At 65.8% G+C, this 56,167-nt stretch carries 45 protein-coding genes (1 of these 45 running past the window's edge); 12 read left to right on the top strand and 33 right to left on the bottom strand.

The window, feature by feature from the left end:
* Positions 1 to 136 precede the first annotated feature (136 nt).
* Positions 137 to 1,876: a 2-isopropylmalate synthase gene (leuA, locus tag AC5RVY_RS17875; RefSeq protein WP_493956033.1), complete on the bottom strand. Its 1,740-nt coding sequence runs from the start codon at positions 1,874 to 1,876 to the stop codon at positions 137 to 139.
* A gap of 252 nt (positions 1,877 to 2,128) precedes the next feature.
* Here leuA and AC5RVY_RS17870 point away from each other — a divergent pair, with 252 nt between their 5' ends.
* Entirely contained in the window at positions 2,129 to 4,081 is a 1,953-nt protein-coding gene (locus tag AC5RVY_RS17870) for a M13 family metallopeptidase (protein WP_493956032.1), read from the top strand.
* Between the two features lie 74 nt (positions 4,082 to 4,155).
* On the opposite strand, the gene AC5RVY_RS17865 is transcribed toward AC5RVY_RS17870, so the two are convergent.
* The 5 genes from AC5RVY_RS17865 to AC5RVY_RS17845 form a co-directional block, all read right to left on the bottom strand.
* Positions 4,156 to 5,706, bottom strand: a complete 1,551-nt coding sequence (locus AC5RVY_RS17865; protein ID WP_493956031.1) for an LCP family protein — start codon at positions 5,704 to 5,706, stop codon at positions 4,156 to 4,158.
* A 114-nt stretch (positions 5,707 to 5,820) separates the two neighbouring features.
* Positions 5,821 to 6,780 carry a GTPase Era gene (era, locus tag AC5RVY_RS17860; protein WP_493956030.1) on the bottom strand — a complete coding sequence of 320 codons (960 nt, stop codon included), beginning with the start codon at positions 6,778 to 6,780 and terminating at the stop codon, positions 5,821 to 5,823.
* On the bottom strand, positions 6,764 to 8,095 hold the full coding sequence (locus AC5RVY_RS17855) for a hemolysin family protein (protein ID WP_493956029.1): 1,332 nt from the start codon (positions 8,093 to 8,095) through the stop codon (positions 6,764 to 6,766). The genes era and AC5RVY_RS17855 overlap by 17 nt, the downstream gene beginning before the upstream one ends.
* A complete protein-coding gene (gene ybeY / locus AC5RVY_RS17850; protein WP_493956028.1) occupies positions 8,092 to 8,565 on the bottom strand; it encodes an rRNA maturation RNase YbeY in 474 nt (157 codons plus the stop codon). The genes AC5RVY_RS17855 and ybeY overlap by 4 nt, the downstream gene beginning before the upstream one ends.
* Complete coding sequence (locus AC5RVY_RS17845; RefSeq protein WP_493956027.1) at positions 8,562 to 9,650, bottom strand: PhoH family protein; 1,089 nt, start codon at positions 9,648 to 9,650, stop codon at positions 8,562 to 8,564. Before AC5RVY_RS17845 ends, ybeY begins: the two co-directional genes overlap by 4 nt.
* Before the next feature lie 416 nt (positions 9,651 to 10,066).
* Here AC5RVY_RS17845 and AC5RVY_RS17840 point away from each other — a divergent pair, with 416 nt between their 5' ends.
* On the top strand, positions 10,067 to 10,969 hold the full coding sequence (locus AC5RVY_RS17840) for a GerMN domain-containing protein (RefSeq protein WP_493956040.1): 903 nt from the start codon (positions 10,067 to 10,069) through the stop codon (positions 10,967 to 10,969).
* 10 nt (positions 10,970 to 10,979) lie between these two features.
* On the opposite strand, the gene AC5RVY_RS17835 is transcribed toward AC5RVY_RS17840, so the two are convergent.
* From AC5RVY_RS17835 to hrcA, 3 genes are all read right to left on the bottom strand, one after another.
* On the bottom strand, positions 10,980 to 11,762 hold the full coding sequence (locus AC5RVY_RS17835; RefSeq protein WP_493956026.1) for a 16S rRNA (uracil(1498)-N(3))-methyltransferase: 783 nt from the start codon (positions 11,760 to 11,762) through the stop codon (positions 10,980 to 10,982).
* 2 nt (positions 11,763 to 11,764) lie between these two features.
* On the bottom strand, positions 11,765 to 12,892 hold the full coding sequence (dnaJ, locus tag AC5RVY_RS17830; protein WP_493956025.1) for a molecular chaperone DnaJ: 1,128 nt from the start codon (positions 12,890 to 12,892) through the stop codon (positions 11,765 to 11,767).
* 82 nt (positions 12,893 to 12,974) lie between these two features.
* The gene (hrcA, locus tag AC5RVY_RS17825) at positions 12,975 to 13,988 is read right to left on the bottom strand and encodes a heat-inducible transcriptional repressor HrcA (RefSeq protein ID WP_493956024.1); all 1,014 of its coding nucleotides are present in this window, start codon (positions 13,986 to 13,988) and stop codon (positions 12,975 to 12,977) included.
* A 174-nt stretch (positions 13,989 to 14,162) separates the two neighbouring features.
* Here hrcA and AC5RVY_RS17820 point away from each other — a divergent pair, with 174 nt between their 5' ends.
* Entirely contained in the window at positions 14,163 to 15,017 is an 855-nt protein-coding gene (locus tag AC5RVY_RS17820) for a DUF3097 domain-containing protein (protein WP_493956023.1), read from the top strand.
* A 185-nt stretch (positions 15,018 to 15,202) separates the two neighbouring features.
* On the top strand, positions 15,203 to 15,613 hold the full coding sequence (locus AC5RVY_RS17815) for a DUF4870 domain-containing protein (RefSeq protein WP_493956022.1): 411 nt from the start codon (positions 15,203 to 15,205) through the stop codon (positions 15,611 to 15,613).
* 96 nt (positions 15,614 to 15,709) lie between these two features.
* Here the strand turns inward: AC5RVY_RS17815 and hemW are convergent, their stop codons facing one another.
* On the bottom strand, positions 15,710 to 16,939 hold the full coding sequence (hemW, locus tag AC5RVY_RS17810) for a radical SAM family heme chaperone HemW (protein ID WP_493956021.1): 1,230 nt from the start codon (positions 16,937 to 16,939) through the stop codon (positions 15,710 to 15,712).
* A gap of 36 nt (positions 16,940 to 16,975) precedes the next feature.
* Positions 16,976 to 18,829 (bottom strand): translation elongation factor 4, encoded by a 1,854-nt coding sequence (lepA, locus tag AC5RVY_RS17805; RefSeq protein WP_493956020.1) that lies wholly within the window; start codon positions 18,827 to 18,829, stop codon positions 16,976 to 16,978.
* Between the two features lie 169 nt (positions 18,830 to 18,998).
* Between lepA and AC5RVY_RS17800 the strand changes: the two genes are divergently transcribed.
* The gene (locus AC5RVY_RS17800) at positions 18,999 to 19,562 is read left to right on the top strand and encodes a type II toxin-antitoxin system PemK/MazF family toxin (protein ID WP_493956019.1); all 564 of its coding nucleotides are present in this window, start codon (positions 18,999 to 19,001) and stop codon (positions 19,560 to 19,562) included.
* Between the two features lie 170 nt (positions 19,563 to 19,732).
* Positions 19,733 to 19,993 (top strand): 30S ribosomal protein S20, encoded by a 261-nt coding sequence (rpsT, locus tag AC5RVY_RS17795; RefSeq protein WP_493956018.1) that lies wholly within the window; start codon positions 19,733 to 19,735, stop codon positions 19,991 to 19,993.
* 138 nt (positions 19,994 to 20,131) lie between these two features.
* On the opposite strand, the gene holA is transcribed toward rpsT, so the two are convergent.
* From holA to leuS, 5 genes are all read right to left on the bottom strand, one after another.
* Positions 20,132 to 21,148, bottom strand: a complete 1,017-nt coding sequence (holA, locus tag AC5RVY_RS17790) for a DNA polymerase III subunit delta (RefSeq protein ID WP_493956017.1) — start codon at positions 21,146 to 21,148, stop codon at positions 20,132 to 20,134.
* Positions 21,082 to 22,953, bottom strand: coding sequence for a ComEC/Rec2 family competence protein (locus tag AC5RVY_RS17785; RefSeq protein WP_493956016.1), 1,872 nt, complete (start codon positions 22,951 to 22,953; stop codon positions 21,082 to 21,084). The genes holA and AC5RVY_RS17785 overlap by 67 nt, the downstream gene beginning before the upstream one ends.
* Positions 22,954 to 23,258: 305 nt before the next feature.
* Positions 23,259 to 24,167, bottom strand: a complete 909-nt coding sequence (locus tag AC5RVY_RS17780) for a ComEA family DNA-binding protein (protein ID WP_493956015.1) — start codon at positions 24,165 to 24,167, stop codon at positions 23,259 to 23,261.
* A gap of 65 nt (positions 24,168 to 24,232) precedes the next feature.
* Positions 24,233 to 25,243 (bottom strand): DegV family protein, encoded by a 1,011-nt coding sequence (locus tag AC5RVY_RS17775; protein ID WP_493956014.1) that lies wholly within the window; start codon positions 25,241 to 25,243, stop codon positions 24,233 to 24,235.
* Between the two features lie 53 nt (positions 25,244 to 25,296).
* A complete protein-coding gene (leuS, locus tag AC5RVY_RS17770; RefSeq protein ID WP_493956013.1) occupies positions 25,297 to 27,825 on the bottom strand; it encodes a leucine--tRNA ligase in 2,529 nt (842 codons plus the stop codon).
* Between the two features lie 295 nt (positions 27,826 to 28,120).
* Between leuS and AC5RVY_RS17765 the strand changes: the two genes are divergently transcribed.
* The gene (locus AC5RVY_RS17765; RefSeq protein WP_493956012.1) at positions 28,121 to 30,415 is read left to right on the top strand and encodes a PEP/pyruvate-binding domain-containing protein; all 2,295 of its coding nucleotides are present in this window, start codon (positions 28,121 to 28,123) and stop codon (positions 30,413 to 30,415) included.
* Between the two features lie 185 nt (positions 30,416 to 30,600).
* Here AC5RVY_RS17765 and glpK read toward each other — a convergent pair whose 3' ends face one another.
* The 3 genes from glpK to AC5RVY_RS17750 all read right to left on the bottom strand — a co-directional run bounded on the left by glpK (position 30,601) and on the right by AC5RVY_RS17750 (position 34,820).
* Positions 30,601 to 32,115 carry a glycerol kinase GlpK gene (glpK, locus tag AC5RVY_RS17760; RefSeq protein ID WP_493956011.1) on the bottom strand — a complete coding sequence of 505 codons (1,515 nt, stop codon included), beginning with the start codon at positions 32,113 to 32,115 and terminating at the stop codon, positions 30,601 to 30,603.
* Between the two features lie 45 nt (positions 32,116 to 32,160).
* Positions 32,161 to 32,910: an MIP/aquaporin family protein gene (locus tag AC5RVY_RS17755; RefSeq protein WP_493956010.1), complete on the bottom strand. Its 750-nt coding sequence runs from the start codon at positions 32,908 to 32,910 to the stop codon at positions 32,161 to 32,163.
* Between the two features lie 92 nt (positions 32,911 to 33,002).
* On the bottom strand, positions 33,003 to 34,820 hold the full coding sequence (locus AC5RVY_RS17750) for a glycerol-3-phosphate dehydrogenase/oxidase (RefSeq protein WP_493956009.1): 1,818 nt from the start codon (positions 34,818 to 34,820) through the stop codon (positions 33,003 to 33,005).
* 124 nt (positions 34,821 to 34,944) lie between these two features.
* On the opposite strand from AC5RVY_RS17750, the gene AC5RVY_RS17745 reads away from it, so the two are divergent.
* From AC5RVY_RS17745 to AC5RVY_RS17730, 4 genes are read left to right on the top strand one after another with little or no spacing between them, the layout of a single operon-like run.
* The gene (locus AC5RVY_RS17745) at positions 34,945 to 35,919 is read left to right on the top strand and encodes a sugar-binding transcriptional regulator (RefSeq protein ID WP_493956008.1); all 975 of its coding nucleotides are present in this window, start codon (positions 34,945 to 34,947) and stop codon (positions 35,917 to 35,919) included.
* A gap of 10 nt (positions 35,920 to 35,929) precedes the next feature.
* A complete protein-coding gene (locus AC5RVY_RS17740; protein ID WP_493956007.1) occupies positions 35,930 to 36,799 on the top strand; it encodes an aldo/keto reductase in 870 nt (289 codons plus the stop codon).
* Positions 36,800 to 36,806: 7 nt separating this feature from the next.
* Entirely contained in the window at positions 36,807 to 37,736 is a 930-nt protein-coding gene (locus AC5RVY_RS17735; protein WP_493956006.1) for an alpha/beta fold hydrolase, read from the top strand.
* The gene (locus tag AC5RVY_RS17730; protein ID WP_493956005.1) at positions 37,733 to 38,830 is read left to right on the top strand and encodes a glycosyltransferase family 4 protein; all 1,098 of its coding nucleotides are present in this window, start codon (positions 37,733 to 37,735) and stop codon (positions 38,828 to 38,830) included. The genes AC5RVY_RS17735 and AC5RVY_RS17730 overlap by 4 nt, the downstream gene beginning before the upstream one ends.
* Before the next feature lie 9 nt (positions 38,831 to 38,839).
* Here the strand turns inward: AC5RVY_RS17730 and AC5RVY_RS17725 are convergent, their stop codons facing one another.
* The 13 genes from AC5RVY_RS17725 to pyrR all read right to left on the bottom strand — a co-directional run bounded on the left by AC5RVY_RS17725 (position 38,840) and on the right by pyrR (position 53,943).
* On the bottom strand, positions 38,840 to 40,969 hold the full coding sequence (locus AC5RVY_RS17725) for a primosomal protein N' (protein ID WP_493956004.1): 2,130 nt from the start codon (positions 40,967 to 40,969) through the stop codon (positions 38,840 to 38,842).
* 118 nt (positions 40,970 to 41,087) lie between these two features.
* Positions 41,088 to 42,323 carry a methionine adenosyltransferase gene (gene metK, locus AC5RVY_RS17720; protein WP_493956003.1) on the bottom strand — a complete coding sequence of 412 codons (1,236 nt, stop codon included), beginning with the start codon at positions 42,321 to 42,323 and terminating at the stop codon, positions 41,088 to 41,090.
* An 86-nt stretch (positions 42,324 to 42,409) separates the two neighbouring features.
* A complete protein-coding gene (gene coaBC, locus AC5RVY_RS17715; RefSeq protein ID WP_493956002.1) occupies positions 42,410 to 43,648 on the bottom strand; it encodes a bifunctional phosphopantothenoylcysteine decarboxylase/phosphopantothenate--cysteine ligase CoaBC in 1,239 nt (412 codons plus the stop codon).
* A gap of 34 nt (positions 43,649 to 43,682) precedes the next feature.
* On the bottom strand, positions 43,683 to 43,943 hold the full coding sequence (gene rpoZ / locus AC5RVY_RS17710; protein ID WP_003800778.1) for a DNA-directed RNA polymerase subunit omega: 261 nt from the start codon (positions 43,941 to 43,943) through the stop codon (positions 43,683 to 43,685).
* 15 nt (positions 43,944 to 43,958) lie between these two features.
* Positions 43,959 to 44,555, bottom strand: a complete 597-nt coding sequence (gene gmk / locus AC5RVY_RS17705) for a guanylate kinase (protein WP_493956001.1) — start codon at positions 44,553 to 44,555, stop codon at positions 43,959 to 43,961.
* Between the two features lie 45 nt (positions 44,556 to 44,600).
* Positions 44,601 to 44,918, bottom strand: a complete 318-nt coding sequence (gene mihF, locus AC5RVY_RS17700; protein ID WP_493956000.1) for an integration host factor, actinobacterial type — start codon at positions 44,916 to 44,918, stop codon at positions 44,601 to 44,603.
* Positions 44,919 to 45,028: 110 nt separating this feature from the next.
* Entirely contained in the window at positions 45,029 to 45,889 is an 861-nt protein-coding gene (gene pyrF / locus AC5RVY_RS17695) for an orotidine-5'-phosphate decarboxylase (RefSeq protein ID WP_493955999.1), read from the bottom strand.
* Positions 45,882 to 49,196, bottom strand: a complete 3,315-nt coding sequence (gene carB / locus AC5RVY_RS17690) for a carbamoyl-phosphate synthase large subunit (RefSeq protein ID WP_493955998.1) — start codon at positions 49,194 to 49,196, stop codon at positions 45,882 to 45,884. Before carB ends, pyrF begins: the two co-directional genes overlap by 8 nt.
* Positions 49,196 to 50,476, bottom strand: coding sequence for a glutamine-hydrolyzing carbamoyl-phosphate synthase small subunit (gene carA, locus AC5RVY_RS17685; protein ID WP_493955997.1), 1,281 nt, complete (start codon positions 50,474 to 50,476; stop codon positions 49,196 to 49,198). Before carA ends, carB begins: the two co-directional genes overlap by 1 nt.
* A gap of 5 nt (positions 50,477 to 50,481) precedes the next feature.
* Positions 50,482 to 51,003 carry a PH-like domain-containing protein gene (locus AC5RVY_RS17680; RefSeq protein WP_493955996.1) on the bottom strand — a complete coding sequence of 174 codons (522 nt, stop codon included), beginning with the start codon at positions 51,001 to 51,003 and terminating at the stop codon, positions 50,482 to 50,484.
* Positions 51,003 to 52,337 carry a dihydroorotase gene (locus AC5RVY_RS17675; protein ID WP_493955995.1) on the bottom strand — a complete coding sequence of 445 codons (1,335 nt, stop codon included), beginning with the start codon at positions 52,335 to 52,337 and terminating at the stop codon, positions 51,003 to 51,005. The genes AC5RVY_RS17680 and AC5RVY_RS17675 overlap by 1 nt, the downstream gene beginning before the upstream one ends.
* Positions 52,337 to 53,359, bottom strand: coding sequence for an aspartate carbamoyltransferase catalytic subunit (locus AC5RVY_RS17670; protein ID WP_493955994.1), 1,023 nt, complete (start codon positions 53,357 to 53,359; stop codon positions 52,337 to 52,339). The genes AC5RVY_RS17675 and AC5RVY_RS17670 overlap by 1 nt, the downstream gene beginning before the upstream one ends.
* Entirely contained in the window at positions 53,356 to 53,943 is a 588-nt protein-coding gene (gene pyrR, locus AC5RVY_RS17665; protein WP_493955993.1) for a bifunctional pyr operon transcriptional regulator/uracil phosphoribosyltransferase PyrR, read from the bottom strand. The genes AC5RVY_RS17670 and pyrR overlap by 4 nt, the downstream gene beginning before the upstream one ends.
* A gap of 178 nt (positions 53,944 to 54,121) precedes the next feature.
* On the opposite strand from pyrR, the gene AC5RVY_RS17660 reads away from it, so the two are divergent.
* On the top strand, positions 54,122 to 55,396 hold the full coding sequence (locus AC5RVY_RS17660) for a PrsW family intramembrane metalloprotease (protein WP_493955992.1): 1,275 nt from the start codon (positions 54,122 to 54,124) through the stop codon (positions 55,394 to 55,396).
* Here the strand turns inward: AC5RVY_RS17660 and AC5RVY_RS17655 are convergent.
* Positions 55,393 to 56,167, bottom strand: partial view of a triose-phosphate isomerase family protein gene (locus AC5RVY_RS17655; protein ID WP_493955991.1) — the 3' portion only. 83 nt of this gene lie beyond the right edge of the window; 775 of the gene's 858 nt are visible here — the last part of the coding sequence; its start codon lies beyond the right edge, outside the window; it ends in the stop codon at positions 55,393 to 55,395. The genes AC5RVY_RS17660 and AC5RVY_RS17655 overlap by 4 nt on opposite strands.

Raw genomic sequence — 56,167 nt, 5'->3', positions numbered from 1 at the left:
AATCGGTATGGGCGAGGCTCACCAGGTTTGCTCCTGTGCAAGGGGGTCGCCCAAGGGAAGGCGGCGCGGACGGGGAACTACGCACAAGGCGGGCCGGGGGCGGGGGGGGGGGCCCCCCCCCCCCCACGTCCGGGGATCAGGCCTGGGCGTCCCGGATGGCGCGGTTCACGGCGGAAATGACGGCCTTCAGGGAAGACATGCTGGTGTTGGCGTCGATGCCGACGCCCCACAGCACGCGCTCCCCCACCGCGCATTCCACGTACGCGGCAGCCATCGCGTTACCGCCTTCGGAGAGGGCGTGCTCGCTGTAGTCCAGGACGCGGACGTCCACGCCATCCTCGCGGAGAATGCTAAGCAGGGCTGCGATAGGGCCGTTGCCGGTGCCGGTGCGCTGGACCTGCACGCCGTCCACGGTGAGTGAGGCGTGAAGTGTCATGCCGCCGTCGGCATCTGTTGCCGTCTTGACCCCGCCCAGGGAGTAACGCCCCCACTGCCCGTCAGCCTTGCCGGAGGGCAGGTATTCGTCCTGGAAGATCTGCCAGAGCTGGGCGCCGCTGACTTCGCCGCCCACGGTGTCCGTACGGCGCTGGATAACCCCGGAGAATTCGATCTGCGCACGGCGCGGCAGGTCCAGGCTGTGCTCGTTCTTGAGCAGGTAGGCCACGCCGCCCTTGCCGGACTGGGAGTTGACCCTGATGACCGCTTCATAACTGCGGCCCAGGTCCTTGGGGTCGACCGGCAGGTACGGTACCTGCCAGGTGAAGTCGGAAACGTCCTTGCCGGCAGCGGCGGCGTCCCGCTCCAAGGCCTCGAAACCCTTCTTGATGGCGTCCTGGTGGGATCCGGAGAACGCCGTGAAGACGAGGTCGCCGCCGTAGGGGGAACGCTCCGGGACGGGCAGCTGGTTGCAGTACTCCACCGTCCGGCGGACGTCGTCAATGTTGGAGAAGTCGATCATGGGATCGATGCCTTGGACGAAAAGGTTCAGGCCCAGGGTGACCAGGTCCACGTTGCCGGTCCGCTCGCCGTTGCCGAACAGGCAGCCTTCGATACGGTCTGCTCCCGCCATGTAACCCAGCTCGGCAGCGGCAACGCCCGTGCCGCGGTCGTTGTGCGGGTGCAGGGAGAGGATGATGCCCTCCCGCGGGTGCAGGTGGCGGCTCATCCACTCGATGGAATCCGCGTACACGTTGGGAGTGGCCATTTCCACGGTGGCGGGCAGGTTGATGATCACCTGGCGGTCAGCGGAGGCTTCAAAAACGTCCGCGACGGCGTTGCAGACGCGCGCGGCGTACTCCAGCTCGGTGCCGGTGAAGGATTCCGGGGAGTATTCGTAGGTCACATGTGTGTCCGCGAGGGTCTCTTCGTACTTCTTGCACAAGCGGGCACCCTGGAGGGCAATATCCAGGATTCCGTCCTCATCCTGGTTGAACACCACCCGGCGCTGGAGGACTGAGGTGGAGTTGTAGAGGTGCACGATGGCCTGCTTGGCGCCCACCAGCGACTCGTAGGTCCGTTCGATCAGGTGCTCACGGGCCTGGGTGAGGACCTGGATGGTGACGTCGTCCGGGATGTGGTTGCCCTCGATCAGCTGGCGGACAAAGTCGAAGTCCGTCTGGGAAGCGGAAGGGAAGCCAACTTCGATCTCCTTGTAGCCCATACGGACCAGCAGGTCGAACATCTTCATCTTGCGCGCCGGGCTCATGGGATCGATCAGGGCCTGGTTGCCGTCACGCAGGTCCACTGCGCACCAGCGCGGCGCCTTGGTGATGATCTTGTCCGGCCAGGTGCGGTCCGCCAGCTCAACCTTGATCAGGTCCTGGAACGGCGTGTAGCGGTGGGCGGGCATTCCGGAGGGCTTCTGTGCGTTTCGCATTACTATCGGGGCCTTTTCTATGGTTCTTCTTTGAAAGGGTGGCCGGGCAACACAAACTCCGCAGCGAGGATGGGCCTTGCGCTAGATCGCGTCTGAGGCCTCGCCGCGGCAGCTAAGAAGAAGAAGCTCTGCACGCACCTTTTGAGGGTAGCACGGGTGCGTAAGATGAAAGGGCACTACCGTCCGCTACGTCCACCATGCAGACGCCGCCCGGTATTCCGCCGCCGCGGCTCTCCATCAAAAGGAGCTTCCGTGCCCATTTCGGGGATCGACCTGTCCACCTTTGATAACGCCGTCCGGCCGCAGGATGACCTCTACCAGCACGTGAACGGGGCGTGGCTGAAGGCCACCGAGATTCCCGACGACCGGCCCCTTGAAGGCACCTTCACGGCGCTGCGCGACGGGTCCGAAATCGCCGTCCGCGACATCATCGAGGAAGCCGCAGCCAAGGGCCCGGAAGCCAGCGGCATTGAACGGAAGGTGGGCGGGCTGTACACCAGCTTCATGGACGAAGCAACGGTCGAAGCCAAGGGCATGGAACCGATCCGCCAGCGCCTCGCTGACGTTTTTGCCACCACGTCTGTGGCCGGCCTCGTCTCCCTGGCAGGCCGGCTGTTCCGGGCCGATGTCGGCGGGCTTTTCTACATCTACCCCGCACCGGATGCAGGGAATCCGGACCGGGTCCTCCTGTACACAGGACAAGGCGGCCTCGGTCTGCCTGACGAGTCTTACTACCGGGAAGAAAAGTTCGCGCCGATGGTCGCCGCGTACGAAGCCCATGTCCAGACCCTGCTCGAACTGGCCGGCGTTGCGGACGCCGGTGCCGCCGCCGGGCGCGTAGTGGCGCTGGAAACCAAACTGGCGGCCAACCACTGGGACAACGTCACACTGCGGGATCCGCAAAAGACCTACAACCTTAAGACCGCTGAAGAGGCATCGGCCATGTTCCCGCTGCTCTCCACATGGTTCGAAGCCGCCGGTATCGACGAGGCAAAACGGCAGGAGATCGTGGTGAGCACCCCGCCGTTCTTCGACGGCGCCGCGGCGCTCCTGGATTCCGAGCCCTTGGCCCACTGGCAGGAATGGCTCGCCATGCGGGTGATCAGCGCCGCCGCCCCGTACCTGTCCTCGGCTTTTGTCGATGCCAATTTCGCGTTTTACGGCACCACCATCAGCGGCACGCCTCGGAACAAGGACCGCTGGAAACGCGGCGTGGGCGTGGTGGAGGGAGCCCTCGGGGAAGCCGTGGGCCAGATCTATGTGGCCCGGCATTTCCCCGAAACCCATAAAGCCCGTATGCAGACGCTGGTCGCCAACCTGATCGAGGCATACCGGCAGAGCATTACCGCCGTCGGCTGGATGGGAGAGGCCACCAAGGCGGAGGCGCTGCGGAAACTGGAGGGGTTCCGGGCGAAGATTGGCTACCCGGAGCAGTGGATTGACTACTCCGCGGTGGAGATCGACCCGGCTGACCTCCTGGGCAACGTGGAACGGGCCCACAATGCCGACGTCGACCGGCACCTTGACGAGGTGGGCAAACCGGTGGACCGCAACAAGTGGCTGATGACGCCGCAGACGGTCAATGCCTACTACCACCCCATGATGAACGAGATCGTGTTTCCTGCCGCTATCCTCCAGCCGCCCTTTTTCACGGCTGACGCTGACGATGCCGTGAACTATGGCGGAATCGGGGCAGTGATCGGTCACGAGATCGGCCACGGCTTTGATGACCAGGGGTCGCAGTTCAACGGCGGCGGGGCCTTGCGGAACTGGTGGACGGAGGAGGACCGACAGGCCTTCGAGCAGCTTACGGCCAAACTGGTGGCCCAGTATGATGCGCTTTCCCCCTACGCGGCACCGGGGCACACCGTCAACGGGCGGCTGACTCTAGGTGAAAACATCGGTGACCTTGCGGGACTGGCCATTGCCTACAAGGCCTACCTGATCAGCCTCGACGGGAAGGAACCCGAGGTCCTGGACGGCCTCACAGGGCAGCAGCGCTTTTTTGCCTCCTGGGCTGCGGGTTGGCGGCAGGTAATCCGGAGCGAGGAAGCGATCCGCCGGCTGGCAACCGACCCGCACTCCCCCAATGAGTTCCGGACCAATGCCATCGCTAAGAACCTCGACGCCTTCCATGAGGCATTCGACGTCACTGAGCAGGACGGTATGTGGATGGCTCCCGGAGAGCGCGTCAGTATCTGGTAAGAGTCAAAAATCGGGGCCCCGCTGCGGGGCCCCGATTTTTTTGTAATGTTATTTTCAGGCTTTCACCTGCGCGGTCAGTTGTCCACGATCAGCAGCGGGTTGGCCTGCTGGCAGAGCGTATCCCCGGCTGTTTGGTTGACGATGTCATCCGGCAGCGCAACGTTCGCGCCGTAGGTTGTGCCGGATACGAAATCGGTGCCGAGGTAAACCTGGACGCCCGATACGGCAGGAGCCGGAAGGATCTGGGCGGCGGGGATCCCCAGTCGGGCAGCAACGTCGGCAGCTACGTCCGCAAAACCTGTCCCGTAGTAGACCACGGACTGGGCCACGGGGGTGGCCTCGAACAGCCCCGTCTGGGTGAACCCGCCGGAGATGAGGGCCTGGACGATCTCCTGGGAGCGGCCGGGAACGCCCGTCCCGTTGGCTACGGTGACAGGCTGGACCGCCTTGTCATACGGCGGCAGCGGGGTGGCCGTCTCGCTCGGAGCTGCCGTGGGCGTCTCCGTGGGAGCGGGGGTGGTAGGGGCGGTCGGGTCCGTCAGGTCAATGTCCTGCTGCAGGGCGGAGAACAGCTGGGAACCGGCGGGTTCGGCGATCTGCAGCCTGTTCGGGTCCATCAGCGCCGGCGTGGTGGGAACCGCCACGAACGCAACCTTGCTGATATCGATGTTCTTGAGCCTGTTACCGATGGTCAGCAGCGTGGGCACCGAAGCCAGGCCCTCGTCCACGGTGAGGTTCTGGGTGACGACATCGGCGATCTTCAGCATCTTGCCGGGGTCGGACAAGGTCCCTTCATCTTTGATTTTCCGGGTGAGTGACGAAAGGAATCCCTGCTGGGCCTTGATGCGGCCGAGGTCGCCGCCGTCGGCAAATGCGTGCCGGGTGCGCAGGAAGGCCAGCGCCATCTCGCCCTGCACGGCGGACGTTCCCTTGGGCAGCCGCAGCCGCGAATCGGGGTCGTAGACGGCGTCGCTGATGCAGACGTCCACGCCTCCGACGGCGTTGGACAGTTCCTTCACCGCGTTGAAGTCCGCCATCATGAAGTGGTCGATTTTCAGGCCGGTCAGCTTGTTGACCGTGTCCACGGCGCAGCCGATGCCTGCCTCGCCCATGGCCTCATTGATCATTACACCGCTGCGGGCCGGGAACGTCTGCTTGGTCTTTTCGTCCTTGCACTCCGGGATATCAACCAGCAGGTCGCGCGGAAAGCTGATGACGCTGACCCGCTTGTTGTCCTCGGAAATGTCCATCAGCATCATGACGTCGGACTTGCCGTAGCCCTTCGAATCGTCCGTCGTGCCGTACTCGCCGTTCAATCCATCGCGGGTGTCCGAGCCCAGGATCAGGATCTGCATCCGCCCGGTCGCATCACTCACCGGGGCCTCTGTACCTCCGCCGCCCGCATTCAGCGGGGCCTTGGAGATGTTGCTCTGCAGCTTGATAAACCAAAACCCCGCGAAGGCAAGGGCTCCGATGATCACCAGGGACACGATGCCGGTGACAATCTTCAGTCCCAGCGGCATCCCCCGTTCGGGGCCAAGGTGGCGGGCGGCTCCTACGGTGCCATCTGCCGAGTGCCGGGACCTCGGTCCCCCGGCTGACGCGTCAGCTCCGTTTTCGCGCATGTCGCGGCCTCGCCCCACGTAATGAACCTTCCTCTAGATTCTGAATCCGGTCCATTTTAGTGGCCGAGTCTGGGAAATTGCCGGGCCGGCGCAGGCCGGAACCGGTTCAAGGGCTCAGAAGCCCAGCTTGACCAGCTGTTTCGGGTCCCGCTGCCAGTCCTTGGCGACCTTGACGTGCAGGTCGAGGTAGATGCGCGTCCCCAGGAGCGCCTCGATTCCCTTGCGTGCGTTGGTGCCCACTTCGCGCAGCCGGCTGCCGCCCTTGCCGATGATGATGGCCTTCTGCGATGGACGCTCCACGTAGAGGTTTACCCGGACGTCCAGGAGCGGGTTGTCGTCCGGCCGGTCCTCCCGGGGGACGATCTCTTCCACCACTACGGCCAGGGAGTGCGGCAATTCGTCCCGGACGCCTTCCAGCGCCGCTTCGCGGATGAGCTCAGCCACCATCACGGCTTCCGGTTCGTCGGTGAGTTCCCCGTCCGGGTACAGCGGGGGCGACGGCGGCATGTGGCTGATCAGTACGTCGGCGACGGTTTCCACCTGGAAGCCGTCGGTGGCGGACACCGGGACAATATCCTTCCAGCCTTCCTCCCCGAGCACTTCACGTCCGAGCGCGGCGACGGCCAGGAGCTGTTCGGTCAGGGCCTGCCGGTCCACCAGATCCGCCTTGGTGACAATGGCGATCACGGGCTTGCGGCCGACGGCGGCAAGCTGGGCCGCGATGTATTTGTCGCCCGGACCGATCTTTTCGTTGGCCGGCAGGCAGAAGCCGATCGCGTCCACCTCGGCCAGGGTGTCCGCCACGAGGTCGTTCAGGCGCTTGCCAAGCAGGGTACGGGGGCGGTGCAGGCCGGGGGTGTCCACGAGGATCAGCTGTGCGTCCTCGCGGTGGACGATGCCACGGATGGTGTGGCGTGTTGTTTGCGGCTTCGCGGAGGTTATGGCCACTTTCCTGCCCACCAACGCGTTGGTCAGTGTGGACTTGCCGGCGTTGGGACGGCCCACCAACACCGAAAACCCTGCGTGGAAGCCGCCGAAGTCCTCTTCGCCGGCGGCCTTATTTTTCTTGCTCACGTGGAACTCCCTGCTGGGTTGCGTCCGCCTCTTGGAAGAGGTCTTCAAGGTCAGTGTCTACTTTTGGAACCGGCGCCGCAATGATGTGGCTGACGCGGTTCCGGCGTCCTTCGAGCCTGTCGGCCCGCAGGGACACCCCGTCCACGTCCACGTGGCTGCCCACAATGGGTACGCGGCCCAGCGCTTTGGCGAGCAGCCCGCCCACGGTGTCCACCTCGTCGTCGTCGAGCTCGATGTCGAAAAGCTCGCCGAGGTCATCGATACTCATCCGGGCGCTGACGCGGTATGAGCCGTCCCCAAGCTCCACGGCCTCGGCACTTTCAGTGTCGTATTCGTCCACGATCTCGCCCACGATTTCCTCGATCAGGTCTTCGAGCGTGACCAGTCCCGCGGTGCCGCCGTATTCATCGATCACGATGGCCACGTGGGTGGATTCCTTTTGCAGCTCCCGCAACAGGTCGCTGACCGGCTTCGATTCGGGGACGTACCGGACTTCGCGGACCAGGGAGTCCACCAGCGGCGGTTCCTCACCGGGTCCCAGTTCGTGGAGGACTGCGGCAACGTCCTTGAGGTACACAATGCCCAGGATGTGGTCCGTATCGTCGCCGATGACGGGGATCCTGGAGTACCCGGACCGGAGGAAAAGCGACATGGCCCGGCGGAGGCTGGATCCGGCTTCGATGCTGAGGATGTCCGTGCGGGGCACCATCACGGCCCGGACCAGGGTGTCGCCGAAGTCGAAGACGGACTGGATCATCTCAGCCTCGGTGTCCTCGATCATGTCTGATTCACTGGCCCGGTCCACCAGTTCGCGGAATTCCTGCTCACTGAAGAATGCTTCGTCGCCGATGGGTGCGCCGGGAGCCGCTGCGCTGCCCACTGCCACCAGCCAGCCCGGGATAGGGCCCAGGACCCAGGTGAGGAAACGGATCATGGGAGCGGTGAAGCGCACCACAGCGCCTGAATGGAGCCGGCCGAGCTGCCGCGGCGAGACTCCGACAATCACGAATCCCAGCAGGGCCATGATCCCGGTGGCAGCAAGGCCGGCAAGCCAAATGTTGTCCAGCAGGCTGTAGAGCAGTACGGCCACGGCAACCGCCGAGGCCATTTCGAACCAGATGCGCCAGAACCGCAGTGCCCGGATATGGGCAACGGGCTGGGCCAGGATCCGCCGCATGGCGGTGCCGCGGCTCTTCAGGAGTGCTTCTTCAGCGTCGTGGCGCGGGAGGAAGTTGAAGGCGGCTTCGGCCGCGGTCAATACCGCCGCAATGCCGAGGAAAGCCAGGGCCATCGCGACGAGGAGCAAAGGCGTCACTGGGTGGTCTCGGCGGGCGCTTCTTTGCCGGTGAAGCCTGACAGGAGCTCGCGCTGGAGCCCAAACATCTCGGCCTTCTCCTCAGGCTCGGCATGGTCGTAGCCCAGCAGGTGCAGGATGCCGTGCGTGGTGAGGAGCAGCATCTCGTCCTGCAGCGAGTGGCCCGCGTTTTTGGCCTGTTCCTTGGCCACCTGCGGGCAGACGGCGATATCGCCGAGCATGCCCTGGGGTGTGGGCCGGTCAGGAGTTCCGGGGGTCAGTTCGTCCATCGGTACGGACAGGACGTCCGTGGCACCCGGCTCATCCATCAGCTCAATATGGAGCTTTTCCATGGCAGGCTCATCCACCAGGAGGATGGACAGTTCTGCCTGCGGATGGATGTACAGCTGCTCAAAGATGTACCTGGACAAGGCAACGAGCTCGGATTCGTCCACCTGGACGCCGGACTCGTTGTTCACCTCGATACTCAAGCGTGTTCCCCCCGTTTTTCCCGGCCCGCCGAATGCTTGACCCTGTTCCGCTGGGCGTCGTCCCAGATGCTGTACGCGTTAACGATGTCGCCGACCAGCCGGTGGCGCACAACGTCTGCTGCATCCAGGACGGAGAAGTTCACGCCCTCTATGCCTTGCAGGATTTCCTCGACGATCCTCAATCCGGAGCGCGTGCCGAAAGGCAGGTCCACCTGGGTGACGTCGCCGGTAACCACCATTTTGGACCCGAATCCGAGCCTGGTGAGGAACATTTTCATCTGCTCGGGCGTAGTGTTCTGCGCTTCGTCGAGGATGATGAACGCGTCGTTGAGGGTGCGGCCGCGCATGTAGGCCAACGGCGCCACTTCGATGGTTCCGGCTGCCATCAGCCGGGGAATGGACTCCGGGTCCATCATGTCGTGCAGGGCGTCGTAGAGCGGACGCAGGTACGGATCGATTTTGTCGCTCAGGGTACCGGGCAGGAAGCCCAGCCGCTCACCCGCTTCCACCGCCGGGCGGGTCAGGATGATGCGGCTGACCTCTTTTTGCTGCAGGGCCTGGACGGCCTTGGCCATGGCGAGGTAGGTCTTGCCCGTACCGGCTGGGCCGATGCCGAAGATCACGGTGTTGGCATCGATGGCGTCAACATAGTTCTTCTGGTTCAGCGTCTTGGGGCGGATTGTTTTACCGCGGCTGGACAGGATGTCGTGGGTCAGCACGTCCACCGGGTTCTGCAGGGACTGGGTGCGCAGCAGTGCCACCAGCTGTTGCAGCACTGCCGGGCTGATGACCGTGCCGCGGGCCACCAGGCCGCGGACCTCATGGAGGAGACGCATGATCCGGGGTACGTCCGTTGCCGGCCCGCTGATGGAAAGCTCGTTTCCGCGGACGTGGAAGTTCACGTCGGGGAACTGTTCTTCAATGAACCGCAGCGCTTCATCATGGCTGCCGAGGGATTGAACCATCTGGTCGGAGTTGTCAAAGAGGACTACTTCGGTGCGGACGCCAGGAAGAGTATGGGGAAATTCGCCCGCCGCGCCCTCGCCGGTGACGAGCCTGCGCTTTCCGTTAGCTGATTCAGTCATGGTGGTGGCCCGCGGGCCCGTGATCCCCTCGATCTCGAAAGAGTAGCTTCTGGCTGATGTGCCCCGGCGGTCCCGTTGCGTCTCAGCGGTACTTTCCATCTTACGCCAGCGGGCAGCACCAAGCCGGTACCCAAAGCTGACAGCGAACGCCCGATCCGGCGGTCAACCCCCGAACACCGTCATTAGGTATCAACTTCATATCGGCCTCATATCGTTCCCGTTGCAGTTGCGGCCCTCGGGAGCTTCCTGGGCTTGTGCTCAAGGAGGCTATGCCATGCTGGAAATCCGGAGTGCCGATGAGGGCACCAAAGGCTGACGGGGGATCGGCCAATCCAACCATGAAAGGACAGGCAACCACCTTGCCGGAAACCGCAGGGCCCCGCCGGGGCGGACGAGCCTTGAACGGCGCCCGTTCAATGGTTCTTGCCGGGCTGCTCGCAGCGGTTCCTGTCCTTGCCGGCTGCATTGCCGAACCTGACGCCGTTCCCACGGGCGCCCTCGCCTCGAGTCCCGCTGCCACAGGCAGTGTGACGGGCGCACCGTCCACCAGCGCACCCCTGGAGACCACCCAGTCGTCCAACAAGGCACCGGTTTACTGGATCGGCCGCAGCAACAGCAACGTCTTCCTCTACCGGGAGTTCCGGGATGTTCCGGAGCAGGAAAATCCTGTGACGCGGGCCCTGCGGGCCATGATGTCCGAAAAGCCCCTGGACCCGGACTTCTTCACCCCGTGGCAAAACCCGAAGCAGCTCGCAACATCCATCTCCGGCAAGGACGTTATTACCGTTGACGTGTCGGAGGACGCCTTCAACAGCAACCTTGACGCCGATATGGCGGCCCGGGCCGTCCAGCAGCTGGTGTACACGGCCACCGCGGCTGCCGCCAGCTCCGGGCTGATCGATTCCGGGCAGCAGATCCGCGTGCGCATCCTGGTGGACGGGCACACCGATTATGTTGCTTTCGATCACGTGCAGCTGGGCTCCCTGATGGCGCGCACGGCAGGCCTCGTGGCCCCGGTGTGGATCATCGATCCGCAGGAAAACGTTGAGGTGGCCGACGGCAGCGTCAAGATCACCGGCCGCAGCACATCCCCGGGCAGCAAGCTTCGCTGGCAGATCCTGAGGTCCGGCGAGAACGGAAGCAAAACGCCGTTCCTGACGGGCGAAACCACCGCCGCGGCCGACCCCGCCCAGGCAGGAGTCTTCACGCTTGCCCTGAACCTGCCCAGCGGCGACTACGAGCTCCGGGTGGCACAAACCTCCGGCCCGGACGGCCAGCAGGGCGGCACGGAAGACACCCGGGGATTCAAAGTCCGCTAGCCCTGCGGCCTCAGGCTGCCGGACCTGCCCAGCGGCCCAGGATGTCGCTGGCAAGGACGACTGCGGCCGGACCGGCGGTGGAAGACCGCAGCACGTGATGTCCCAGCAGAGCGGTCACGGCTCCCTGGCCGCAGAGCTTCGTCACTTCGCGCTGGCTGATGCCTCCTTCGGGACCGACGATCAGCAGTACTTCCCGTGGCCCCTCTAAGGCCTCGTCAGCGAGCCAGGATTCCAGGACCAGCCGCAGCGGACGCACGGCGTCCTCGTGCAGGATGACGGCAAGATCAGCGGCCTCCACGGCGGAAGTGAGGCCGGCGGTGTCGACGGCGGCACGCACCTCCGGGATCCAGGCGCGGCGGGCCTGTTTGGCGGCCGCAGTGACAACTGACTGCCACTTTGCGTGGGCCTTGGCCGCACGGTCCCCCTTCCAACGCACGATGGACCGTTCGGACTGCCACGGAATCACGGCATCGATCCCGAGCTCAGTGGCGGTTTCGATGGCCAGCTCATCCCGGTCGCCCTTGGCCAGGGCCTGGACCAGCACCAACCTGACCTCGGGCCGCTCCTCAACGGAGATGGAGGTGCATTCGACGTCGAGCCCGGCGGCGGAGGCAGCACGTACTGTGCCGCTCATCCGTGTGCCGGCGCCGTCCACGATGTCCACTGGTTCGCCTAGGGCCAGCCGCTTGACGGCCACCGCGTGCCGGGCCTCGGGTCCTTCGAGGACAAAGCGCCCTTCCGGCGCCATCCGGTCCAGGGAGCCGGAGGCGGTAAAAAAGACGGGGTTGCTCACCGCTACAGGTTACCGAGCCGGTCCCGAAGCTTGGCGAACATTCCACCACTGGCGGCAAGCTTGCCCTCGGTGATCTGCTCGCCCCGGAGCTTGGCGAGCTGGCGGAGGAGGTCCTCCTGCGCCGGGTCCAGCCTGGCAGGCGTCTCCACCTGCAGGTGGACCTTCAGGTCGCCACGCCCATAACCGCGCAAGTGGGTTACGCCCAGCCCGCGCAGGGTGATGATTTCCCCCGACTGTGTTCCTGCCTTCACATCGATGTCCTGCGGGCCATCGAAAGTTTCCAGCGTTACGTCGGTTCCCAGCGCCGCCGCCGTCATGGGAATGTTCAACGTAGCGTGAAGGTCGTCGCCTTCGCGGACGTAGGTGGCGTCATTGTTGACACGGATTTCGACGTACAGGTCTCCGGCTGGGCCGCCGGCAGGACCGGCTTCGCCCTGGCCGGAGAGCTGGATCCGGGTGCCTGTGGCGACGCCGGCAGGTACCTTGATGGTCAGCGAACGCCGGCTGCGGATGCGGCCCTGCCCGTTGCACTCATTGCAGGGGTCCTTGATAACAGTTCCGAACCCTTCGCAGGTGCCGCACGGGGCTGCCGTCATCACCTGGCCCAGGATGGACCGGACCGCCCGCTGGACCTGGCCGCTGCCGCCGCAGATATCGCAACGTTCCGGGTGGGTACCGGGCCGGCAGCACGAGCCATCGCAGGTGGGGCAGATGACTGCAGTATCGACTTCAAGCTTCTTGTTGACGCCGAACACGGCGTCGCGCAGTTCGATCCTGACACTGATGAGCGCATCCTGACCGCGCCGGACGCGCGATGCGGGACCCGAGGAACCGCCAGCGCCGAAGAATGTATCGAAGATGTCCTGGAACGCAAAGCCCTGGCCGGCGTACGCGCCGCCGCCAAAGCCGTTGTCCGTGCCGTTCTCGTTGCCCGTGGTGTCATACACCCGGCGCTTCTGCGGATCAGAGAGAACCTCGTAGGCGTGGGTCACGGCCTTGAAGCGGTCTGCAACGTCCTCGCCGGGATTGACGTCCGGGTGAAGGGTGCGGGCCAGCTTGCGGTAGGCCTTCTTGATCTCTTCCCCGGTAGCATCCGGTGAGACTCCAAGGACTTCGTAGTGGCTGCTCAAAGTTCGTATCTCTTCCTTGTTGTTTTGCCTGCAGGTGTGCTGCGGGCACTACTGTTCATGCCTGGACGCCGGACCTCGCCGGTCAGGGTCCCAAAATGCGAGACAGGTACCGGGCCACAGCCCGGACCGCGGCCATCGTGGTGGGATAGTCCATCCTGGTGGGGCCCAGCACGCCGATCTTCGCGACACTGTCAGGCCCGTAACCTGTGGCAACCACCGACGCCTCGGCAAGTCCGTCGTAAGGGTTCTCACGGCCGATGCTGACGGCCACGCCGCGGTGGTCCTGCGCCATCTCACTCAGGAGCCGGAGCATCACCACCTGTTCCTCCAGCGCTTCCAGTACGGGGCCGATGCTGAGCGGAAAGTCCACATTGGAGCGGGCCAGGTTGGCTGTCCCGGCCATCACCATGCGGTCCTCCCGGCTGCTGTGTGCGAGCCCCTCCAGCCCGTGCGCCAGCGCCTGCGCCGCCTGGCGCTGTGCGGGGGCGACGCCGGACACCACCGCGGGCAATGACTGCGCCAGCTGGCTCAAGGGACTCCCGCCGAGGGATCCCAGGAAATGGGCACGCAGCGCGCCTAGGACGTCGTCGCCAAGGTCCTGCCCGACGTCGATGACCCGTTGCTCGACTTTGCCGCTGTTGGCGATCAGCACCACGAGCACCTTGCGTGGTGCAAGGAGGACAAATTCGATGTGGCGCACCAAAGCCCGGTTGAGGTGCGGATACTGGACGACGGCAACCTGGTTGGTCAGCTGGGACAGCAGCCGGACCGTGCGCTCCAGCACGTCGTCGAGGTCGTCGGCGCCTTCCAGCAGGGACTGTATGGCCCGCCGCTCCGCCTGGGACAGCGGCTTGACCGCAGAGATCTGGTCCACGAAGAGCCGGTAGCCCTTGTCCGTGGGAATGCGGCCTGCACTGGTGTGCGGGGCGGTGATCAAGCCTTCATCCTCAAGGGCCGCCATGTCGTTGCGGATGGTGGCGCTGGAGACACCAAGATGGTGACGTTCCACCAGGGCCTTGGAGCCGACCGGCTCGCGGGAGTGGACGTAGTCCTCCACGATGGCCCGGAGAACTTCCAGCTTGCGCGGTTCGCTCACGCTCCACCTCCATCCAGGGATCAGGGCAGCCGTTCAGCCTGCACCGTACCTCACAGGCTTTAGCACTCGACATGCCTAAGTGCTAACAGTCTATTATGACTCGGCCCGTTGTTAGCATTGGTACCGCTCCGGGCGAAATTCCGGGCCAGGACCAGCAGGAAGCGGAGTAATTCCATGCAATACCAGAACTGGGGAGCCCAGGACCTGACCGCCCCCGCCCGGACGCAGCTGCCCGAAGTGCCCGTGGAGCGTGGAATGGTACTGGAGGAGGTCCAGTCCGGCTGGGTGGGCGCTGTGACGCGGGTGGAAAAATCCGGCGGCATGCACGTGGTGGCACTGGAGGACCGCCGGGGCAAGTCCCGGTCCTTCCGGCTCGGGTTCGGTTTCCTTCTCGAAGGCCAGGCGATCCGGCTGATGCCGCCTGCTCCCAAGCAGGCCCAGGGCAACGGCGCGGCAGCCTCGAGGACTGCCTCAGGTTCGGTCCGGGTGGCGGGGCAACGGGCACAGGTGGCCAAGGCGAGCCGCATTTGGGTGGAAGGAAAGCACGACGCCGAACTGGTGGAGAAGGTCTGGGGCGACGACCTCCGGGTGGAGGGCATCGTCGTCGAACCCCTGCACGGCATTGATGACCTCGCCGCCGCCGTCACCAATTTCAGGCCCGGCCCCGGACGGCGCCTGGGCGTTCTCGTTGACCACCTGGTGCCCAACTCCAAGGAGTCGCGCATCGCCGACGCCGTGATGGCCTCCCCCGGCGCTGCGGGAAACGTCCTGATTGTTGGCCACCCCTATGTAGACGTGTGGCAGGCGATCCGGCCCGCAGTTCTGGGCATTGAGAAGTGGCCGGAAGTGCCGCGCGGGCAGGACTGGAAAACGGGCATCCTGGCTGCTTTCGGCTGGCCGCACGCCACCAAGGAGGACATTGGCCTGGGCTGGCAGAAACTGCTGGGCGCCGTCCGGACCTACGCGGACCTGGAAGCGTCGCTGCTGGGCAGGGTGGAGGAAGTCATCGACTTCCTGACCGTTCCCTGAGCTGAAGGAATACGCACGGGTTCGCCGGGCGGAGGTTCACCGGGCTTCCGGCGGGGTACGCCGACCGAAGGCAGGCACGGAGGCCTGCACCAAGTATCCTTGGTACTGCGGTAGCTGCGGTGGCAGCGCCGCAGCAGATTTTGGCATTCTTAGTCGGCACCATTGCACTTTCGAAGGAACAGACCGTGGCAGAAAACGCACGTGATCACAGGGACAGCCAGGGCCGTTCGGAGTACCACGGCGTCCCGGCGAATGCGCTGCCCCTGACGGCCAGCGAAGACAGGCAGTGGGCCACGCTCTCACACTTCGGTGGAATCCTGGGCTGCGTTCCCGCACTCCTGATCTACCTGATCTTCCGCGACCGTGGACCGTTCACCGCACAGGAGTCAAAAGAGGCGCTGAACTTCAGCCTTCCGCCCACCATCGCCGCCGTCGTTGCCAATATCCTGGTTTTCGTGCCCGTGGTGGGCAACATCTTCGCCGTGATCGCCACGCTGATCTGGATCGCCCTGACCTGCTTCTCCGTGGCGGCAGGCATCCACGTGAACCGCGGCCAGCCGCACCGGTACCAGTACAACCTCCGCTGGATCAAGTAATCCCCACCGGCCCCCTCGCCTCGCAAGCTCGGCAGGGAACCCTGCCGGCGTGGGCCCACCCACCAGCCGGCCGGCCGATGACGCGGGCCGGGAACGTCAGTCCGGAAGGACGCGTCGCACCACAGCATCGGCCAGCAGCCGGCCTTTGAGGGTGAGGACGAGCCGGCCCCGGAAGGCGGCGGCCGGTTCCACCAGGCCGTCGGCGATCAGGCCGGCCACCTCGTGCCTGCCGTCCGCACCGAGCGTGGACACTGCCAGCCCGGACTGCAGCCGGGCCTCCAGCATCACCCGCTCCACATCCCGGGTTTCCGGGTCCAGCGTTTCACGGCCGGCAGCAGGCGAGAGCCCCTGGGCCAGGCGGCCCGCATAGGCCGTGGGGTGCTTGACGTTCCACCAGCGCACGCCGCCCACGTGGGAGTGTGCACCGGGCCCAATCCCCCACCAGTCATCGCCCCGCCAGTACGCGAGGTTATGCCGGCATGCCTGCTCCGGAGTGCGGGCCCAGTTGCTGACCTCGTACCAGTCCAAGCCTGCTTCGCTGATCAGCTGGTCGGCCAGTTCATACTTGTCGGCGTGGTCATCGTCGTCGATACCGGGAACCTCGCCACGGCGGATCTGGGCGGCCAGCTTGGTGCCGTCCTCAACAATCAGCGCATAAGCACTGATATGGTCCGGCTCGTAGGACAGGGCGGTCTCCAGGGAATGGCGCCAGTCCGCGAGGGACTCCCCCGGCGTCCCGTAAATCAGGTCCAGGCTCACCGCAAGTCCCGCCTCCCGCGCCCAACGGACCACCTGCGGCACCCGGCTCGGCGTGTGGGTGCGGTCCAGCACCTTGAGGACGTGCGGAACTGCGGACTGCATGCCGAACGAGACCCTGGTGAATCCCGCCTCCTTCAGGACCGCGAGGGACTCCGGGGTGACGGAGTCCGGGTTCGCTTCCGTGGTGACCTCGGCGTCGTCGTCAATACCCCACTGATCGATGGCGCGGCGGAGGATCAGGGCAAGGTCTTCGGCGGGCAGCAGCGTTGGGGTGCCCCCACCGAAGAAGACGGTGCTGAGCTTCCGGGAAGGAAGGCCCGACGCCGACAGGACCTTGGCTGCCATTGAAACTTCAGCCGCGGCGGTGCCGGCGTAGGCATCCTGGGATGCCCCGCCGCCCAGTTCAGTGGCCGTATAGGTATTGAAGTCGCAGTAGCCGCAGCGCACTGCGCAGAACGGAATGTGGACATACAGGCCGAAGGCGCGGTCGGCAGCACGGTCTGCCGCCTGTGCAGGCAGCAGACCGTCCGACGGCGCCGGGTCGCCGAGGGGAAGAGTGCTAGGCATTGCAGGGGCCTCCGGTGTTGCCGGACGCGGTGTTCACTACTTCTTGGCCTTGTCCTTGGACTCGTCGGTGGTCAGCGCGGCAATGAAGGCTTCCTGGGGGACCTCTACGCGGCCCACCATCTTCATGCGCTTCTTGCCTTCCTTCTGCTTCTCGAGCAGTTTCCGCTTACGGGAAATGTCACCGCCGTAGCATTTGGCGAGGACGTCCTTGCGGATGGCGCGAATACTTTCGCGGGCGATGATCCTGGAGCCGATGGCCGCCTGGATGGGCACCTCAAACTGCTGGCGCGGGATGAGCTCGCGCAGCTTGGTGGTCATCATGACCCCGTAGGAGTACGCCTTGTCGCGGTGGGTGATGGCCGAGAAGGCATCCACCTGCTCGCCCTGGAGCATGATGTCCACCTTCACGAGGTCGGCCACCTGGTCGCCGTCGGCCTTCCAGTCCAGCGAGCCATAGCCGCGGGTCTTGGACTTCAGGATGTCGAAGAAGTCGAAGACGATTTCGGCCAGCGGAAGGCGGTACCGGATTTCCACCCGGTCCTCGGACAGGTAGTCCATGCCGCCCATAACACCGCGGCGGCTCTGGCACAGCTCCATGATGGCGCCGACGAATTCGTTCGGAGCCAGGATGGTGGCCGCTACCATCGGTTCGCGGACCTCAGAGATTTTGCCGGAGGGGTATTCGCTGGGGTTGGTCACGTGGACCACCTTTTTGTCTTCCAGCGTTACCTCGTATTCCACGTTGGGTGCGGTGGAAATGAGGTCCAGGTTGTACTCGCGCTCGAGCCGCTCACGGGTGATCTCGAGGTGGAGCAGTCCGAGGAAGCCCACGCGGAAGCCGAAGCCCAGTGCAGCGGACGTCTCGGGCTCATATACCAGCGCGGCATCGTTGAGCATCAGTTTTTCCAGTGCATCGCGAAGCACCGGGTAGTCGGTGCCGTCCAACGGGTACAGGCCGGAAAAGACCATTGGCTTGGCATCGGCGTAACCCGGAAGCGAATCAGCGGCCGGCTTGGCAAGGTTGGTGACGGTATCGCCCACCTTGGACAGCCGGACATCCTTAACGCCGGTGATCAGGTAGCCCACTTCACCGACACCCAGGCCCTTGGAAGGGGTGGGCTCCGGGGAGCTGACGCCGATCTCAAGGAGCTCGTGGGTGGCACGCGTGGACATCATCTGGATGCGCTCCCGGGGGTGCAGCATTCCGTCAACAACGCGGACGTAGGTGACCACACCGCGATAGGTGTCGTAGACCGAGTCGAAAATCATGGCGCGGGCGGGAGCATTTGCATCACCCTCCGGCGCGGGCAGGTCCCGGACAATCTTGTCCAGCAGCGCTTCCACGCCCATGCCGGTCTTTCCCGAAACGCGGAGTACGTCCTCGGGGTCCCCGCCGATCAGGTTCGCCAGTTCCGCAGCGTACTTCTCAGGCTGGGCCGCCGGCAGGTCAATCTTGTTCAGGACCGGGATGATCGTGAGGTTGTTTTCCATCGCCAGGTAAAGGTTCGCGAGGGTTTGGGCCTCAATGCCCTGTGCTGCGTCGACCAGCAGGATTGCACCTTCACACGCTGCGAGCGAGCGGGACACCTCGTAGGTAAAGTCCACGTGGCCGGGGGTGTCAATCATGTTCAGCGCGTAGCTGGCGCCGTCCAGTTCCCACGGCATGCGGACGGCCTGGGACTTAATGGTGATGCCGCGCTCGCGTTCGATGTCCATGCGGTCCAGGTACTGGGCCTTCATGTCGCGGGGCTGCACGACGCCGGTCAACTGCAGCATCCGGTCCGCCAGTGTGGACTTACCGTGGTCAATGTGCGCGATGATGCAGAAGTTCCGAATAATGGCCGGATCTGTCGCGGCGGGCACCGGGGCGGTGCGGGCCATGGGAGACACGCAGGGTCCTTACTGTTGGCATTCACGCGGTTCCGCGGGGCACTGCGAAGGCCCCTGCGGTCAGCCGCACATCTTGGAACATCCAGTGTCCCACGTCCGGGCCCCTGTCACCGCATTTCCCGGCCCATTGACGTTCCGCCGGGGAGGACGCCGCGGATAGGGTTGCGGAATGGCAATCACCCTTCGTTCCCTGGCAGACGCAGTCAAGGCGGGCCTGCGGGTACTTCGGAAGGCGGGCAGCGACCCGGCGCGGGGTGGCCGCCCTCCCCAGGGCCGCTTCATCCCGGCCAAAGTCCAGGGCGGGCAGCGCGCGACTGACCACTCGGCGACCGAGCCGTACCCGGGCGATTACCGCGGCCGCTTTACTCCCGGGTACGCGCCGCGCCCGGATGGAGAGCCGGATCCGGGTGAGGTGGTGTGGGCCTGGGTCCCCTACGAAGAGGACTTCACCCGCGGGAAGGACCGGCCGGTGCTCGTGGTGGGCAAAAGCGGCGGCTATCTTTTGGGGCTGATGCTGACCAGCAAGGACCGCGTACCGGCGGCGGCAGTTTCCAAGGACTACGTGGACCTGGGTGCAGGGCAATGGGACCGGCAAGGCCGGTCCAGCGAAGTCCGGCTGGACCGCGTCCCGCAGCTGCGGCCGGACAGCATCCGCCGGGAAGGTGCTGTGCTGGACCGGGAACTGTTTGAAAAGGTGGCAACCGGACTTCGCAGGCGAAACGGCTGGACCTAGGTTCCGCAAATGGCCAGCCCCGCACCTGACCTGCTATTCTTTATAGCTGTGTGTCCGTGCAGGTCGACGGCCACTGATGGTTGGCCGCCATAGGTATCCCCACGCCGCTCAGTCAATGGCCAATCTGAAAGCCCTCTAGACCATTTCCGCATTAAAAAGAGAGTTCACACGTGGCGAATATCAAGTCCCAGAAGAAGCGCATCCTCACCAACGAGAAGGCACGCCTGCGCAACAACGCAGTCAAGTCCGAGCTGAAGACGGCCATCCGCGCCGTCAACACCGCCGTTGATTCCTCAGACAAGGATGCAGCTGCTACTGCCCTGGTTGCTGCCAGCCGCAAGCTGGACAAGGCCGTTAGCAAGGGTGTTCTGCACAAGAACAACGCAGCGAACCGCAAGTCGGCGATCTCCAAGAAGGTCAACGCACTGTAAGGTTTCCAGTTCGCTTGAACTGATGGCTGTGGCCGGTACCGTTGGGTACCGGCCACACCTCTTTGACCCGCGCCTCCCGCAACAAACAGCCAAACGCTCCACCACCTTCCGCCAATTACTGGCGAAGGTGCTCCAGAGCTACCTGCCCTGGACGGACATGGCGATCACCCTCACCGCATGTTCCACCGCGTAGACAGGGTCCCGGGCCAGTCCTTTGACCTGGGCGTCAGCCTCGGCGGTGGCCTGGATGGAACGCACCAGGCCTTCCGGCGTCCATCGCCGGACATCCCGCTGGGCCTGTTCCACCAGCCAGGGCTGCATCCCGAGTTCTGCCGCGATTTGGGCTGAGGAGCCGGAAGCGCCGGCCACCCGCGCCACCGTCCGGAGCTTGGCCGCCAGCGCTGCGACCAGCGGAACGGGATCTGCTCCCGTTGCCAGCGCATGCCGGAGGGTGGACAGCGCCAGCGGGCCGTTTCCTGCCATCGCGGCATCGGCCACCTTGAAGGCCGTGGCCTCGATCCGGCCGCCGTAGTAGCGGTCGACGATGTCGGTGGTGACCGTGGTGCTGGCGTCGGCGATGAGTTGGCTGCAGGCTGCGGCCAGCTCGGAAAGATTTGCCCCGACGGCATTGACCAGGGACTGCACCGCCTCCGGCTCGATCCGGCGGCCGCCGGCCTTGAACTCGGCCGCCACGAAAGCCACCTTGTCCGCGTCTTTTTTCAGCGGCTGGCAGTCCACTACCGGCCAGCCTCCCTTTTTGATTGCATCGAGCAGTTTCTTGCCCCGGGCTCCCCCGCCGTGGCGCAGCACAAGGACGGCGTCCGGCTCCGGGTGGCCAAGGTAGGCCAGCGCGTCTGCCAGGAATGCGTCGTTCATCGCTTCAACGGCCTCGACTTCGATCAGCTTGCTTTCGCCAAACAGCGATGGGCTAACCTGCATCAGCAAGGTTCCGGCCTCGTAGGACGAGGCATTGATCCGGCTCACTTCCACATCAGGGGAACCTGCCCGCACTTGGGAGCGGACACGGTCCATGGCCCTAATTCCCAGGTACTCTTCCGGCCCGCTGACCAGGACCACTCCGGCGGGGGTTACATCCCGCCAGGTGGGGCCATTCGGCGCCGGCGAACGGGGTGCACGCTTCTGCGCAGCGGCCATCGGGGCTTCCTTCCGGAAATTTTTGTGGAGTATCCCAGCCTGCCATGTCCCGCCGTCCGGTCCAAGCCGGTCTTGCCCACGCTGGAACCTCGCCCCTGTTGCAATCCCCGTGGGAGCGCAGGCACTTGCGGCAGGTGAACGCGCCAAGGTGCCCAACCCGCGTGTCTTTCCAGCAACTCGAGCAGCGCTACCGTGTGCCCATGCGCCGCCATGACCGTGCGGAGGAGCCGGTATGGGCGGGCCGCGGCCCAGACAAACCCGAGTGTCAGCACGGACAGGAACAGCATGGTGAGCAGCCCCGGCACGCCGTCCGGCCAGGGCAGGGCTGCACCGGGAAGCTGCGCCGTAAATCGTGCCGTCGCGGCAACTCCTCCGCTGAAGGTGCCTGCAACCGCGATCAGCAGGGTTCCTGCCCACGGGACCAATACCACCAGGGGAACAGCAGCTGTTCCCAGCAGTGTGACTGGTGCCACGAGGGGCGAGGCCATGACGTTGGCCAGAAGGGAATACGTTGAAAACTGGGGTTGGAGCACCACCGTCACCGGACCGCAGAGCAGTTGGGCGGATAAGGGAACAGCAACGGCCGCCGCGGTCCACCGCGGTATCGCTGCCGGAATCCAGTCGATGATCCGCCGGCCCAGGACAATGATCCCCAGTGTCGCCAGAACGGACAGCAGGAAACCGAAACTCGATCCCAGCCCGGGGTCCAGCAGCAGCAGGCCGATCACGGCAAGGCACAGAAAGCTCAGCCCTCGTCCGGTCCGGCCGCCCGCGAGGGACGCCACGGCCACCGATCCCATCAGGGCTGCACGCAGGACGCTGGCGTCCGGACCCACGAGCAGGACGAACAGCCCAAGTCCAGCCAGGGCGAGTGCTGCCGCAGGAACCCGTGGCAGGCGGAACCGCCTGCAGGCCAGCAGCAGTGCTCCGAGCACGAGGCTGCAATTAGCACCGCTGACAGCCGTCAAATGCGTCATGCCCACGTTTTTCATGGCAGTCTCCAGTCCCTCGTCCAAGGCGCTGGTGTCCCCCGTGACCATTCCGGGAAGCAGTCCCTTCGGATCGGGGGCGAGGAATGAAGCGGCAGCAACAAAACGCTCCCGCAGTTCCTTTGCTGACTCCTGGACGACAGGAGAATCGGTGGGTTTGCCCGGTTCCGAAGAAGCTGTCAGGATGCCGGCTTCCACCCGCCCGGGATCAGTGGGACGCAGCTTCCCGGTGGCACGGACCAACTGGCCCGGGACCAGCGTCCCCCATACGCCGCCGCCCGTCACCAGGAGTTGGGCCCGGGTGCGAACCAGGACACCTCCCGTGCTCACCTCCCGGGTCCATACAGGAACCGACCAGCGCGCAGGGGTGCCCGCCTGGTTCGGCGGATTCAAAGCACGCGGCGGCCCAGCCACTTCCACGACGGCCACCACTGATTTGCCTGCCGAGACCGCAGCGGCCAGGGGGCCTTCGTGGCGCTGGATGGACGCGACCGCCGAATGGGCAGGCGCAGTGGACGCCAGCAGCAGCGCAATCCCGATGGTGGCCAGGAAGCTCCGCCGTGCAGGCCTGCTCTGGCTGCCCGGTACTGTTCTCTTCCTGCGGGCCAGCCACGATCTGCGGAGCAGCACGGCCGCAAGAGCCAGCAGTACACCGCAGAGGACCGCCAGTCCCAGGGGATCCAGCCAGAGCCCGGCAAGTGAAGCAGCCCAGACGAGGGCCGCGGGAAGCGCCAGCCGAACGTCCGTGCGCCGGCGGGGTGCTTGGTCTCCGTCGGGGTCTGCGTCTTCCGCCGACTTCTTGTGGTGCGCGGCCAACCTTGCAGTTTGCTCCGCCCAGTGTTTCCGCAGAACTCCCCTGAACTCCAGGCCGCGGGGAGGCACCCGCAGCCGTGATCCCGCCGCAGTACGGTACTGTGTCCGGGCTTCACCGGCAGCCCCCGGCTCCTCCCCGGCTCCCGAGCGGCCCGTTTCCTCCCGAGGAGCCGAATGCCCCCGGACGGCTGACTCCACATAGCGGCTCCACGGACTGCGCCTTGTCCCCGCACCCTGGTTACCCATCACTGGACCTGCCCGCGGCAGTCCTCATCGCACAGAGCCTTCTGCCGGGTCGACGCCGCGCGTCATATGGTCACCAGAGGGAGCAAGGCTTCAAGCATTTTGGGGCCGACGCCGTCAATGGCATCAAGTTCCTCCACTGCTTTGAAGGGTCCGTGTTCCTTGCGCCAATCAACCATGCGCTGTGCCAGCACCGGGCCCACCTTCGGTAAACCATCCAGTTCTTCCACCCCGGCGGTATTGAGGTTGACCTTCGAACCCGGCGCAGCACCATTGCCGTCCGGGGAACTTTCCATGTCCGTTCCTGGTCCGATGACGCTGTCCGGCATGGGCTCGCCCTGCCGCGGAACATGAATCTTTTGTCCGTCCTCCACCACGGCGGCCAGGTTAAGGCGGTCCAGGTCGGCGCCGGGACTTCCCCCTCCTGCCGCGGCGACAGCATCGTGCACCCTGCTCCCTGCCGGCAACTTCACCACCCCCGGCTGCGGCACTGCACCGGCAACGTGAACCACCACGGTGCCGGCTGGGGCACTTTCCTGCGCTCCGGAACGGGCGGGCGGACCGGCCCCGCTCCCGCCCCCGTTCTCCTCATCCGGCGGCCTCTCCCCACCGGCCGCGGCGTTGGTTTCCGGGCTGACGCCGCTGAGGGGAAGGATCTCGGGGCGCCCGGACGCTGCCTGCCACCAGAACCACGCACCGGCAGCGACAGCAAGAATCCCCAGGAACACGGCCAACCGCAGGCCGAGCCGCCACCGGAGGGCAGGGCCAATGCTCTGGGGCTCCGGGGCATCCACCCGGCTGCTGCCCGTGCCGTCACCACCATCGTCGGCACCGGTCGCAGCACGGTACTCGAACGCACGCTGGCCGTCCTCTTCCAGTAGGAGACCGCGGGGACTGCTGCCCACGGTCGCCTGTAGCCGGTTCCTCGCATGGCGCGCCTGCTGACCTGCTGCTCCAGCATCCCGGCGTGACATACAGCCCACGCTAGGGACTGGGCACGGCCAGGCAACAGGGCCGGACCGTGTTATGTGGATAGCGCCTAGCCGGCGTCGCCAGTGGGGAGGTGCGCGTCCGGAGAGCCGGGTCCGCCCACAATGACGGCAAGAACGCCCAGGCCGGCATGTGCGGCAAGTACCGCAGGAAGCGAACTTATTTGGGCAGGAGGACACTGCGGCAATGCCGCTGCCAGCCGGGCGGCGAGGTTCTCCGCTTCCGAGCGGTTTCCGAAATGGTGGACGGCCAGGCGCACCCCGTCCGGGCGGGCGGACGCGTCAGCGGCCACTATTTCCTCCAGGCGCGCTACTGCCTTGGCACCGGAGCGGACCTTTTCCAGCGGTACGATCTTGCCGCCGTCGACCGCAAGGATGGGCTTGATGGCCAGCATGGTGCCCCAGAGCGAAGCGGCTGCTCCAATCCGCCCGCCGCGGCGGAGCTGCTCCAGGCTGGGAACGTAGAAATAGACCTTGGTGCGTGCTGCCTGGTCTGCTGCGGCCGCGGCTACAGCGCCTGCCCCGGCGCCTTCCGCCGCGGCGAGCACGCTTTCCTGTACCGCCATCCCAAGGGCCATGCCTACGGTCGCGGAATCGACCACCTCCACGGGAATGCCCACCCGGGCGGCGGCAAGGCGGGCAGCGTCTGCAGTACCGGACAGGCCGCCGGATATATGCACGGACACCACGGCCTCATAACCCCGGCGTTGCGCGCTGAGGTAGGCCTGCTCGAACTGCCCGGGCGAGGGCCGGGAGGTCTTCACGGACGTCCCGCTGGCCAGCGCCAGCGCGATGGTCTCGGAAATATCGTCTTCACCCTCGCCGTAGATTTCATCGCCCACCATGACGGGCATGGGGATGACGGTCAGGCGCCCGTCGCCGCTGAGTCCTGCCCGCCACTCAGCGGGCAAGGCGGCGGCCGAATCGGTCACCACGGCAGTACGTACGACGGCGTCCGGCGGGGTTGGGGAGCTGCCCCGCCTGGCGGCGTCCTGCTTTGCACGCATTGCGGCCAGGCGGGCGCGGATCCAGGGCCAAGCGGCGGCGTCGCGGTCGGGCAAAGGGCCTCCTGGGGTCAAGCAGGCCGCCGGAAGGCTCCGGCGGCCTGGTCCGGCTAGGCCGGGACGATGTTGACCAGTTTAGGGGCGCGGACGATGACGGTGCGGATGCCGCGGCCGTCAAGGGCACGCTGGACGTTGTCCGAGGCCAGCGCCAGTTCCCGCAGCCGGTCGTCGGACACCTCCGGGGAAACCTCCAGCCGGTCCCGTACCTTGCCCTGGACCTGGACGACGGCAGTGACGGTGTCCTGGACCAGGAGGGAAGCGTCATGGACCGGCCAGCCTGCGTTGGCTACGGACGCGGCGTGTCCCAGGACGTTCCACATGTCCTCGGCCGTGTACGGGGCGAAGAGGCTCAGGATCACCGCAACGGCTTCCGTGGCCTCCCGTACTGCCGGGTCGGCACCGCCCGCACCGGAGTCGATGGCCTTGCGGGTGGCGTTGACCAGTTCCATCAGCTTGGCCACTACGACGTTGAACTTGTTGGCATCCAGAAGTTCGGCGGCGTCGGCGATGGTCCGGTGCGTCACGGACCGAAGCGTGCGGTCACCGGTGGTGGCGTCGACACCGGGGCCACTGGCCACGTCCTGGGCGAGCCGCCAGGCGCGGGCAAGGAACTTGGCCGAACCGGAGGGCGAAACGTCCGCCCAGTCGACGTCGTCCTCAGGCGGGGATGCGAAGATCATGGTGAGCCTGACAGCGTCCACGCCGTATTTGTCCAACTGCTCGCCGAGGTCCACACCGTTGCCCAACGACTTGCTCATGGCCTTGCCGCCGTTGAGGACCTGGCCCTGGTTGAGAAGCGCCGTGAAAGGCTCACTCGCTTCGATCAGGCCGAGGTCGTTGATGACCTTGGTGAAGAACCGGGCGTACAGCAGATGCAGGATGGCGTGCTCCACGCCGCCCACGTACTGGCCCACGGGCATCCAGTCGTTGATCTTCTGCGGGTCGAACGGGCCCTCTGTATAGTGCGGCGAAACGAACCGCAGGAAGTACCAGGACGAATCCACAAAGGTATCCATGGTGTCGGTATCGCGTTTGGCCGGGCCGTGGCAGGACGGGCACTCCACGTTGACCCATGCTTCGGCTGCCGCCAGGGGCGACGTGCCCTTCGGTGACAGGTCCTCCCCACGCAGGTCCGAGGGCAGCGTGACGGGCAGCTGCTCGTCCGGAACCGGAACCTCGCCGCAGGACGGGCAGTGGATGATCGGAATGGGGGTGCCCCAGAAGCGCTGCCGGCTCAACAGCCAGTCGCGGAGGCGGAAGTTCACAAACTTCTCGCCGGTTCCCTGGCGTTCCAGGATTGCAATCGCTGCGGGAATGGCTTCGGCCTTGGGCAGGCCGTCCAGTTCGCCGGAGTTGATGAGCGTGCCCTCCCCCGCGGTGGCGGTGCCGGACACTGCAGGGTCCTCCTCGCCGGTGGCCAGGACCGCCCGCACGGGCAGGTCGAACGTGCGGGCAAAGTCCAGGTCGCGCTGGTCGTGGGCGGGGACAGCCATGATCGCGCCAGTACCGTAGTCTGCCAGAACGTAATCAGCCGCCCATACCGGCAGCTTTTCCCCGTTCAGCGGGTTGGTCGCATACCGGCCGGTGAAGACACCGGTCTTTTCCCGTTCCGTAGACTGCCGTTCAATTTCCGAGAGGGCCTTGACCTGCTCGCGGTAGTCATCCAGGGCGGCGGCGTGCTCCTCGGTGACGAGCTCGACGGCGAGCGGCGCGTCCGCTGCCACCACAAAGAACGTTGCCCCGTAAAGGGTGTCCGGGCGCGTGGTGAAGACGGTGACCTCTTTGGCGGGCCTGCCGCCGTCGGCCTCGATCACAAAGTTGACGTGCGCACCCTCGGAGCGGCCGATCCAGTTCTTCTGCATCGCCAGGACGCGCTCGGGCCAATGGCCGCGGAGCTGCTCCATGTCATCGAGCAGCCGGTCGGCGTATTCAGTGATCTTGAAGTACCACTGGTTGAGGGACTTCTTGGTGACGGTGGTGCCGCAGCGCTCGCAGGCGCCGTTGACTACCTGCTCGTTGGCCAGCACGGTCTGGTCCTTCGGGCACCAGTTGACCGGCGAGTTCTTGCGGTACGCCAGGCCGCGTTCGTAGAAGCGCTTGAACAGCCACTGGGTCCAGCGGTAGTACTCGGGGTCCGAGGTGTGCAGGCGGCGGGACCAGTCAGCGGAGATGGCGTACCGCTTGAAGGATGCCGCCTGGGTCTCAATGTTGGCGTAGGTCCACTCGCTGGGGTGGGCGTTGCGTTTAATGGCCGCGTTCTCGGCGGGCAGGCCAAAGGAGTCCCAGCCGATCGGGTGGAGGACGTCGTAGCCCTGCTGGCGCAGGTAACGAGCTACGACGTCGCCCATGGCGAAGGCTTCCGCGTGGCCCATGTGGAGGTCGCCCGACGGGTAGGGAAACATGTCCAGGACGTAGCGCCGCTCCCGGGACCCGTCGTCGACAGGCGTGAAAACCTTGAGGTCTTCCCACACCCGCGGCCACTTGGCCTCCATGGCGGCAAAGCTGTACGCGCCCTCCTCGGGCACCTCCGCCTGCACTGTTGCTGCTGTTCCGGTCTCTGTCTCCGGCTGAACGCCCACTGCTGCCCTCTTCTGTTCTGTTACGGCATCTGTGCTGCCATAACGGCCTGATCCTCCTGCTGCCGGCCCGGCAAAATACGCCCGGACACACAAAAGCCCCTCACCAGGGAGGGGCTGCCGCACGGTTATCCGTTGTTTCGGACGCCGGGCGGCTAACTAAGCAGAAGGATCGCACGCATGGAACTACTTTAGCGCACCTGCGCAGGCACGGCTGAGCTCCCGGCCTGTACCGGAGCCTTAGGGCATAACTAGACTTGAGCCGGGCCGTCCGGCCCCTGATCCGGCAGGCAACTCCATGGATGACGATTCGGCTGATAACGCAGTTCCAGGCCTGCCGCCGCTCTCCGCGCCCCTTGCGTTGGACCGGGAAAGGGCGGGCAGCAAGGCGGCGGCATTGTCAGCGCTGCTCGCGGCAGGCTTCCCGGTTCCATCCGGATTCGTTGTCACCCAGGAAGCGATGTTAATCGGTTCCAGCAGGGACGACTGGGGGGTTCGCCTGCAGGCCGCCGCCCGTGACGCCGGGCCTGGCCCCTACGCGGTCCGCTCCTCCGCGGCAGCCGAAGACCTTCCTGATGCTTCCTATGCCGGCATATACGAAAGCTATCTGGGCGTGGAGGCGGCAGGCCTGGCAGCGGCCGTGAACCGCTGCTTTGAATCGGCGCAGGCCAGCCGCGTCCTGGCTTACCAGGTGTCCCCCGAAAACACTGAACCCGGGAGGATGCCGGGCAGCGGCGGGATGGCCGTCCTGGTCCAGCAGATGGTGGACTCGGCAGCAGCCGGCGTGGCGTTCACGGCCAACCCCCTCACTGGCGCCCGGGACGAAACAGTCATTGCGGCCGTCTTTGGGCTCGGGGAACGGCTGGTGGCCGGGTCCGAGGGCGGCGAGGACTGGATTGTTGGGCCTGGGCAGGCCCGCAGGGTGGGGGGTCCGGCCCGCGTCCTGACTGTTGAGAGCGCGACGGCGGTGGCCGCCGCGGCCAGGAACGTCGCCGCGCATTTTGGGGCGCCGCAGGATGTTGAGTGGGCGCTGGATGCCTCCGGCCGCGTCCAGATCCTCCAGGCGCGGCCCATGACGGCAATTCCGGAACCGGTGACATGGGAGCCGCCGGGGAAAGGAGTCTGGCTCCGGAACTTCCGGCTGGGCGAATGGTTGCCCGAACCCGTGACGCCGTTGTTTATGGACTGGATTGTGCCGCTGATCGACGCCGGGTACCACCACGCAGTCACCCGATCGGCAGGCATCAGCATTGCGATGGGACATGCGGCAGTCAACGGCTGGTATTACGTGGCCCCGCCCACCCCGGCGGCGCTCCCCCATCTCCTGTTCAGCGGCACCCTTCGCCCGCTGCCCTACATCTTCAACTCCGTGCTCCGTCCCATGGTGGATCCTGCGGGAGCCGACCGTGCAGTGCTTCGAAGCCTGGAGGACGAATGGCGGACTGTCTTCCTTCCTGGCTACCGGAGCCTGGCAGGCGGACAGGGCATCGACATTGAAACGGCCGAGCTGCCGGAGCTCATCTCCCTGGTTGGGCAGGTGACCCGCACTGCAGGCGAATACCTCTGGTACTTCTCCGCGGCCGGTGGCGCCGCCTGGAAGATGGAGGCGGTGCTGGCCCGCTTTTGGCGAAAGCGCCTGGCTCCTGCCTTGAAGGAACGGCAGCAGGACATGCCGGATGCCGAGGGCTACCAGGTCCTGCTCGGCGGCCTCATGGCGAAGCCACCGGAACAGGTGCCGCACGCGGTCTTCAGCCTGGACTGGTACCACCCGACGGCGGCCGAGGAACAGCAGCGCCCGGGCCAAGGAAGCCCGGCGAACGGACGGAACGGGACACCTGTTGCCGTAACAACGGCAATGCAACGGCGCCAGGCCGCGGAGGCCGCCTGCCGTGAGGTGCTGCGGGGCACACGCCGTCTGCGCCGTTTCGATTCTGTCCTGGCCGTTGCCCAGCACTACGCGCTGCTGCGGGAGGAGCAAGCGCGGGACTTCACGCTGGGCTGGCCGCTCCTCCGCAGGTGCGCCGCCCGGATCGGAAATATCCTGCAGCAGTCAGGAGTGATCGACAGCCCGAATGACGTCTTCTTCCTCACGCGGGCCGATCTTCGTACCGACGCACCGCCGCAGCAGGCTGTAGTGGCCCGGCGCCGCAAGGACTGGCTCCGGCAGCGGAAGCTCGACGCGCCTCTGATGCTGGGCATACTTCCGATTCTGGGCAACGCCTTTGACCGCTTGGCGGACGCCGCACGCACTACACGGGACGCGCCCCGGGGATCCCTCCGCGGCCATCCGGCAAGTCCCGGCCGCGCCCGGGGACGCGTACGGATAGTGCACGGGCTCTTGGATTTTTCCAGTTTCCAGCCCGGCGAAGTGCTCGTGGCCAAGGCGACGGCACCGGCCTGGACGCCGTTGTTCACCTCCGCGGCGGCCGTAGTCACGGATACGGGCAACCTCGCCGCCCACGCCTCCCTCATAGCCCGTGAGTACGGTATCCCCGCAGTAGTGGGAACCCGCAACGCCACCCAGATGCTCTACACCGGCCAGCTGGTAACGGTAGATGGCAACGCAGGCACAGTAGAAACCCACGAGGACTGAGGTGCCTCCGCTTTCCTCCCTCATCCCGCACGCCAGGACGAGGCCTCCGGCACTGTGGCCCGACGAGGACCAGAATGACCCCGCGCGTTAAAAAGGGCCGCAGACTCCCCCGCCATGGTGTGGTGGGCACCGCGAAGCGGGCAGGCGGGGAGTCTGCGGCCCTTTTGCGGTTCGGGAGGAAAAACCTACCGAACGTCCTCGTCCACCCAATCCATGGACTTGGTAACGGCCTTCTTCCAGAGCCGCATCTGGCGGTCCTGTTCAGCCTGGTCCATTTGGGGTTCCCACCGCTTGTCCTCGGACCAGTTGGCCGACAGCTCGCCGAGGTCCTTCCAGAAGTCCACGGCGAGGCCGGCAGCGTAGGCGGCGCCGAGGGCTGTGGTTTCAACCACCTTCGGCCGGATTACCGGTACACCCAGGATGTCCGCCTGGAACTGCATCAGCGCGTCGTTGGCCACCATGCCGCCGTCGACCTTCAACTCGGAGAGCGGAACGCCGGAGTCCGCGTTGACCGCGTCCAGCACCTCGCGGGTCTGGAAAGCGGTGGCTTCGAGCGCGGCGCGGGCGATGTGGCTCTTGTTGACGAACCGGGTGAGGCCAACGATGGCACCGCGTGCGTCCGATCGCCAGTACGGCGCGAAGAGTCCGGAGAATGCCGGGACGATGTACACGCCGCCGTTGTCCTTGACGGATGCGGCGAGGGCCTCAACTTCGGGGGCGCTGCTGAGCATGCCCAGGTTGTCGCGCAGCCACTGGATCAGCGAGCCGGTGACGGCGATGGAACCTTCCAGGGCGTAGTGCGGGGCGGCGTCGCCGAGCTTGTAGCCAACGGTGGTGAGCAGCCCGTTCTTGGAGTGGACGATTTCCTCGCCGGTGTTGAAGATCAGGAAGCAGCCTGTTCCGTAAGTGTTCTTCGCCTCGCCGGTCTGGAACGCTGCCTGGCCGAAGGTGGCCGCCTGCTGGTCACCGAGGATGCCGGCCACCGGAACTTCCCGCAGGAGCTGGGACGTGTGGACTGTGCCGTAGACCTCGGAGGAGGACCTGATGTCCGGCATCATGGTCCTCGGAACACCGAAGATGCCCAGGATTTCCTCGTCCCACTGCAGCGTCTCCAGGTCCATGAACAGGGTCCGCGACGCATTGGTCACATCGGTGACATGGACGCCGCCGTCCACACCGCCGGTGAGGTTCCACAGGACCCAGGCGTCGGTGTTGCCGAACACGAGGTTCCCTGCTTCAGCTTTCTCCCGGGCACCGTCCACGTTGTCCAGGATCCACTTGATCTTGGTACCCGAGAAGTAGGTGGCCAGGGGCAGGCCCACTTTGTCCTTGAAGCGGTCCGCCCCACCGTCCCTTGCCAGCTCGTCGACGATGTCCTGGGTGCGGGTGTCCTGCCAGACGATGGCGTTGTAGACGGCCTCGCCGGTGGTTTTGTCCCACACGACGGCGGTTTCGCGCTGGTTGGTGATTCCGACGGCGGCGATATCGTGCCGTGTCAGGTTCGCCTTGGAGAGCGCGGAGCCGATGACCTCACGGGTGTTGTTCCAGATTTCGGCGGGGTTGTGCTCCACCCACCCGGCCTTCGGGAAGATCTGTTCGTGCTCCATCTGCCCGGAGGAGATAATGCTGCCGCTGTGGTCGAAGACGATGGCGCGGGTGCTGGTGGTTCCCTGGTCGATGGCGATTACGTACTGGTTCATGATGACGTCCTTGTCTTGTGTTTTAGGTCAGAAAGCGGGTATTGGTCAGGCGGCGGCTGAGGCAATGATGGGGACCAGGCGGGCAACGAGCCCGCCCAGGGCGCCGCCGACGAGCGGGCCCACAACGGGGATCCAGGAGTAGCCCCAGTCGCTGGAGCCCTTGCCCTTGATGGGAAGCAGTGCGTGGGCGATGCGCGGGCCGAGGTCACGGGCCGGGTTGATGGCATAGCCGGTGGGACCGCCCAGGGACACGCCGATGCCGACGACGAGAAGTGCCACAGCGAGCGGGCCGAGGCCGGACGGGGTCCCGCCGAAGGCCAGGATGACGAACACCAGCACAAAGGTGCCGATGATCTCGGTCGCCAGGTTCCAGGAGCTGGTCCGGATGGCCGGGCCGGTGGAGAACACGCCGAGCTTGCTGGCAGGTTCGGGCTCGGCGTCGAAATGCTGCTTGTAGGCGAGCCAGCAGGCCACGGCCCCGAGGAAGGCGCCGAGCAGCTCACCGCCGAAGTAGGTCAGCGTGGAGGCCGGGTCGATGGCGACGCCAGGGGCATATTCCGCTTTCCCGTTCAACAGGAGCCCAAGCGTCACCGCGGGGTTCAGGTGTGCCCCCGATTTCGCGGCAACATAGACACCCGCGAAAACAGCGATACCCCATCCCCAAGTGACCATCAGGAACCCGCCGCTGTTGCCTTTCGTGCCCCGCAGGGCGACGTTGGCGACGACGCCGCAGCCCAGCAGGGTGAGCATCGCCGTTCCGAATACTTCGGATAGGAAAACAATTCCAAGAGACATCTTTGACTCCTCTTATTTTTCTGTTGTGGGTCCTTCGCGGGTTGAAGGACCGTTTCGCCGGGGCGGATCAACGCCCCGGCCGCCAGCCGGGCCTAGGCGACCAGGCTGTTGATCTCTACGCGGTGGAGCCGCTGCAGGACATCCTGCGCGTGCCGTATCTCGGCGGCACGGGCTGCAGCGTCCCAGCCCAACGGAACAGCGAGCACCTCTGCCACCTCGTTGAGCAGTTCGCCGGTGACAAGGCCCCGGAACGCAAGCGATGTCCGGCGGATCAGGACGTCGGCAAGGTGTCCCACCTGCTCATGGGCCGCCATGAACTCCAGTTCGCGGACGCTCAGTTCCCGTGTGGAGCGGAGCGGGTGGTCAGGTGCGGCATCGAGGTACTCCATCACGGCCTCTGCACGGGTCCCGTAGCGGGTCAGTAACCCGGCCGTACGGTCTGCGTCCCGGCCGGCAGCCATATGCTGCTTGATCCACTGCTGAACGCCGGCCTCGTCCGCCGGGAAGCCCGCGCCCCCGCCGATGGCGAGTTGCGCCGTCGAGACCTTGCGCTGCATGCCAAGCTCGGCGAGGACGTCGTTAGTCAAATGCTCGGCCAGGGCACGGAAGGTGGTCCATTTGCCGCCCACCAGGCTGAGGACGACGGCGCCCCCGCCGGATTCGATGCTGGCCGGCCCACTGCGCTCAATCCGGTAGTCGCGGGAAACGAAACCTGGTTGGGTTGCGTCATGCCGGGGCAGGGGCCGGACGCCGGAGAAGGTGTAGACGATCTGATCATGCGTGACGGGGATGCCCGGAAACACGTGGCCGATCAGTTCGAAAAAGTAGTCGATTTCCTCATCAGTGCAAACAGCGTCCTGGCCCATGTCGGCGTCCACGTCGGTGGTTCCCACGAGGACGCGGTCACCCATCGGGTAAATGAGGACGATCCGGCCATCGGTGTGTTCGAAGAAGATTTCCCGTCCCCGGCAGGCGTCCAGGAGTGCCGGGTGGTCCAGGACTATGTGTGACCCTTTGGTGCCCCCCATCAAAGCGGAGGCGGTTCCCATTGCTTCGTTGGTGAGATCCACCCACGCGCCGGTGGTGTTGATGATGACATCGGCGGTGAAGTCGAACTCCTCACCGGTCAGCTCATCATGCAGGCGGACGGTACTGCCTTTGCCGGTGCCCCGGTTGGGCTCGCCGGTCATGGATTTGAGTGAAAGGTAATTGCTGGCGCGGGCGGTGCTGCCTTGGGTATTGGCGGCGCCGGGCAGCTGCCCTGCCTTCTCGCCGTCCTGCAGGACATCGAGGGTGAGCCGCTCCGGGTTGTGTACCGAGGCGTCGAAGTAGGTGGCCGCATATTTGATGTCGGGACGCAGGTCGGGCAGTTCGGCGAGGGCGCGTTGGCGGCCCCTGAACTGGTGCCGCGGCACGCTGCCGCCGTCACGCGAGAATGAGTCGTAGAGGCTGAGGCCGGCTTTGATGAGGAAGGCGCCGCGCTCCTTGGGCTTGCCCTGTTGTTTGTGGGTGAGGAACCGCAGCGGAGCAGCGAGGACACCGGAGAAGGTGCTGAAGATGGGGATGGTGGTCTGCAGCGGCTTGACGTAGTGCGGGGCGATCCGCAGCAGGCGGTTGCGCTCCACCACTGATTCCCGGACCAGCCGGAACTCACCGTTTTCGAGGTAGCGGATGCCGCCGTGGATCATGTGCGAGGAGGCACCGCTGGCGCCCTGGCAGTAGTCACCCCGCTCGACCAGCGCTACGTCCACTCCCTGCAGGGCCAGGTCCCGGAAGGTCCCGACGCCGTTGATGCCGCCGCCTACCACCAGCACCTTTGCGTGGGGCCTGCGCCTGAGGTTGTGGACGGATGCGCGTTCAGTACCCTGCTTGGGCGCGGCGGGGCGGGCAGATGAATCCTTGGGTCCCAAAACGACTCCCTTGGGGCTTTGTATGGTGCGGCAACCCTGGGGTCAGCCGCCGTTCTCATCTATTGTTTGGAGTAATGGAAAATGGAGTCAAGCACTATGCACAAACGTGCAGAACGGAAATCCGATGAACCCTTCCCGGCATGCTGACGCCCTCCGGGCTGCACAGATGTATTACCTCCAGGACCTCACAATGGACGCCATCGCCCGCGAGCTAAGGACCTCGCGGTCAACGGTTTCGCGGCTGTTGTCTTCCGCCCGGGACTCGGGCCTGGTCCAGGTCCAGATCCGCAATCCGCTGGACACAGCCCCCGAGCTGGAAGGCCTGATCCGGCGCCGGTACGGGGTTGACGTCCACGTGGTTCCGGTCGTGGAAACCCTCAATGAAGCCGAAACCCTGGACCGGGTAGCCATGCAGGCAGCGCGCACCATCGGGCCCCTGGTGGATTCCAATGCGATTATCGGTGTGGCGTGGGGCTCTACGCTGAGCGCCGTCAGCCGGCACCTCACCAGGAAGATCACCCACGACAGCGTCATTGTGCAGCTGAACGGCGCAGGCAACATGCACACGACGGGCATCACGTACGCGAGCGACATCATGCGCCGCTTCGGCAGTGCGTATGGAGCGCGCGTGGAACAGTTCCCGGTTCCCGCCTTCTTTGACCACGCGGCTACCAAGACTGCGATGTGGAATGAACGCAGCGTGCAGCGGATCCTGGCACTCCAGGCCAAGATGAGCATCGCGATCTTCGGCGTCGGCTCAGTGGACGCCGACTACCCCAGCCACGTTTACGCCGGCGGGTACCTGGACGAGAACGACCTCAACATCCTGGCGAATTCGGATGTTGTTGGGGACGTCGCCACTGTCTTTTTCCGCAGCGACGGTTCATCGGACGGCATCATCCTGAATGAACGGTCCACGGGGCCGGCCTTGTCGGAGCTCCGTCAGGTCCGGCGCAGGATCTGCGTGGTTTCAGGCGTCTCCAAGATCAACGGCCTCAAGGGTGCCCTGGCGGCCGGCCTCGCCACGGACCTGATCCTCGACGAGGCGACCGCGCGCCGGCTGGTGGGCCTGGAGGGCATGGCGACGGCGACTAGGTAGAGTCAAGGCTATGAGGACCTCACCGCGGCTCAGCCTGAACAACGGCGTACTGATCGACCAGTTGGGCTTTGGCCTGTACAAGGTGCCCTCGTCGGATGCCGCCAACCTTGTGGCCATGGCCCTCGGTGCCGGCTACAGGCATTTTGACACCGCCGCCATGTACGGCAACGAGTCAGGCGTTGCCCGCGGCATCAGCTCCCAGCTGGGCGCACCGGCAGGCAGCGGCGGCTCCGGGGAACTGTTCCCTGCTCCCGCAAGGGAAGACCTTTTCATCACCACGAAGGTGTGGAACGACCACCACGGCTACGACGCAACCCTCCGGGCGTTCGATACCTCCATGGTGAACCTGGGCCTGGACTACGTGGACATGTACCTCATCCACTGGCCGTGCCCGCGCCGCGGCCTGTTCACGGAAACCTACCGGGCCCTTGAGACGCTGTACCGGGAGGGAAAGGTCAGGGCCATCGGCGTCAGCAACTTCCAGCCTGCCCACCTTGACCGGCTGCTCCAAACAGCCGAAGTAACGCCCGCCGTCAACCAGATCGAGCTGCACCCCTGGCTCCAGCAACATGAGCTGCGCAAGATTCACGACGACCTGGCTATCAGGACTGAGGCATGGAGTCCGCTGGGGCGGGGACACGTGCTTGCCGACCCCGTGGTCCGGGCCTGCGCCGCCGAAAATCGAAGGACACCCGCCCAGGTGATCCTTCGCTGGCACATGCAGCTGGGAAACATCGCCATTCCGAAAGCCAGCTCGGAAGCCCGCATCCGGGAAAACCTGGACATCTTCGCCTTCGAGCTTTCGGCCCGGGATATGGATGCCCTCGCCGGCCTTGACCGGGGACAGCGCACCGGTTCCCACCCGGACAACGTCAACTAGGACCCCCATGAAAACAACACACACCGCGCAGTCCGCCGCGCCCGCTTTCTTCAGTCCGGAGCTGGCCGACAGGACCCGTGCCGCATCCGTGCTGCTCCCTGGCGGGAAGGTTGCCTACTGGACGTATGAACCGGTCCAGGAAACGCCTGAGACGCGCACCATCCTGGTGATCCACGGCTTCCGAGGCGACCATCATGGGCTGCTGCGCGTGGCGGACCAGCTTCCCGACATGCGCATCGTTATGCCGGACCTGCCGGGATTTGGCAGCTCGGACGCTTTCGGGCCCGGGGGCCACACAGTGCCCGGATACGGCGCGTTCATCACCCAGTTCATGAGCGCCCTGGGCCTGGGGCCGGACACTGTTCTCCTGGGGCACTCCTTCGGGTCCATCCTGGCCGCCCACTTCGTAGCCGCACATCCGGACGCTGTGTCCCCACTGATCCTCATCAATCCCATCGCGGCGCCGGCCCTCGAAGGCCCCAAGGGCATCATGACCAGGCTGGCAGTGCTGTACTACAAGCTTGCAGCCCGGCTCCCCCGTCCGCTGGGGCAAGCACTCCTGCGGAGTCCGTTGATCGTGCGCGTGATGAGCGAGACGATGGCCAAAACCAAGGACCGGGAGCTGCGGCGCTTTATCCACGGCCAGCACCACGCGTACTTCAGCGCGTTCGCCAGCAGGGACAGCCTCCTCGAATCATTCACTGCCTCCGTCAGCAGCCATGTGGCGGAGGTGGCAGGCCGGTTGCGCCTTCCGGTGCTGCTGGTGGCCGGCGAAAAGGATGAAATCGCCGCGCTGCCGGACCAGCACCGGCTCGTTGCCCTGCTGCCGGACGGCGAACTCAAGGTCATTCCGGACGTCGGCCACCTGATCCATTACGAGACCCCTGAACCCGCCGCCCGCTACATCCGCAGCTTCCTTAAGGATCATCCCGCGTGAAGATAGTCATCGATGCACGTTTCACCAGGACCGACCACCATGACGGCATCAGCCGCTACGGAGCAAGCCTGATCGAGGCCACTGCGAAGATCGCGGACGTTTCCATGCTGGTCTCGGACCTCCGGCAGCTTGCCCTGCTGCCCGATGTACCCTACTCGCTCATCAACAGTCCCCTGTCCCCTACGGAGTTGTTTGTAGCGCGCAAGGTAAACCAGCTGGGCGCGGACGTGGTGGTGTGCCCGATGCAGACGATGGGCTCCTGGGGCCGGAAATACGGGCTTGTTCTGACGTTGCATGACCTGATCTATTACGAGCACCCTGCGCCGCCCGGATTCCTGCCTGCCCCGGTCCGGTTGCTGTGGCGGCTCTACCACAAGGCGTTCTGGCCGCAGCGGCTCCTCCTCAACCGGGCGGATGCGGTGGCCACGGTCAGCAGGACAACCGAGGCGCTGATGGCCAAGTACCGGCTGACGCGGCGGCCGGTCCGGGTCATCGGCAATGCTCCCCAGCCGGCTGCGGAGCCGCGAATCCCTGAGGCCGGAGCCGAACCTTCCCTCGTCTACATGGGGTCATTCATGTCCTACAAGAACGTGGAAACCATGGTGGCGGGAATGGCTTCGCTTCCCGGCTACACCCTCCACCTGCTGAGCAGGATCACGCCCGCACGGCGCGCCGAGCTGGAAAAGCTGGTCCCGCCCGGAGCCCAGGTGGTGTTCCACAATGGTGTCACCGACGAGCAGTACACCACGTACCTCAAAACGGCCACGGCCCTGGTGACCCTTTCCCGGGCAGAAGGCTACGGCCTCCCGCTCGTTGAGGCCATGGCTTTGGGCACTCCGGTCATTGCCAGTGACATCCCGATTTTCCGGGAAGTGGGCGGTGATGCCGCCAGTTACGTTGATCCGGCGTCGCCGGATGAGTTCGCCGGTGCTGTGATGAAGCTGCAGGACAGGGAACGGTGGGAGGAAGCCTCGCAGCGCTCTCTTGCCCGTGCCCGTGAGTTCACCTGGGACGAATCCGCCCGCCAGCTTGTGGACGTGGCCCACGACATCATCGCGCAGCGCCGAAAGAAACGCCGCTCCGACAACAACTGACAGCGGCAGCTACAGGACGTCCACGCCGTCAAGCCGAAGCTGCACGGGTTCAGCGCTCCGTTTTGCCACCGTGGCGGCGCGGATGGAGCGCAGGACCCGGGTGACTGACGCCGCATGGGCGTAGGGGAAAAACAGCAGGGTCCGGACATCCTCCCCCACCGGGCGCGGTGAGGAGAGCGAGGCACTGAGGACGACGGGGGCGGGCCCGGCGATACGAAGGCTGGAACCGGCCGGTTCCAGCTGGGCTTCCACGGCGGCCGTAAAATGCTCGACGGCGGCCCGTGGCCCGGTCACCGAGGCAATCCGCACCGCGGGCGGCAGCTGCAGTTCCACCCGCAGGGACAGCTCCCGCCGGGCGTAACCCGCAGGGTCCCACCGAAGCAGGGCACCCACAGGGGACGTCTCCGACGCAGTGATGACGACAAGCCCGTGGTCCGAGGCCGGCCGCACCAGGGCGGCGGCGTTGAACCACCGGCGCACCGTGTCCTCACCAGCACGCAGGTTTTCCCGCCGCAGCAAAGAGTCGCCGTCCAGCAGCAGAGCAGCCGCGTAGCCGCCCTCGGCGACGGGCTCGGCGCCCACCGTGGCCACCACCAGCGCCTTAGCCGGGCCCACACTGGCTTTGACGTGGCCGCCCGAGGATGTAATCACTGTTTTTCCCGGGAACCCGCGCCCCAGTTCTTCGGCGGTCCGCATCACTCCGGTGGCACCCTTGCGAAGCCTCCGTCCACCGCAATGGGAGCAGCCCCACTCCAAGGCCGGGGTGGAGCACCACCGGCACTGCGGAATCGCGGAACTGCCGCTGGCCAGTGCCAGCGGCCCCTGGCAGCTTCCGCAGCGCGCGGACTCCCGGCAGGTTTCGCACACCAGCGACGGCACGTACCCGGCCCGCGCCACCTGGACCAGGACGGGCCCGCGTTCAAGTCCTTCTTTGGCAGCACGCCAGGCGGCGCCCGGCAGGCGGGCAATCCTGGCAAGCGGATCCCGTTCCTGCTCGAAGCTATCAGCCGTGTTCACCACTCGCGGGACTGTGGGGCGAACAATGTTGCGGTCAGCTTCCACGGGAAGCATCCAGCCACTCTCCACGAGCCGCTGGACTTCCGTACTCCGGGTGTGGGCGGCCAGGAGGCACGCTGCCCCTGCCTGCTCCGAGCGCAGGAGCAGGACCTCGCGGGCATGCGCATAGGGAGCACGCGGCTCGATGTGGAGATCGTCACCGTCGTCCCAACAAACGACGAGCCCCAAGTCCTTGACGGGTGCGTACGCAGCCGACCTGGTGCCGATGGCCACGCGTGCCGTGCCGGCAAGGATGCGCAGGAAGTTTTGGTAACGCGGCGTGGGTCCGTCCTCTGCCGTCAGGCGAGCTACGGCCTCCTCCGGCAGCAGGCTTGTGACGGCGTGCTCCAGACGGTCCAGGTCGCGGTTGTCCGGCACTATGACAAGGGCTCCGCGGCCGGAAGCGCAGGCGGCAGAGACGGCTTGGGCCAGCAACTGGGGCCACCCTTCGGGGCCGTACCCCCGGAGGGGATTGATCACCGCCCGCGGTGCCCCGCCGTCGGCCAAGTGCCGCAGGAACGCCGGACCGTTGCGGTAGCTGGCCCATGCGGTCGACGCGGCAGGGTCCGGGATGGAATACGTGGACTCTTCTGCCGCTCCGGCCGCTGGTTCCGGGGCAGCGTTAAAGGTCTTTTCCAGCCGGGCAACCCGGGGCGGGACTGCAACGCGCAGGACATCGCTCACGGTCCCGGCATAACGGGCAGCGACCATGGTGGCCAGATCCCTGATTTCCGGGGCCAGAACGGGAACCGGGGAAATGACCTTTGCCAATGGCAGGAGGGTGTGGCCGGCCTCGGACTCCGCTACGCGCTCCATAATGAAGCCGTTGAGGTCCTGGCCGTTGAACTTAACCTTGACCCTGACCCCTGGCTGGGCCTCGGCGTCGAGGTTGGCCGGGACACCGTAATCAAAGGGCCGGTCCAGGTGGGGCAGGGAGGACTCCACGAGTACACGCGCCACGGGCAGGTGGTCCGCGAACTGCTGCCCGGCCTGGTGTTTGCGGTCCGGGAAACCCTGCAGGAGCGATGGCTGTACGGCTGCCTGCAGTTCCAGCAGGGGTTGTGCGAAATCATCAGTAACCACTGCGGCTACCTCCGTTCAGCATCACCAAAGTGGACAGCGCCAGCACACCATGGGGCACTGACATTCCTGCCCGCCGGCCGTTTCCGCCGGCACAGCACACAGATTCCCCGGCGAGTCCCTAGGCGTTGAAGAACGCCTTCAGGTCGTCCACGCGGTCAAGGCGCTCCCAGGTAAAGTCCGGATCGTCGCGGCCGAAGTGTCCGTGCGCGGCGGTCTTGGCGTAAATGGGCCGCTTCAGGTCCAGCGCGTCGATGATGGCGCGTGGCCTCAGGTCGAAGATCTCTGCGATGGCGGCGCTGATGCGTGCCGGGTCAACCGTTTCCGTGCCGAATGTTTCAACATAGGTTCCCACCGGGCGGGCCTGCCCGATGGCATAAGCGATCTGGATCTCTGCGCGCTTGGCCAGTCCGGCTGCGACAACGTTTTTGGCCACCCACCGCATGGCGTAGGCAGCGGAGCGGTCCACCTTGGAGGGATCCTTGCCGGAGAAGGCACCGCCGCCGTGGCGGGCCATTCCGCCATACGTGTCAACGATGATCTTCCGGCCAGTCAACCCGGCGTCGCCCACGGGACCGCCGATCACGAACTCGCCCGCCGGGTTCAGGATGTTGGCGGCACGTGAGATGTCCAGGTTGGCGGCGGCCAGGACGGGCTCGATGACAACGGAGGCCAGGTCCGCCCGGAGCCGTTCCAGGCTTGCGCCCTCGGCATGCTGGCTGGAGATCACGACGGTTTCGACAGAGACGGGCACGTCCTTGTCATAGCCAACAGTCACCTGGGTTTTGCCGTCGGGGCGGAGGTAGGAAAGCTCACCGGACTTGCGGACTTCCGTAAGCCGCTCGGACAGCCGGTGTGCCAGCCAGATGGGAGTGGGCATGTACGACGGAGTCTCGTCACTGGCGTAGCCGAACATCAGGCCCTGGTCGCCGGCGCCCTGGAGGTCGTAGTCGTCCTCCTGCCGGCCTTCGCGCGCCTCGAGGGAGTTGAAGACTCCCCCGGCGATGTCGTTGGACTGCTGGCCGATGGATACCGACACGCCGCAGCGCGCACCGTCGAACCCGTTCGCCGAAGAATCGTAGCCGATGCCGAGGATGGTTTCGCGGACAATCTGCGGAATTTCCACGTAGGCGTCGGTGGTGACCTCACCGGCAACGTGGACCAGGCCGGTGGTGGCCATGGTCTCCACCGCGACACGGGACTCCGGGTCCTTGTCCAGCAGGGCGTCCAGGATGGCGTCGCTGATCTGGTCGCAGATCTTGTCCGGATGGCCCTCGGTGACCGACTCGGAGGTGAAGAGCCGGAGCGCGGAGGGCGTGGCCGCGTGGGACTGGGGAAGGTGCAGCGGTAAAGTCACTCAACTACCTTACTGGTTGGAAACCGTACTGCCCCGACGGGACGTCATGAGATGTCCTCGTGCTAAGCGGACGTGGCCGGGAACACTCAGGCGCGGGGGGAAACGTGGTTCAGTTCGAAGCCGATCCGGCTGATGATGGCTGCCGAAACCTGGGTCTTGGTTCCGGACGCCTCCTGTGGTTCGGAACCGGAGCGGGCCAGGATGACCACGGAGTTGGTGTCCTGGCCGAAAACCTTGTCCGCGCCCACGTGGTTGACCACCAGCAGGTCGCAGCCCTTGCGCTTCAGCTTTGCTTCCGCGTACGCCAGCACATCGCCGTCATTGTCCCCGGTTTCTGCGGCGAACCCCACGATCAGCTGCCCTTCCAAGGTCCCGGAACTGTTCCTCCGCTCCACGAGTTCATGCAGGATGTCAGGGTTGCGGACGAGCGTTATCACGGGATCGGCGGTGTCGTCGCGCTTCTTGATTTTGGTGTCTGAGACCTCTGCCGGACGGAAGTCGGCCACTGCGGCGGACATGATCACGACGTCTGAATCGGCGGCGGCTGCCAGCGCTGCCTCCCGCAACTGCAGGGCAGTCTCCACATTGATCACTTCCACACCGGCAGGCGGCGGAACTTCCATGTAAGCGGCGAGCAGCCGTACGGTTGCGCCGGCATTCCTGGCGGCGACGGCAAGGGCGACACCCTGCTTGCCCGAGGACCGGTTGCCGAGGAACCGGACCGGGTCGAGCGGTTCACGGGTTCCGCCTGCGCTGATGGTGACAGTGCGGCCGGCCAACGGCAGCTGGTAATCCGACTGCCCTTCCACCAGGGCCATCGCGGCGTCGAAAATCGCTTCGGGCTCGGGCAGCCTGCCCGGCCCGGAGTCCGCTCCGGTCAGCCTGCCGGTAGCCGGTTCAAGGACCGCAGCTCCCCTGTTGCGCAGCGTTTCCACGTTGGCGCGGGTGGCTGCATGCTGCCACATCTCGGTGTGCATGGCGGGGGCGAACAGCACCGGACCGTGGGCCATGAGCAGGGTGTTGGTGAGAAGATCCCCGGCCTGGCCGGTGGCTGCCTTGGCCAGAAGGTCGGCGGTGGCGGGGGCGATCACCACCAGGTCGGCTTCATGGCCCAGGCGGACGTGGTTGACCTGGTGGACGTCGTCGAAAACGCTGTTGCTCACAGGGTTTCCGGACAACGCCTCCCAGGTGGCGGTGCCAACAAAGCGGGTGGCAGCCTCCGTGGGAATCACCGTGACGTGATGGCCGGCTTCAGTAAAAAGCCGGAGGAGCGATGCCACCTTGTAGGCGGCGATCCCTCCCCCGACTCCGAGGACTATGCGCACGTGACCTCCGTCAACAGCACGTCAGGCGGCAGTATTACTCCGCAGCTTCGATCGGCGTGGAGACCAGCTTGCCTTCGTTGATCTCGCGCAGCGCGATCGAAAGCGACTTTTCGTTCAGCTTGGTGTCTACCAGCGGGCCGACGTACTCGAAGAGGCCCTCGTGCAGCTGGGCGTAGTAGGCGTTGATCTGACGAGCACGCTTGGCACCGAAAATCACCAGGCCGTACTTGGAATCGGCTGCCTCGAGCAGCGAGTCGATCGGCGGGTTGATGATGCCTTCAAGGTTCGTGGACACGAATTCTCCAAATTCCTAGCGGGCTGACGCTTCCCGCGCTCCATGCGGATGCGGGGTCAGCCCCATGAGTGAAACAAGCTCGTCCGCCGCCCGGCGAACGTCGTCATTGATGACGGTATGGTCGAACTCCGGTTCAGCAGCAAGTTCCAGTTTAGCGGTTTCCAGCCGTCGCTGCTGTTCGTCGGGGGTTTCTGTGCCGCGGCCCACCAGGCGCCGGACCATTTCGTCCCAACTCGGCGGCGCCAGGAAGACGAACTGTGCGTCCGGAACGGCAGCCTTGACCTGGCGGGCACCCTGCAGGTCGATCTCCAGCAGCACGGACCGTCCTTCGGCGATGGCCTGGTTCACCGTGCTCTTGAGGGTCCCGTACGTGTTCTGGCCATGGACTACGGCCCACTCCAAGAGCTCACCGTCTGCAACCAGACGCTCGAACTCCTCCTTGGACTTGAAGAAGTAGTGCACGCCGTCGATTTCGCCCGGCCGGGGTGCGCGGGTTGTGGCTGAAACGGACAGCCATACCTCCGGATAATTGTCCCGGATGTAGGTGGACACGGTGCCTTTGCCAACAGCCGTCGGACCTGCGAGGACTGTCAGTCCAGGTTTTTTGCTCACGTATTCCTTTATGCCGGAGTTGGGGAAGGCGGCCGGGGGCCGGCCCTAGTTCTCGTCTATAAAATCTACCAGCGCCCGGCGCTGGTGGACGCCGAGCCCGCGGAGCCTGCGGGAAGCCGCAATGCCGAGCTGCTTCATGATGGCCGCAGCGCGCACCTTGCCAATGCCAGGCAAAGCCTCCAACAGCTCGGACACTTTCATCCGTGCCATCGCTTCGTCCTCGAGAGCCGAGTTGACGATGTCGGCTGCGGACCTCTCGCGGTTTTTCAGGCTTTCCTTGGCCGCGGCCCGGGTTGCCCTGGCCGCCGCCGCCTTGTTCAGGGCATCTGTCCGTTCGGACGCGGATAAGGGTCGCAGCACCATGGTTGACACCCCCGGGTCTGGGCGAATCAGTCCAGGGCGGCCGCCCTCGGACTTGTCCTGAAACTACCCTTTGATCCTGTCCGAATCAATGCATCCGCCCGAATCGGCAGCTATTCTCCGCGCAAACCGTCGAGGGTCCGCTGTGCGGCGTCCCGCAGTCCCCCTGGCCGGGGGCCTGCCGCGAGGATATCCCGGCTGGACGTTCCGAGAACCTGCGGGTAGGCGCCGCCGAAGGTGGCCCGCAGATGGTCCGGTGTGGCCCCCTGGGCCCCCAGTCCCGGTGCCAGGATGGGTCCCCGCATGGCCGCAAGGTCGACGTCGAGGTCCGCCAGGGCAGAGCCCACCGTGGCGCCGACCACAAGGCCCACGGAACCCAGGTCCCCCGGGTAGCGCCGGTTTTCCCCGCCGGCAGCCAGGGCGATCCGGCGCGCCACGGAGTCCGCTCCCCCGACGTGTTGGACCGAGGGCCCTTCGGGGTTGGACGTCAGGGCGAGGACAAAAACCCCGCGCCCGGCTTCGGCCGCAAGGTCCAGGGCCGGACGCAGTGATTCGAAGCCCAGGTAGGGGCTCAGGGTCACCGAGTCGGCGGCCAGCGGCGAACCGTCCCGAAGCCAGGCGTCGGCGTAGGCAGCCATGGTGGATCCGATGTCCCCCCGCTTGGCGTCAGCGATGGTGAGGATGTTCTCATCCCGGGCAGTCGCCAGCACTTCCTCCAGGACAGCCATTCCAGCCGAGCCGTGGCGCTCATACAGCGCCACCTGCGGCTTGACCGCGGCAGCGAGGGAGCCTACCGCGTCAAGGACCGTCAGGGAAAACGCACGCAGGCCGTCGACGTCGTCCTTCAGGCCCCAGCCGGCCAGCAGCGAAGGGTGCGGGTCAATGCCAACGCACAGCGGGCCGCGGGCAGCCATGGCCGCGCCGAGCCGGGAGCCGAAGGACTCCCGGCCGGCGCTGGAAACCTGCTCAGGCATGCTGCAGGGCCACCTTTTGGGACTCCGCCAGGGCTGCGGCGTGCTCCTGCAGGCTGGTGACCGACCATTCGTAGGTGCGCATGGCCTCGATGGCCTGGACTGCCGCGTTGAACTCGGCCACCGTGGTGATGCAGGGGATGCCGATGGACGTGGCGGCGGCACGCAGTTCGTAGCCGTCGCTGCGGGCCTCGCCGCCGGAAGGGGTGTTGAAGACCATGTCGATCTCGCCTGCGATGACCAGGTCCGCGATGGTCCCTTCGCCCTCGGCGCTGCTGCCCTCAGCCACCTTGCGGACGGGGGTGGCCTGGATGCCGTTGCGGCGCAGGACGTCGGCCGTGCCGCCCGTGGAGACGATCTCGAAACCGAGGTCCGAGAGCCGCTTGACGCCCATGATCACAGAACGCTTGTCGCGGTTGGCCACCGAGACGAAGATCTTGCCTTCGGTGGGCAGCGCGTTGTTGGCTGCGGCCTGGCTCTTGGCGAAGGCGGTGTCGAAGTGCTTGTCGATGCCCATGACCTCGCCGGTGGAGCGCATTTCCGGTCCGAGCAGGGAATCGACCACCTTGCCCTCAAGGGTGCGGAACCGGCTGAAGGGCAGGACTGCCTCCTTGACGGAGACGGGGGCGTCCAGGGGCAGCGTGGAGCCGTCGCCCACTTCCGGCAGCATCTTGTAGGCGCTGCGGAGCTGATTGATGGTCACGCCGGTGCCGATCAGGGCCGCGGCCTTGGCCATCTGTACGCCGGTGGCCTTGGAGACGAACGGCACGGTGCGGGATGCGCGGGGATTGGCTTCGAGGACGTAGAGCACGTCTGAGGCCAGGGCGAACTGGATGTTGATCAGTCCGCGAACCCCGACGCCTTCGGCGATGGCACGGGTTGCGGTGCGGACCCGCTCAAGGACGTTGGTACCCAGGGTGATAGGCGGCAGGACGCAGGCGGAGTCGCCGGAGTGGATGCCGGCTTCCTCGATGTGCTCCATGATGCCGCCCAGGTACATGTCCGTGCCGTCGAAGAGCGCGTCGACGTCGATTTCGACGGCGTCCTCCAGGAAGCGGTCGATCAGCACCGGGTGGTCCGGGGTGATTTCCGTGGCGTTGGCAATGTAGCGGGACAGGTTGGGCTCGTCGTAGACGATCTCCATGCCGCGTCCGCCGAGCACGTAGGACGGCCGGACCAGGACGGGGTAGCCGATCTCGTCGGCGATCTTCTTGGCGTCCTCGAAGGAGACGGCGGTGCCGTTCTTCGGGGAAATCAGCCCGGCCTTGTCCAGGACCCGGGAGAATGCGCCGCGGTGCTCTGCGAGGTCGATGGCTTCCGGCGAGGTGCCCAGGATGGGAACCCCGGCATCCGCGAGCTGCTGCGCGAGCTTAAGCGGGGTCTGGCCGCCCAGCTGGACGAAGACGCCCATGACGCCGCCGGTGCGTTCCTCGGCCGCGATGACCTCCAGCACGTCCTCAAGCGTCAGCGGCTCGAAGTACAGGCGGGTGGAAATGTCGTAATCCGTAGAGACGGTTTCCGGGTTGCAGTTGACCATCACCGTCTCGTAGCCGGCCTTGCGCAGGGCCATCGAGGCGTGGACGCAGGAGTAGTCGAACTCGATGCCCTGGCCAATGCGGTTGGGCCCTGAACCCAGGATCAGGATGGACGGCTTGGAGTGCAGCGCAACCTCGTCCTCCTCGTCGTAGGCCGAGTAGTGGTACGGGGTGTACGCGGCGAATTCCGCGGCGCAGGTGTCCACGGTCTTGTAGACGGGGCGGATGCCGAGCGCCTGGCGGACACCGCGCACCACGGCCTCGGAATTGTGCGTCAGGGCACCGATCTGCTCGTCGGAGAAGCCGTGGCGCTTGGCGCGCTGGAGCATGTCAGCGGTCAGGGCGCCGGCCTGGCGGATTTCGCGGGAGATCTCGTTGAGCAGTTCCAGCTGGTCCAGGAACCAGGGGTCGATCTTAGTGGCTTCGAAGAGCTGCTCCACGGTGGCTCCGCCCAGGAGGGCGCGCTGGACCTGGTGCAGGCGTTCGGTGGTGGGCCGCTTGGCCTTTTCGATGAGCTCGGCGACTTCCCACTCCGGGACGGAGCTGAAGTCCAGCTGCGAACCCTTCTGCTCCAGCGACCGCAGCGCCTTCTGCAGGGCTTCGGTGAAGTTGCGGCCCATGGCCATGGCCTCGCCCACGGACTTCATGGTGGTGGTGAGGGTGTTGTCCGCTGCGGGGAACTTCTCGAACGCGAAACGGGGAACCTTGACCACCACGTAGTCGAGGGTGGGTTCGAAGGACGCGGGAGTCTTTTGGGTGATGTCGTTGGGGATCTCGTCCAGGGTGTAGCCCAGGGAGAGCTTGGTGGCGATCTTGGCAATCGCAAAGCCCGTGGCCTTGGACGCCAGCGCCGAGGAACGGGATACGCGGGGGTTCATTTCGATGACCACCACGCGGCCGGTGGCGGGATCGATGGCGAACTGGATGTTGCAGCCGCCGGTGTCCACGCCCACTTCGCGGATCACGGCGATGGAGATGTCGCGCAGCCGCTGGTATTCACGGTCGGTGAGGGTGAGCGCGGGGGCCACGGTGATGGAGTCGCCGGTATGCACGCCCACCGGATCGAAGTTCTCGATGGAGCAGACCACCACGACGTTGTCGTTTTTGTCCCGCATCATCTCGAGCTCGTATTCCTTCCAGCCGAGGATGCTCTCTTCGAGCAGCACCTCGGACGTGGGGCTGTACTGCAGGCCCTGGCCCACGATGCGGCGGAGATCGTCCTCGTTGTAGGCAAGGCCGGAACCCAGGCCGCCCATGGTGAAGGAGGGGCGGACCACCATGGGGTAGCCGAGGTCATCGGCGGCCTTCAAGGCTTCGTCCATGCTGTGGATGATGTGGCTGCGGGCGGATTCGGCGCCGCAGCGCTCCACCACGCCCTTGAACTTTTCGCGGTCCTCGCCGAGTTCGATGGCGGCGATGTTGGCGCCGATGAGCTCCACGTTGTACTTCTCGAGCACACCGTTCTTGTCCAGCGCGATGGCCGTGTTCAGGGCCGTCTGGCCGCCCAAGGTGGGCAGCACGGCGTCCGGGCGTTCCTTCGCGATGATCTTCTCCACCACCTCCGGGGTGATGGGCTCGATGTAGGTGGCGTCAGCGAACTCGGGGTCCGTCATGATGGTGGCCGGGTTGGAGTTGACGAGGATGACCCGCAGGCCTTCCTCCTTGAGGACGCGCAGCGCCTGCGTGCCGGAGTAGTCGAATTCGGCGGCCTGGCCGATGACAATCGGGCCGGAACCAATGACGAGGACGCTCTTGAGATCTGTACGTTTCGGCATTACTTCTTGTCCTCAGTCTTGTTGTCGTTTTGGTGTTCAGCGCCAGCTGAATGTGCAGAGTCCACCGGGTCCTTGGACAGGTTGGCGGTCCTGCCGTCCCGGGTGCCCTCCATCAGGTCGATGAAGCGGTCGAACAGGTAGGCGGCGTCGTGCGGTCCGGCCGCTGCCTCGGGGTGGTACTGCACGGAGAAGGCGGGGATGTCCAGGCAGGCGAGGCCTTCCACGACGTCGTCATTCAGGCTGACGTGGCTGACCTCGACGCGCCCGTAGCGTGCCTCGGGAGCCTGGGTGGCGCCGTCGAGCGGTGCATCCACGGCGAAGCCGTGGTTCTGGGAGGTGATTTCCACCTTGCCGGTCCGGCGGTCCATGACCGGCTGGTTGATGCCGCGGTGGCCGTAGCGGAGCTTGTAGGTACCGAAGCCGAGGGCACGGCCCAGGATCTGGTTGCCGAAGCAGATGCCGAAGTACGGCAGCTTCTCGTCCAGGACGGAACGGAGGAGCTTGACCTGGGCGTCGGCCGTGGCGGGGTCGCCGGGGCCGTTGGACATAAAGAAACCGTCCGGGTTGACGGCCTTGACGTCTTCGAGGGTGGCGGTGGCGGGGAGCACGTGGACGCGCACGCCGCGCTCGGCGAACCGGACGGGCGTCATGGCCTTGATCCCGAGGTCGACGGCGGCAATGCTGAAGCGCGGTTCGGCGTCCCAGCCGTGGTCCTTCGGTTCCACCACGTACGCTTCGTCGACGCTGACTTCCTCGGCCAGGCGGGCGCCCTCCATGGGGGCACTGGCCAGCACGGCATCGACGAGTTCCTTGTCGGTGGCCTGCGCGGCGTCGCCGGAGAAGATGCCGGCGCGCATGGTCTTGTGCTCGCGCAGGTGCCGGGTTATGGCGCGCGTGTCCACGCCCTGGATGCCGACGATGCCCTGCGCCTCGAGTTCTTCGTCCAGGGAACGCTCGGAGCGCCAGTTGGACGGGCGGCGGGCGGCGTCACGGACGATGTAGCCGGCCACCCAGATCCGGCGGGACTCGGCGTCGTCATTGTTCACGCCGGTGTTGCCGATGTGCGGTGCGGTCTGCACCACCAGCTGCCGGGCGTAGGAGGGGTCCGTGATGGTCTCCTGGTAGCCGGTCATGCCGGTGGCAAAGACTGCCTCGCCCAGGGCGGTTCCTGTGGCGCCGTAGCTGGAGCCGCGGAAGATGCGGCCGTCTTCGAGCACCAGCGCAGCGGGAGCTGAGACAGGAGCGGAAACTGGGGCGGTTACTGCGGTGTTAGTTGTCACTGTGCTTACTTTCCACTATTGGCATCAGCCGCGGGGGCCGAAGAAATCAATTCCTGAAGTGCTGCGTGGAGCACGTCCCTGTCCTCTGCCCGGCGGGTCCGGAAGCCGGTGTCCAGCTCGTGGCTGCCGTGCATCCACGCCAGGACCAGGAGGCCGTCCATTTCCACGAACTTGCCGGCCATGCCGCTGTCCAGCCGCACGCCGGTGAGGGACGCCGCCGGGATGTACAGCGCGGGGGCCCCTGCCCGGTCAAAGAGGACTCCGTGCGGGTAGACCTCGAGCGTGGCGTTGGTGCGGATACCCAGCCCGTGCACGGCGATCCGGTCCAGCCAGTCCCCGGCGGTGGTGGACGCGACGTACTGCCCCTCGGCGCGGATGAGCGGCTCCCCCGGCGCCTCGGGCACCAAAGGCAACTGTTCGACGTCGGCCTGCCGCCGAAGGCGGTTCCGCCAGCCCAGGCCGATCAGGGCAAAGGCTATGGCGATGAGTGCCAGCGTGATAACCAGCGAGAGCAGCTGGGTGTCCATCAGGCGGCGCCCACGGAAGCGGCGTGCGGGTACGGGGTGTTGAGCCCGCCGTCCAGCACGGTGGGGTGGCCCTTGAAGAACGTGGCCACCACCTTGCCGGGCAGTTCCATGCCCTTGAACGGCGAGTTCCGCCCCATGGTGGCCATCGTCGCCGGCTCAACTGTCCAGCGCGCAGCGGGGTCCACCAGGATGACGTTGCCGGGCTCCCCTGCTTCCAGCGGCCGCCCCTGGTCTTCGAGACGGCCGATCCTGGCGGCGGCGGCCGAGGTGACCCGGGCGAAATCCGCCCAGGTGATCAGGCCGGTCTCGATCATCGTGTGCTGCACCACGGACAGCGCTGTTTCCAGCCCGGTCATGCCCATGGCGGCCTGCGCCCACTCGCATTCCTTGTGCTCGCTGGGGTGCGGTGCGTGGTCGGTGCCGACAACGTCGATGGTCCCGTCTGCGAGCCCGGCGCGCAGGGCCTGGACATCGGCGTCGGTGCGCAGCGGCGGGTTCACCTTGTACACGGGGTCGTAGCTGCGGACCAGGTCGTCGGTCAGCAGCAGGTGGTGCGGTGTGACCTCCGCCGTGACGTTGATGCCGCGCTCTTTGGCCCAGCGGATGATTTCCACTGATCCCGCCGTGGAGACGTGGCAGACGTGGAGCCGGGAGCCGACGTGCTGGGCGAGCAGCACGTCGCGGGCGATGATGCTTTCCTCGGCCACTGCCGGCCAGCCGGTGAGTCCCAGGACAGCGGAGACTTCGCCTTCGTTCATTTGGGCACCGGCAGTCAGGCGCGGTTCCTGGGCGTGCTGGGCCACCACGCCGTCGAACGCCTTGACGTATTCCAGCGCACGGCGCATGAGGACGGGATCGTGCACGCAGATGCCGTCGTCGGAGAACATCCGGACCCGGGCACGGGAATCGGCCATGGCGCCGAGTTCGGCGAGCTGCTCGCCGGCCAGGCCCACGGTGACGGCGCCCACCGGGCGCACGTCCACCCAGCCTGCCGCCTGCCCGAGGCTGTAGACCTGCTCCACCACGCCCGCGGTGTCCGCCACCGGAGTGCTGTTGGCCATGGCGTGGACGGCAGTGTACCCCCCGAGGGCGGCGGCGCGGGTACCGGTCTCCACCGTTTCCGCGTCCTCGCGGCCGGGCTCGCGGAGGTGTGTGTGGACGTCCACCATGCCGGGCAGCGCCACCAGGCCGGCGGCGTCGATAACGGTGGCACCGTCAGCAGACAGCCCTTTTCCGGTTTCGGCGATAACGCCGTCGCGGATCAGCAGGTCCGCCGGCTCGCCGCCAAGGATTGAAGCGCCGCGGATCAGGTAGGTTCCGGTGTTGCCAGCCATCAGTTGCTCTCCTTGGTGGAATGGGTGCCGGCATACGCCAGGGCGGGGGCGGCTGGTTCGCGGGTGTCCCCGGAGAGCAGCAGGTAAAGTGCGGCCATCCGCACGGACACACCGTTGCGGACCTGGGCCAGGACGGTGGAGCGGGGGGAATCGGCGGCGGCGGCGGAGATTTCCAGGCCGCGGTTCATGGGCCCGGGGTGCATGATGATGGTGTCCTTCATGCCCAGGGAGTCCAGCGCGCGCAGCCGGTTGTCGTCAAAGCCCCAGCGGCGCGAGTATTCCCGGGTGCTGGGGAAGAAGGATGCGTTCATGCGTTCGCCCTGCACGCGGAGCATCATCACGGCGTCGACGCCCTGCTCAAGGGTCTCATCCATGTTGTAGCTGACGTTGCAGGGCCACTTTTCGACGCCGATGGGCAGCAGGGTGGGCGGCGCCACCAGCGTGACCTCGGCGCCGAGGGTGCGCAGGAGCCAGACGTTGGAGCGCGCCACGCGCGAGTGCAGGACGTCGCCGGCGATGGCCACCCGCATTCCCTTGAGGTCTGCACCTTCGGACCCGGTGCCGGCCAGGCGGGCCCAGTGGCGTCGCATGGTGAAAGCATCAAGCAGCGCCTGGGTGGGGTGTTCGTGCGTGCCGTCGCCGGCGTTGATGACGGCGGCATCGATCCAGTCGGTCGCGGCCAGCCGGTGCGGTGCCCCTGAGGCCCAGTGCCGGATGACGACGGCGTCCGCGCCCATCGCCGAGAGCGTCTGGGCGGTGTCCTTGAGTGACTCCCCCTTGGAGACGGAGGAGCCCTTCGCGGCGAAGTTGATCACGTCTGCCGACAGGCGCTTGGCGGCAGCTTCAAACGAGATGCGGGTGCGGGTGGAGTCCTCGAAGAAGAGGTTCACCACGGTGCGGCCGCGCAGTGCAGGCAGCTTCTTGACCTCGCGCTCCCCTACGGCCGCCATTTCTTCGGCGGTGTCGAGGATGCGGATGGCGTTGGCGAGGCTGAGGTCTTCGGTGGAGAGGAGGTGTTTCATGAGCGGCCCTCGATAACTACCTCGTTGACGGGGGTACCGCCGGGAGCGGTGTCCGTTTCCTCGAGCCGGACGCGCACTTTCTCGGCTGAGGACGTGGGCAGGTTCTTGCCCACGTGGTCTGCCCTGATGGGAAGCTCGCGGTGGCCGCGGTCAATCAGCACAGCGAGCCGGACGATGCGGGGCCGGCCCAGGTCCACCAGGGCGTCAAGGGCGGCGCGGATGGTGCGGCCCGAGTACAGGACGTCGTCGATGAGGACCACAACTTTGTTGTCGATTCCCGTGCGGGGCAGCTTGGTGGGGTACGGCGGCCGCGTGCCCTGGTGCGAGAGGTCATCGCGGAACATGGTGACGTCAAGCTGTCCGACGATTGCTGCCGCGTCCACGGTGGGATCGGTTGCGGCAATTTTTTCGGCAAGCCGGGCAGCCAGAGGATAACCGCGGCGGGGAATACCGAGCAGGACAAGGTCCTGGGAACCCTTATTGGCCTCGAGGATCTCATGGGCGATACGAGTGAGGGCGCGGTCGATGTCAGCCTGGCTAAGGACTACCCTGGCTGGAACCGGTGCGCTGGTGACAGAAGTCAACGCTCGTCTCCCCTTTCCCCGCCTCACAGGACGGAATTAAAAAAGGATCATGTGCGTTTCAAAATTACCACACGGGCATGGCCGGGCCCGTTCCGGAAGGACGCGGTGATGGTCACACTTCTTACTGCCCCGGAGAGGGTCCTTGGACGTGTGGCGGCGGCCACCTAGGCTTGCGGATATGTCGATGCATCCCCGCTTTCCTGCGTCCGGACCACCGGAAGATCCTTTCCGCGGCGGCACACCGCTCCCCCGTGAAGCCAACCCGACCTGGATGGGCCAGGTGCAGCCTGGAAACTACCGTTCGGCCCCCGGGCATCAGGGACCCGTTGACGCCATTATGCCGCCCGGGGTCCAAGGGACCGTAGTTAAGGCCGGCCGGGCCAGGAGCGGGAGCCTGGTTGCGCTGACCATCGGCGGCAGCACCCTGGCCTTCCTCAGCCTCTTCCTGGTGGTGCCGTTCCTGTTCTCGAACACGGGGGTGGCAGGGTTCCTGATCGGTTTCCTGGCCTCGCTGATTCCCCTGTCAGTGGTTCTCCTGGCGGTTTACATCATCGACAAATGGGAGCCCGAGCCCAAGCGGCTCCTGTACTTCGCCTTTACGTGGGGTGCGGCCGTTTCCATCGCCGTCACCCTGCTGATCCAGCCCTTTTTTGTCCTGGGGTTCCAGTTTTCCGATGAAGCGGACCTGCAGACCTTCATGGCCACCGTCCAGGCGCCCATCGTGGAAGAGTTCGCCAAGTCCCTGGGGCTGCTGCTCCTGCTGTTGCTGGCTAGGAGGCATTTTGACGGCCCGGTGGACGGGGTGGTTTTCGCCTTTACCATCGCCGGCGGCTTCGCTTTCACCGAGAACATCCTGTATTTCGGCCGGGCCATCGCGGAATCGGCGAACCCGGCCAGCGATTTTGCCCAGGTGTTTTTCCTCCGCGGCGTGATGTCCCCCTTCGCCCATGCAATCTTCACCGGGACCACGGGGCTGATCATCGGGTTCGCCGCCCGGCGGGGAGGGACGGGCGCCGCCGTGGGCGCCTTTGTCCTTGGGCTCCTGCCGGCCATGTTCCTGCACAACCGGTGGAACAGTATGGGGCAGGGCTTCCTGGTGGATTACATCCTGGTCCAGGTGCCCCTCTTCTTCCTCGCCATGGGCGGCATCATCCTCCTGCGGGTGGCGGAGAAACGGCTGACCCGCCAGCGCCTGCTGGAATACTCCGCCGCCGGCTGGTTTACCCCTGCCGAAGTGGAGCTCCTCGCAACCTTCGGCGGCCGGCGCACGGCACTGAACTGGGCCGGGAGCTACGGCAGGAAGCGGCAGATGAAGGAGTTCATGAAAGCCGCCACCCAGCTGGCCAACACCCGGCAACGGATTCTCAGCGGGCGCGATGTGCAGCTGCACCAGGCAGAGGAGCGGCAGCAGCTGCAGCGCATCCTGTCCCTGCGCGCCGCCGTCGCGCATTAAACTCCCGGTCCGGCCTCCGGTCTAGCCGCGGCCGCCACCTGTGCTGTCAGCGACAGTGCCTCATCCAGGACCTTTCCGAAATTAGCGGCATCGTGGGCAAACCTGCCAAGGAAAAGCCCAGAGGCGCCGTTCAGTTCCGGGAGGAGTCCCGGCTTGGCCGAGCCACCATAGATGACGGGCAGGCTGCCCAATGCTGCCCCGGCTTCATGGGCGCCCAGAAGGGCGCGCAGCGAACGGACCACCGCCGATACGTAGCTCGGGCCGGCGGGTTCTGCTGCCCCAATGGCCCAGACGGGCTCGTAGGCGATGACAAGCCGGGATGCCAGTGCCCAGTCGCCGGCTACGGCGTGGTTGATCTGCTGGTGGACGAACGCGGCCGCGGCTTCCGCACTTCCTTCGGTTCCCTCGCCGCGGGTTTCCTCGCCGACGCACAGCAGGGGCGTGATCCCCGCGGCGTCAGCGGCCCTGACCTTGCGGTTGATCATGCTGCTGTTTTCGCCGAAATGCCGGCGACGTTCAGCGTGCCCGATCTCCACGAGGCCAACTCCCAGCTCCGCGAGGAGGGAAGGCGACACTTCCCCGGTCCATGGACCGTCAGCCCAGCCGCAATTTTGGGCGCCCAGGCGCACCGGGGATCCCGCCAGAACTGCGCTGGCGGAGGAAAGCATTGGGAAAGAGGGGATCACAAACGGGACCACCCGCCCGGCCGCGAGGGCCGGACGGGTGTCCACTTCGTGCCGGATCCGCGTGAGCCAGTCCATGCACTCCCGG

This window comes from Arthrobacter sp. Ha26, from assembly GCF_059091705.1.
Note: the sequence above shows the minus strand (reverse complement) of the source record. Positions and strands in the feature narration are given on the sequence as shown.

Excerpts from the sequence above, each read along its gene's own strand:
- glpK (WP_493956011.1), bottom strand. The coding sequence starts at position 32,115 with ATGAACCAGTACGTAATCGCCATCGACCAGGGAACCACCAGCACCCGC.
- holA (WP_493956017.1), bottom strand. The coding sequence starts at position 21,148 with ATGGCCGCTGCGCAGAAGCGTGCACCCCGTTCGCCGGCGCCGAATGGC.
- AC5RVY_RS17675 (WP_493955995.1), bottom strand. The coding sequence starts at position 52,337 with ATGGCTGGCAACACCGGAACCTACCTGATCCGCGGCGCTTCAATCCTT.
- leuA (WP_493956033.1), bottom strand. The coding sequence starts at position 1,876 with ATGCGAAACGCACAGAAGCCCTCCGGAATGCCCGCCCACCGCTACACG.
- AC5RVY_RS17765 (WP_493956012.1), top strand. The coding sequence starts at position 28,121 with ATGGATGACGATTCGGCTGATAACGCAGTTCCAGGCCTGCCGCCGCTC.
- AC5RVY_RS17865 (WP_493956031.1), bottom strand. The coding sequence starts at position 5,706 with ATGCGCGAAAACGGAGCTGACGCGTCAGCCGGGGGACCGAGGTCCCGG.
- AC5RVY_RS17845 (WP_493956027.1), bottom strand. The coding sequence starts at position 9,650 with ATGACTGAATCAGCTAACGGAAAGCGCAGGCTCGTCACCGGCGAGGGC.
- AC5RVY_RS17820 (WP_493956023.1), top strand. The coding sequence starts at position 14,163 with ATGCAATACCAGAACTGGGGAGCCCAGGACCTGACCGCCCCCGCCCGG.
- AC5RVY_RS17735 (WP_493956006.1), top strand. The coding sequence starts at position 36,807 with ATGAAAACAACACACACCGCGCAGTCCGCCGCGCCCGCTTTCTTCAGT.
- mihF (WP_493956000.1), bottom strand. The coding sequence starts at position 44,918 with ATGGTGCTGCGACCCTTATCCGCGTCCGAACGGACAGATGCCCTGAAC.
- AC5RVY_RS17840 (WP_493956040.1), top strand. The coding sequence starts at position 10,067 with ATGGTTCTTGCCGGGCTGCTCGCAGCGGTTCCTGTCCTTGCCGGCTGC.
- AC5RVY_RS17670 (WP_493955994.1), bottom strand. The coding sequence starts at position 53,359 with ATGAAACACCTCCTCTCCACCGAAGACCTCAGCCTCGCCAACGCCATC.
- AC5RVY_RS17800 (WP_493956019.1), top strand. The coding sequence starts at position 18,999 with ATGGCAATCACCCTTCGTTCCCTGGCAGACGCAGTCAAGGCGGGCCTG.
- AC5RVY_RS17680 (WP_493955996.1), bottom strand. The coding sequence starts at position 51,003 with ATGGACACCCAGCTGCTCTCGCTGGTTATCACGCTGGCACTCATCGCC.
- AC5RVY_RS17755 (WP_493956010.1), bottom strand. The coding sequence starts at position 32,910 with ATGTCTCTTGGAATTGTTTTCCTATCCGAAGTATTCGGAACGGCGATG.
- carB (WP_493955998.1), bottom strand. The coding sequence starts at position 49,196 with ATGCCGAAACGTACAGATCTCAAGAGCGTCCTCGTCATTGGTTCCGGC.
- hemW (WP_493956021.1), bottom strand. The coding sequence starts at position 16,939 with ATGCCTAGCACTCTTCCCCTCGGCGACCCGGCGCCGTCGGACGGTCTG.
- AC5RVY_RS17660 (WP_493955992.1), top strand. The coding sequence starts at position 54,122 with ATGTCGATGCATCCCCGCTTTCCTGCGTCCGGACCACCGGAAGATCCT.
- AC5RVY_RS17740 (WP_493956007.1), top strand. The coding sequence starts at position 35,930 with ATGAGGACCTCACCGCGGCTCAGCCTGAACAACGGCGTACTGATCGAC.
- pyrF (WP_493955999.1), bottom strand. The coding sequence starts at position 45,889 with ATGCCTGAGCAGGTTTCCAGCGCCGGCCGGGAGTCCTTCGGCTCCCGG.
- AC5RVY_RS17745 (WP_493956008.1), top strand. The coding sequence starts at position 34,945 with ATGAACCCTTCCCGGCATGCTGACGCCCTCCGGGCTGCACAGATGTAT.
- AC5RVY_RS17780 (WP_493956015.1), bottom strand. The coding sequence starts at position 24,167 with ATGTCACGCCGGGATGCTGGAGCAGCAGGTCAGCAGGCGCGCCATGCG.